This window comes from Chryseobacterium sp. JJR-5R (genome assembly GCF_034047335.1).
GTDB lineage: Bacteria > Bacteroidota > Bacteroidia > Flavobacteriales > Weeksellaceae > Chryseobacterium.
The window spans coordinates 2,421,355-2,479,025 of the sequence record NZ_CP139137.1; the positions used below are offsets into that span (position 1 = coordinate 2,421,355).

General features: G+C 39.9%; 59 protein-coding genes (2 of these 59 only partly in view). 22 read left to right on the plus strand and 37 right to left on the minus strand.

The features are described 5' to 3' along the window. The 3 genes from SD427_RS10745 to SD427_RS10755 form a co-directional block, all read right to left on the minus strand. On the minus strand, nt 1–352 hold the start of the coding sequence (locus SD427_RS10745) for a GLPGLI family protein (protein ID WP_320557794.1). It extends 458 nt beyond the left edge of the window; only the first 352 of its 810 coding nucleotides appear in the window; its start codon is at nt 350–352; its stop codon lies off the left edge, out of view. Between the two features lie 80 nt (nt 353–432). Next, complete coding sequence (locus SD427_RS10750) at nt 433–1,257, minus strand: GLPGLI family protein (protein ID WP_320557795.1); 825 nt, start codon at nt 1,255–1,257, stop codon at nt 433–435. Nucleotides 1,258–1,376: 119 nt separating this feature from the next. Then, nucleotides 1,377–1,571, minus strand: a complete 195-nt coding sequence (locus SD427_RS10755) for a bacteriocin-like protein (RefSeq protein WP_320557796.1) — start codon at nt 1,569–1,571, stop codon at nt 1,377–1,379. A 143-nt stretch (nt 1,572–1,714) separates the two neighbouring features. Between SD427_RS10755 and SD427_RS10760 the strand changes: the two genes are divergently transcribed. The 4 genes from SD427_RS10760 (at nt 1,715) to SD427_RS10775 (ending at nt 3,555) form a co-directional block, all read left to right on the plus strand. Beyond that, a complete protein-coding gene (locus tag SD427_RS10760; protein ID WP_320557797.1) occupies nt 1,715–2,080 on the plus strand; it encodes a helix-turn-helix transcriptional regulator in 366 nt (121 codons plus the stop codon). 147 nt (nt 2,081–2,227) lie between these two features. After that, nucleotides 2,228–2,860: a peroxiredoxin gene (locus SD427_RS10765; RefSeq protein ID WP_320557798.1), complete on the plus strand. Its 633-nt coding sequence runs from the start codon at nt 2,228–2,230 to the stop codon at nt 2,858–2,860. A gap of 138 nt (nt 2,861–2,998) precedes the next feature. Next, nucleotides 2,999–3,304, plus strand: a complete 306-nt coding sequence (locus SD427_RS10770) for a thioredoxin family protein (RefSeq protein ID WP_320557799.1) — start codon at nt 2,999–3,001, stop codon at nt 3,302–3,304. Between the two features lie 2 nt (nt 3,305–3,306). Then, the gene (locus SD427_RS10775) at nt 3,307–3,555 is read left to right on the plus strand and encodes a DUF6952 family protein (RefSeq protein WP_320557800.1); all 249 of its coding nucleotides are present in this window, start codon (nt 3,307–3,309) and stop codon (nt 3,553–3,555) included. 507 nt (nt 3,556–4,062) lie between these two features. Here the strand turns inward: SD427_RS10775 and SD427_RS10780 are convergent. The 3 genes from SD427_RS10780 to SD427_RS10790 all read right to left on the minus strand — a co-directional run bounded on the left by SD427_RS10780 (nt 4,063) and on the right by SD427_RS10790 (nt 6,359). Continuing rightward, nucleotides 4,063–4,749, minus strand: a complete 687-nt coding sequence (locus SD427_RS10780) for a Bax inhibitor-1 family protein (RefSeq protein WP_320557801.1) — start codon at nt 4,747–4,749, stop codon at nt 4,063–4,065. Between the two features lie 86 nt (nt 4,750–4,835). After that, nucleotides 4,836–5,285 carry a peptidylprolyl isomerase gene (locus SD427_RS10785; RefSeq protein WP_320557802.1) on the minus strand — a complete coding sequence of 150 codons (450 nt, stop codon included), beginning with the start codon at nt 5,283–5,285 and terminating at the stop codon, nt 4,836–4,838. Nucleotides 5,286–5,324: 39 nt separating this feature from the next. Then, nucleotides 5,325–6,359, minus strand: coding sequence for an acyl-CoA reductase (locus SD427_RS10790; RefSeq protein ID WP_320557803.1), 1,035 nt, complete (start codon nt 6,357–6,359; stop codon nt 5,325–5,327). Between the two features lie 59 nt (nt 6,360–6,418). On the opposite strand from SD427_RS10790, the gene SD427_RS10795 reads away from it, so the two are divergent. The 5 genes from SD427_RS10795 to SD427_RS10815 all read left to right on the plus strand — a co-directional run bounded on the left by SD427_RS10795 (nt 6,419) and on the right by SD427_RS10815 (nt 11,746). After that, complete coding sequence (locus tag SD427_RS10795; protein WP_320557804.1) at nt 6,419–6,769, plus strand: 4Fe-4S binding protein; 351 nt, start codon at nt 6,419–6,421, stop codon at nt 6,767–6,769. Nucleotides 6,770–6,889: 120 nt separating this feature from the next. After that, nucleotides 6,890–7,954 (plus strand): 3-phosphoserine/phosphohydroxythreonine transaminase, encoded by a 1,065-nt coding sequence (serC, locus tag SD427_RS10800; protein ID WP_320557805.1) that lies wholly within the window; start codon nt 6,890–6,892, stop codon nt 7,952–7,954. Nucleotides 7,955–8,077: 123 nt separating this feature from the next. Then, nucleotides 8,078–9,040: a D-2-hydroxyacid dehydrogenase gene (locus SD427_RS10805; protein ID WP_320557806.1), complete on the plus strand. Its 963-nt coding sequence runs from the start codon at nt 8,078–8,080 to the stop codon at nt 9,038–9,040. A gap of 3 nt (nt 9,041–9,043) precedes the next feature. Then, a complete protein-coding gene (locus tag SD427_RS10810; protein ID WP_320557807.1) occupies nt 9,044–10,288 on the plus strand; it encodes a DUF1015 domain-containing protein in 1,245 nt (414 codons plus the stop codon). Nucleotides 10,289–10,342: 54 nt separating this feature from the next. After that, a complete protein-coding gene (locus SD427_RS10815) occupies nt 10,343–11,746 on the plus strand; it encodes a M28 family peptidase (protein ID WP_320557808.1) in 1,404 nt (467 codons plus the stop codon). Nucleotides 11,747–12,631: 885 nt separating this feature from the next. On the opposite strand, the gene SD427_RS10820 is transcribed toward SD427_RS10815, so the two are convergent. From SD427_RS10820 to SD427_RS10840, 5 genes are all read right to left on the minus strand, one after another. Beyond that, nucleotides 12,632–13,795 (minus strand): aspartyl protease family protein, encoded by a 1,164-nt coding sequence (locus SD427_RS10820; protein ID WP_320557809.1) that lies wholly within the window; start codon nt 13,793–13,795, stop codon nt 12,632–12,634. A gap of 251 nt (nt 13,796–14,046) precedes the next feature. Next, a complete protein-coding gene (locus tag SD427_RS10825; protein ID WP_320557810.1) occupies nt 14,047–14,622 on the minus strand; it encodes a hypothetical protein in 576 nt (191 codons plus the stop codon). 182 nt (nt 14,623–14,804) lie between these two features. After that, nucleotides 14,805–15,842 carry a peptidylprolyl isomerase gene (locus SD427_RS10830; RefSeq protein ID WP_320557811.1) on the minus strand — a complete coding sequence of 346 codons (1,038 nt, stop codon included), beginning with the start codon at nt 15,840–15,842 and terminating at the stop codon, nt 14,805–14,807. A gap of 81 nt (nt 15,843–15,923) precedes the next feature. Then, nucleotides 15,924–16,433: an FKBP-type peptidyl-prolyl cis-trans isomerase gene (locus SD427_RS10835; RefSeq protein WP_320557812.1), complete on the minus strand. Its 510-nt coding sequence runs from the start codon at nt 16,431–16,433 to the stop codon at nt 15,924–15,926. A 233-nt stretch (nt 16,434–16,666) separates the two neighbouring features. Beyond that, complete coding sequence (locus tag SD427_RS10840) at nt 16,667–17,737, minus strand: branched-chain amino acid aminotransferase (RefSeq protein ID WP_320557813.1); 1,071 nt, start codon at nt 17,735–17,737, stop codon at nt 16,667–16,669. A gap of 84 nt (nt 17,738–17,821) precedes the next feature. Here SD427_RS10840 and mnmD point away from each other — a divergent pair, with 84 nt between their 5' ends. Then, nucleotides 17,822–18,511, plus strand: a complete 690-nt coding sequence (gene mnmD / locus SD427_RS10845) for a tRNA (5-methylaminomethyl-2-thiouridine)(34)-methyltransferase MnmD (RefSeq protein WP_320557814.1) — start codon at nt 17,822–17,824, stop codon at nt 18,509–18,511. A 146-nt stretch (nt 18,512–18,657) separates the two neighbouring features. Beyond that, complete coding sequence (locus tag SD427_RS10850; protein ID WP_320557815.1) at nt 18,658–19,074, plus strand: NUDIX domain-containing protein; 417 nt, start codon at nt 18,658–18,660, stop codon at nt 19,072–19,074. 34 nt (nt 19,075–19,108) lie between these two features. Here SD427_RS10850 and SD427_RS10855 read toward each other — a convergent pair whose 3' ends face one another. Further along, nucleotides 19,109–19,813, minus strand: coding sequence for a DUF4294 domain-containing protein (locus SD427_RS10855; RefSeq protein ID WP_320557816.1), 705 nt, complete (start codon nt 19,811–19,813; stop codon nt 19,109–19,111). 53 nt (nt 19,814–19,866) lie between these two features. Between SD427_RS10855 and SD427_RS10860 the strand changes: the two genes are divergently transcribed. Continuing rightward, on the plus strand, nt 19,867–20,940 hold the full coding sequence (locus SD427_RS10860) for a M42 family metallopeptidase (RefSeq protein ID WP_320557817.1): 1,074 nt from the start codon (nt 19,867–19,869) through the stop codon (nt 20,938–20,940). A gap of 106 nt (nt 20,941–21,046) precedes the next feature. Further along, on the plus strand, nt 21,047–21,697 hold the full coding sequence (gene rpe, locus SD427_RS10865; RefSeq protein ID WP_320557818.1) for a ribulose-phosphate 3-epimerase: 651 nt from the start codon (nt 21,047–21,049) through the stop codon (nt 21,695–21,697). Nucleotides 21,698–21,998: 301 nt separating this feature from the next. Here rpe and SD427_RS10870 read toward each other — a convergent pair whose 3' ends face one another. From SD427_RS10870 to SD427_RS10915, 10 genes are all read right to left on the minus strand, one after another. After that, entirely contained in the window at nt 21,999–23,099 is a 1,101-nt protein-coding gene (locus tag SD427_RS10870; RefSeq protein ID WP_320557819.1) for a DUF692 family multinuclear iron-containing protein, read from the minus strand. Then, on the minus strand, nt 23,099–23,305 hold the full coding sequence (locus tag SD427_RS10875; RefSeq protein WP_320557820.1) for a hypothetical protein: 207 nt from the start codon (nt 23,303–23,305) through the stop codon (nt 23,099–23,101). The genes SD427_RS10870 and SD427_RS10875 overlap by 1 nt, the downstream gene beginning before the upstream one ends. Nucleotides 23,306–23,755: 450 nt before the next feature. Next, nucleotides 23,756–24,172: a nucleoside-diphosphate kinase gene (locus tag SD427_RS10880; protein ID WP_129536993.1), complete on the minus strand. Its 417-nt coding sequence runs from the start codon at nt 24,170–24,172 to the stop codon at nt 23,756–23,758. A 306-nt stretch (nt 24,173–24,478) separates the two neighbouring features. Continuing rightward, on the minus strand, nt 24,479–25,405 hold the full coding sequence (rsgA, locus tag SD427_RS10885; RefSeq protein WP_320557821.1) for a ribosome small subunit-dependent GTPase A: 927 nt from the start codon (nt 25,403–25,405) through the stop codon (nt 24,479–24,481). Between the two features lie 86 nt (nt 25,406–25,491). Continuing rightward, nucleotides 25,492–26,571, minus strand: a complete 1,080-nt coding sequence (locus SD427_RS10890) for a chorismate mutase (protein ID WP_320557822.1) — start codon at nt 26,569–26,571, stop codon at nt 25,492–25,494. A gap of 513 nt (nt 26,572–27,084) precedes the next feature. Next, nucleotides 27,085–27,420: a hypothetical protein gene (locus tag SD427_RS10895; RefSeq protein ID WP_320557823.1), complete on the minus strand. Its 336-nt coding sequence runs from the start codon at nt 27,418–27,420 to the stop codon at nt 27,085–27,087. A gap of 284 nt (nt 27,421–27,704) precedes the next feature. Continuing rightward, nucleotides 27,705–28,790 (minus strand): DNA polymerase III subunit gamma/tau, encoded by a 1,086-nt coding sequence (gene dnaX / locus SD427_RS10900; RefSeq protein WP_320557824.1) that lies wholly within the window; start codon nt 28,788–28,790, stop codon nt 27,705–27,707. 96 nt (nt 28,791–28,886) lie between these two features. Next, on the minus strand, nt 28,887–29,516 hold the full coding sequence (locus SD427_RS10905) for a TetR/AcrR family transcriptional regulator (RefSeq protein WP_320557825.1): 630 nt from the start codon (nt 29,514–29,516) through the stop codon (nt 28,887–28,889). A gap of 4 nt (nt 29,517–29,520) precedes the next feature. Then, the gene (locus tag SD427_RS10910) at nt 29,521–30,780 is read right to left on the minus strand and encodes an aminotransferase class I/II-fold pyridoxal phosphate-dependent enzyme (protein WP_320557826.1); all 1,260 of its coding nucleotides are present in this window, start codon (nt 30,778–30,780) and stop codon (nt 29,521–29,523) included. Between the two features lie 200 nt (nt 30,781–30,980). Continuing rightward, complete coding sequence (locus SD427_RS10915) at nt 30,981–31,736, minus strand: helix-turn-helix transcriptional regulator (protein WP_320557827.1); 756 nt, start codon at nt 31,734–31,736, stop codon at nt 30,981–30,983. 98 nt (nt 31,737–31,834) lie between these two features. Here SD427_RS10915 and SD427_RS10920 point away from each other — a divergent pair, with 98 nt between their 5' ends. The 3 genes from SD427_RS10920 (at nt 31,835) to SD427_RS10930 (ending at nt 34,177) form a co-directional block, all read left to right on the plus strand. Next, nucleotides 31,835–32,482: a DUF1349 domain-containing protein gene (locus SD427_RS10920; protein ID WP_320557828.1), complete on the plus strand. Its 648-nt coding sequence runs from the start codon at nt 31,835–31,837 to the stop codon at nt 32,480–32,482. 462 nt (nt 32,483–32,944) lie between these two features. Next, nucleotides 32,945–33,274: a hypothetical protein gene (locus SD427_RS10925; protein WP_320557829.1), complete on the plus strand. Its 330-nt coding sequence runs from the start codon at nt 32,945–32,947 to the stop codon at nt 33,272–33,274. A gap of 486 nt (nt 33,275–33,760) precedes the next feature. Further along, complete coding sequence (locus SD427_RS10930) at nt 33,761–34,177, plus strand: hypothetical protein (protein ID WP_320557830.1); 417 nt, start codon at nt 33,761–33,763, stop codon at nt 34,175–34,177. 243 nt (nt 34,178–34,420) lie between these two features. Here SD427_RS10930 and SD427_RS10935 read toward each other — a convergent pair whose 3' ends face one another. The 3 genes from SD427_RS10935 to SD427_RS10945 all read right to left on the minus strand — a co-directional run bounded on the left by SD427_RS10935 (nt 34,421) and on the right by SD427_RS10945 (nt 37,458). Further along, nucleotides 34,421–35,221: a Cof-type HAD-IIB family hydrolase gene (locus tag SD427_RS10935; RefSeq protein ID WP_320557831.1), complete on the minus strand. Its 801-nt coding sequence runs from the start codon at nt 35,219–35,221 to the stop codon at nt 34,421–34,423. A gap of 200 nt (nt 35,222–35,421) precedes the next feature. Continuing rightward, on the minus strand, nt 35,422–35,883 hold the full coding sequence (locus tag SD427_RS10940; protein WP_056220431.1) for an Lrp/AsnC family transcriptional regulator: 462 nt from the start codon (nt 35,881–35,883) through the stop codon (nt 35,422–35,424). A 408-nt stretch (nt 35,884–36,291) separates the two neighbouring features. After that, nucleotides 36,292–37,458 carry a cytochrome-c peroxidase gene (locus SD427_RS10945; protein ID WP_320557832.1) on the minus strand — a complete coding sequence of 389 codons (1,167 nt, stop codon included), beginning with the start codon at nt 37,456–37,458 and terminating at the stop codon, nt 36,292–36,294. A gap of 146 nt (nt 37,459–37,604) precedes the next feature. Between SD427_RS10945 and SD427_RS10950 the strand changes: the two genes are divergently transcribed. Next, a complete protein-coding gene (locus SD427_RS10950; protein WP_320557833.1) occupies nt 37,605–39,767 on the plus strand; it encodes an outer membrane beta-barrel protein in 2,163 nt (720 codons plus the stop codon). Between the two features lie 137 nt (nt 39,768–39,904). Next, nucleotides 39,905–40,186, plus strand: coding sequence for a hypothetical protein (locus tag SD427_RS10955; RefSeq protein WP_320557834.1), 282 nt, complete (start codon nt 39,905–39,907; stop codon nt 40,184–40,186). Nucleotides 40,187–40,241: 55 nt separating this feature from the next. Here SD427_RS10955 and SD427_RS10960 read toward each other — a convergent pair whose 3' ends face one another. The 7 genes from SD427_RS10960 to SD427_RS10990 form a co-directional block, all read right to left on the minus strand. Next, nucleotides 40,242–40,601: a response regulator gene (locus SD427_RS10960; RefSeq protein WP_320557835.1), complete on the minus strand. Its 360-nt coding sequence runs from the start codon at nt 40,599–40,601 to the stop codon at nt 40,242–40,244. 45 nt (nt 40,602–40,646) lie between these two features. Continuing rightward, nucleotides 40,647–41,204 (minus strand): chemotaxis protein CheB, encoded by a 558-nt coding sequence (locus SD427_RS10965; RefSeq protein ID WP_320557836.1) that lies wholly within the window; start codon nt 41,202–41,204, stop codon nt 40,647–40,649. 32 nt (nt 41,205–41,236) lie between these two features. Next, nucleotides 41,237–42,067 carry a protein-glutamate O-methyltransferase CheR gene (locus SD427_RS10970; RefSeq protein WP_320557837.1) on the minus strand — a complete coding sequence of 277 codons (831 nt, stop codon included), beginning with the start codon at nt 42,065–42,067 and terminating at the stop codon, nt 41,237–41,239. Next, entirely contained in the window at nt 42,068–42,433 is a 366-nt protein-coding gene (locus SD427_RS10975) for a response regulator (protein WP_320557838.1), read from the minus strand. It lies immediately after the preceding gene. A 15-nt stretch (nt 42,434–42,448) separates the two neighbouring features. Continuing rightward, nucleotides 42,449–46,063, minus strand: coding sequence for a response regulator (locus SD427_RS10980; RefSeq protein ID WP_320557839.1), 3,615 nt, complete (start codon nt 46,061–46,063; stop codon nt 42,449–42,451). Between the two features lie 4 nt (nt 46,064–46,067). Further along, nucleotides 46,068–47,543, minus strand: a complete 1,476-nt coding sequence (locus SD427_RS10985; RefSeq protein WP_320557840.1) for an ATP-binding protein — start codon at nt 47,541–47,543, stop codon at nt 46,068–46,070. 751 nt (nt 47,544–48,294) lie between these two features. Then, nucleotides 48,295–48,501 carry a hypothetical protein gene (locus SD427_RS10990; RefSeq protein WP_320557841.1) on the minus strand — a complete coding sequence of 69 codons (207 nt, stop codon included), beginning with the start codon at nt 48,499–48,501 and terminating at the stop codon, nt 48,295–48,297. Nucleotides 48,502–48,735: 234 nt separating this feature from the next. Here SD427_RS10990 and SD427_RS10995 point away from each other — a divergent pair, with 234 nt between their 5' ends. The 4 genes from SD427_RS10995 (at nt 48,736) to SD427_RS11010 (ending at nt 53,784) form a co-directional block, all read left to right on the plus strand. Then, on the plus strand, nt 48,736–49,332 hold the full coding sequence (locus SD427_RS10995) for a Crp/Fnr family transcriptional regulator (protein ID WP_320557842.1): 597 nt from the start codon (nt 48,736–48,738) through the stop codon (nt 49,330–49,332). Nucleotides 49,333–49,471: 139 nt separating this feature from the next. After that, nucleotides 49,472–49,831: a prevent-host-death protein gene (locus tag SD427_RS11000; RefSeq protein WP_320557843.1), complete on the plus strand. Its 360-nt coding sequence runs from the start codon at nt 49,472–49,474 to the stop codon at nt 49,829–49,831. A gap of 554 nt (nt 49,832–50,385) precedes the next feature. Beyond that, nucleotides 50,386–50,763: a response regulator gene (locus SD427_RS11005; protein ID WP_320557844.1), complete on the plus strand. Its 378-nt coding sequence runs from the start codon at nt 50,386–50,388 to the stop codon at nt 50,761–50,763. Between the two features lie 537 nt (nt 50,764–51,300). Then, nucleotides 51,301–53,784 (plus strand): PAS domain S-box protein, encoded by a 2,484-nt coding sequence (locus SD427_RS11010; protein WP_320557845.1) that lies wholly within the window; start codon nt 51,301–51,303, stop codon nt 53,782–53,784. A 307-nt stretch (nt 53,785–54,091) separates the two neighbouring features. On the opposite strand, the gene SD427_RS11015 is transcribed toward SD427_RS11010, so the two are convergent. The 5 genes from SD427_RS11015 to SD427_RS11035 form a co-directional block, all read right to left on the minus strand. Then, nucleotides 54,092–54,541, minus strand: a complete 450-nt coding sequence (locus SD427_RS11015) for a helix-turn-helix domain-containing protein (protein ID WP_320557846.1) — start codon at nt 54,539–54,541, stop codon at nt 54,092–54,094. Between the two features lie 533 nt (nt 54,542–55,074). After that, nucleotides 55,075–55,278 carry a hypothetical protein gene (locus SD427_RS11020; RefSeq protein WP_320557847.1) on the minus strand — a complete coding sequence of 68 codons (204 nt, stop codon included), beginning with the start codon at nt 55,276–55,278 and terminating at the stop codon, nt 55,075–55,077. Between the two features lie 881 nt (nt 55,279–56,159). Then, nucleotides 56,160–56,762, minus strand: a complete 603-nt coding sequence (locus SD427_RS11025) for a DUF6759 domain-containing protein (protein ID WP_320557848.1) — start codon at nt 56,760–56,762, stop codon at nt 56,160–56,162. 62 nt (nt 56,763–56,824) lie between these two features. Continuing rightward, nucleotides 56,825–57,145: a helix-turn-helix domain-containing protein gene (locus SD427_RS11030; protein ID WP_320557849.1), complete on the minus strand. Its 321-nt coding sequence runs from the start codon at nt 57,143–57,145 to the stop codon at nt 56,825–56,827. A 413-nt stretch (nt 57,146–57,558) separates the two neighbouring features. Next, nucleotides 57,559–57,671, minus strand: the 3' end of a protein-coding gene (locus SD427_RS11035) for a DUF4280 domain-containing protein (protein WP_320557850.1). The gene runs 226 nt beyond the window's last position; only the last 113 of its 339 coding nucleotides appear in the window; the start codon falls outside the window, past its right edge — the gene reads right to left on this strand; the stop codon is at nt 57,559–57,561.

Here is a 57,671-nt window from a genome sequence, read left to right on the forward strand (position 1 = left end):
CCCACTCAAGATTGTCTGAAATCCTGATAAAATATTTATCATTCATAACCGGCGCGGTAACAACTTTAATGATACTTTTCGATGCCAGGTTTTTTTTAATGTAAAGCTGTTGTGTAAATGTCATTTTCTCGCCTGCGCCGAAACCTGTTTTTTCAGTTAAGGAATCAGATCGTCTTGCTTGTGAAGATCTGAATACAGATTGCCGGCCTAATACATCAAGATAATATTCATCTGTAACAATACTGTCTTTATTAAAACCAGGCCTATACTTAAGTTCATATATAAATGTTATATTCTGGGCGGGTAGAACAGATGAAATTACAAAAGCAAAAAATAATAACAGTTTTTTCATGGCATTTATTTTTAATGACTAAAATACAAAAAAGAGATGCAATAATGCATCCCTGATATTACACATCCTTTCAAAACGTTTTACTGATAATTTATTCTGTGATTAATTTCAATAGGGTTATTATTTTCTTTAATCTGTTTTTTTGTTTTGTCAGTCTGAATTTTCATGTCCGGCGTTACAGCATTACCATTACCATCATCAACTTTAATAGGCAGGCCTGAAGACTTCATACGGGCAAACGGGTCAGAATAGTAATTTTCAGATAATCTTTTAAACTGTTCCCACGTTAATTCCGAACCGTTATTTCTATAATGGATCTTTTCACTTCCATTTTTTATTTCACTTAAACTAAAATTATAATCATTCTTATCGTCAGAAATTTTAACAATTAGACCCGGCAAATCACTGAAAACATACGGTCCGTCTTGAATAGGAATTTCAGTTGTAAACCAGGCTGTCCAGTTTCTGCCTCCATAATTTACTTTTGCTTTTTGGACGTTAAAAGTTGCTATCTTATCTTTTTCAGGTAAAATTTGCCAGTCGAGTTTTTCATTTATTTTTATAGAAAATATTTCAGCATAGATGGTTTGAATATTTTTTCGGATTTCATGATCAGACCGTTTTTTTATTATGTAAAACTGATCTTCAAACCTAGGCTTTCTGCCTAATCCAAAACCTGTTTTTTCAATAAGAGAATCAGATTTCCTTTCAAATTCTGTTCTGAAGACAGATAAAATTTTATCATCAATATCTAAAATCATTTTTTCTGAAATCGTACTGTCTTTTAACGGATTTGGCTTATAAGTCAGATCATATTTAAATACTTGATTCTGGCCAACGACATTATTATAAAATATCATAGCAAATAGGAACAGTGAAAAATTTAAAATTTTATTTTTTTTCATGATATGAAGGTAATAATCTTTAACAAATAAATTACAAGCCTTAATTTGTTTGATTATTAATAAAAAAATACTATTAAACAGAGACATACATTTTACGTCTCATTATTTTAAAATTCAATTTACATGCATCTATTACATGAATTTCCATTTGAATCCATCCACCATCCGCAGGTAAGACCATATTGTTCACATATATCAGCAGAACCTGTTCCCATACGCGGCATACACATATTTGCACATCCGTCTACAGGCAGACGTTTTCCTCCCACTAAAGATTTCAAATCATTTCTCGAAAGTTTTTTCAGATTTTTCATAATTCAACTGTTTTAAAAATTAAAAATTCATTTTTTACACTGCAATTTTTTCCGGATCAATTGTTTTACGAATTTGAAAATTCTTTATACCTTTACCAATCAGTAAATTGATTATTTCAACCAGAAAACTAATTGCACCTAAGATGGATATCGGCACTAAAATCAAAAATTTAAGAGAAGAAAAACATTTGTCACAAAGCGATCTTGCTTTTGAATTAGGCGTTTCCCAAGGAACCCTGCATAATATAGAGAGCGGAAACTCCAGAAAGATCGATTTCCTCTTGATGGATAAAATCTGCCGGTTTTTTGATAAGGATTTTGAATACTTTTTGGATACGAAAATCATTAATAACATAACTGAAAATAAAGGACAAGTTAGTTGTGAAGACTTTACAGTCAATAATAATTTCCCGGATAACTTTCTCGAAGAATTTAAAAAACTGGTGGAACAGAACCAGATCAATCAAAAGATTATTGAAGAGCTTAAAAGCAGGTTCGAAGATCAATAACCACTATCGCCAAAGCGCTGCATACAGCGTTTTTTTTAGCTTAAAACCAAAAACATCAATAGATTTTATTTATCAATACCAAACCGTTTGATAGATAAAATACCTATATATTTGCACCAGAAATTTAAATAAAAAAAATTAAGAATTATGTCTTTAGTAGGAAAAAAATTCCCTAATGTAGCGGTTGATGCTATGTCGGAAATGGGTGATGATCTTAGAATCAATATCTTTGAAGAAGCAACCGCCAATCAGCAAAAAGTTCTTTTGTTCTGGTACCCGAAAGATTTTACTTTCGTTTGCCCGACTGAGCTTCACGCATTCCAGGAAGCTTTGGGTGACTTTGAAAAAAGGAACACCAAAGTAATCGGTGCCTCTTGCGATACCAACGAAGTACATTTTGCGTGGCTTAACGTATCCAAAGACAACGGAGGAATTGAAGGGGTAACTTATCCGATCCTTGCGGATACCCACAGACAGCTTGCCAACCTTTTGGGCATTGTTGACCAGGATTTTGAATACAATGAAGAAGGTGAGGAAGTGTTTACAGGATCCAACGTTACCTACAGAGCAACTTATCTTATTGACGAGACCGGAAAAATTTTCCATGAGTCTGTAAACGATATGCCTTTGGGAAGAAACGTTAAAGAATACCTGAGACTGATTGATGCTTACACGCACGTTCAGAAGCACGGTGAAGTTTGCCCTGCAAACTGGGAAGAAGGAAAAGAAGCCATGAAAGCCGACAGGACTTCTACCGCTGATTATTTATCAAAAAACTAATCAAATAAATAATGTGACAATATAACCAGTGCAGCAATTTGATAACGGAGGCTGTCACCTGATCCGGAACGGATGAATGGACAACCGGTACCTTATTAAATTGCTGCATTGTTTATTTCATGCTAAAAAAATAAACTTATGTATACAGAATTAACAGAAGATACGCTGCAGTCTGTGATCAGCGACAATGAAAAAGTAGTGGTGCAGTACGGCGCTACATGGTGTGGGAACTGCAGGATTATGAAGCCGAAATTCAAAAAGTTAGCTTCTGAAAACGAAAGCATCCCTTTCCTGTATGTAGACGCGGAAAAATTACCGGAAAGCAGAAAATTAGCCAAGGTTGACAATTTGCCGACGTTTGCAATTTTTAAAAACGGAGCGCTTGTAAACCAGGTTCAGAGCAACAAAGCAGAAAGTTTAACCGAATTATTTAATGAATTGTAATTATGAAGTTACCCATAATCAGACAGTTTTACCAGAACCAGACCCCGGAAAACCTGGAAAAAACACTGGAGGTTTTAGAAAGCTTCTCTGAGTTCAGAGGAACCAGCGAAGAGGACCTGAATGTGGCCGGAGAACTAATTACCAACATCTGCGGAGCCCTTGAAGTGCATGCTGCCGTAAAGAACGGAATGAGCGAAAAGGATGCGCTGAATTCCTTTGCCCAAAAAGTATTGGGATCTATTGATAAATAATTAAAAAATTTCTGAGAACCAGCATTCCTGGAATAAAAAAATCCCGATGAAACAACATCAGGATTTTTTAGGTTTATAAGCAAATTATAAATCCGTACGGATTCATAACTCAAAACTCATAATTCATAGTGCTTATATTATTCCTTAAGACCTGACATGCCGGATGTTTCATAAATTACATGTATTTAATTTCGCCTGTATTTATTTATATCAAAAGAAAATCCCGATGAATCAACACCAGGATTTTTCAGGTTTATAAGTGAATCATAAATCCGTATGGATTCATAACTCAAAACTCATAATTTATAGTACTTATATTATTTTTTAAGACCTGACATGCCGGATGTTTCATAAATTACATGTATTTAATTTCGCCTGTATTTATTTATATCAAAAAAAAATCCCGATGAATCAACACCAGGATTTTTCAGGTTTATAAGTGAATCATAAATCCGTACAAATTCATAATTCATAATCCAAAATTCATAATTCATAACTTTTACTCTATCAGCTTCTCCTGCTCATCAGTATGCTTAAGATATACCAGAACAGAAGCATAATCGAAGCAAACAGCTGTAATGATGCCCCAACATACTGATTGGTGCTGTAAACATCTTTCAGCTTGCTCGTCTGATATAAGATAGTGGCAGAAGCAAGGATTACCATGCCTACGGAAAACCATAGCCCAAGGTTGAACCCGAACAGCATTCCGCCAACGATCAGGCCAATGGAAATAAATCCTCCGATAACAATGATGTTCCTGAGGAATGAAAAGTCTCTTTTTGAAGTAAATGCTACCGCTGAAATCCCCGCAAACATCGCGGTTGTTAACATCGCAGCCTGAAAGATCACCTGCGGCCCGGCATAAAGCGTGGCTATTTTAATCAGCGGAAGAAAAATAACGGCTTCCAGGATAACATAAAACCCCAACCCGAAATACTGTGTAGACCTGCTTAACGAAAGCGACCATTTGGTAGCCAGCACCGAAGCCAGCCAGAATACCCCGATAATCAGCAGCCAGAGATACCGCTGGGCAAACATGGCAAAGATCAGCTGATCCGGAACCATCTGTAATAAAACAGTTTCTACCCCGATAAAGGCTAAGATTGATAAAGCAACGTGCAGATACGTTTTCCTGTAAAAGCCCGCTTTGTCCACATCTGAAGAATGTGCGACTAAAACATCTGTCATCATAGTTATTTTAATTTATTTTAAATTTATTTTTTTAAATAATAAATAAGAAGTCAACCAAATACTAACCTCTAATCCATAACTTCTAATTATTTGCTGTACTCCGGCTTCACGCCGAGAATTTTTCCGTCATTTTCAAAAATTACCGTTATGATATCCCTCGGAGGATCCAGTGTATCATCAGCATATTTATACTGTATGGCAGGATACGTCTCGTTATCCAACAGCTTCTGATAGCCGGATTTATATACTTCCGTCTTTCTCTCAAAACTGATGCCTCCCGATAGTTTCCGGATGATATCGTCGTTCACAATATCTTTTACTTTATCCGAGATAAGGCTGCTGACCGTATTTTTATCGGAAGCTTTCAAAGCCGCGACAAACTTTAAAAATGACTGGTTATACAGGTCGGTTTTATCCCTGCCCAGCTCAGAAGTAAGTTCAATCTTCTTGCTTTCAACAATTTTTATACTGCCTTTCTGCTGGGAAAAGCCCAGCTGAAAAGCTAAAACGGCGGTGGCCAGTACTGTTTTTTTCATATCCGAATTCATGATGGGTTGACAGCAAGATACGAAGAATTATATTACCGATAAAAATTTCATTGTATCCACATTATCCGCATACGTATCCAGTCCCGGGTTCTGCGCTTCTCCCAAAGCCACGGAATCCAGGCTGAGTCCACCCTTTGCCACAACGCACTGGATATGCTCTTCATTTTCAGCAATAAAACTTTTTACCTCGTCAAGGGAAGAATACCTGCTGAAATTAATTACCGACAGCGGACTGAAAAGCTGGTCATCTTCTTTCAGCATGACAAAATTGTTATCCCAGAATGTATCCCGGTTCAGGAGATACACCGCCCTGTTGTAATCGTAATTATTGGCATATTTATGGTGATTGATGATCTCCTTGAAATCCACGAAGCTCTCAAACAGCCGGTCAATTAAAAAGTCGTCCGGAATAAAAAGCCGGGTCACGTTCCTGCATCCCAAGCCAAAGTACCGGAAAATATCGGTTGCCAGAAGCTTCAGCTCCTCTTCCGTTTCATCCCCTTTCAGAACGGCCACGGATGTCCTGTTCTTTCTGATGATATGCATGCTGTTTTTAAAATAATATTCCAGGTACCTTGCGGTATTGTTGCTTCCCGTGGCAATAACGGCATCAAAATTTTCCAGCCGCTCTACGAATTCAAACGGAACGTTCCCCTCTGAAAATTCATTCCATTTCTTCAGTAAAAAAGGGATCATGTACCTGTCTTTTGAAGACAGCTTGATTACGGGAATATGGTTTCCCAGCACAACTGAAATCACATCATGGAAACCAACCAACGGAATATTCCCGGCCAGGATGAGCCCTACCCTCTTGGAGATCTTTGAAACGGAATATTTTCCGAGCCAGCTGTTTATATTTTCTTCAGTAAGCAGATCTGCCCATTGCTGAAAAGCAAATTTCTGGTTTTCAATGGTAAACCACGGATTTTCAATGGCTGTTTTGTTCATTAAGAGCTCAAGATCAGAACCGGGTTCATGATGATCCTCCTGATTTTCCGCTAAAAAGTCTTTGATATAGCTGCTAAGCCGCGTAAGTCCTAAAACTTGATTTTCCATATTCATAATTACTGCAAAATTGGGGAATATTTTGTAATTTTGTGCAAATTTAAAAAAAATTAGCGATGGCTATTAAAATAACTGATGAATGCATTAATTGCGGAGCCTGTGAGCCGGAATGCCCTAATAATGCGATTTATGAAGGAGCGGTAGACTGGAAAGCTTCAGAAGGCACTGAACTTAAAGGTACGGTAACCATGCCGTCCGGACTTACGATCAACGCAGATGCTCCGCAGGAACCTGTAAGCGATGATGTCTATTTCATCGTTACCGATAAATGTACAGAGTGCAAAGGCTTCCACGAGGAACCTCAGTGTGCCGCCGTCTGCCCTGTTGATTGCTGTGTGCCGGATGAAGACCATGTGGAATCTGAAGAAACACTGCTGGATAAAAAAGCATTTTTACACGGAGAATAAAAACTGCCGTCTCAATCACCATGAGGCGGTTTTTTGTATATAAAAATCAGAATTCATTAATAAGAAACGATAAATGAAACTGTAACAGCAAAAGTTTACAGCAAACCAAAAAATAAAAATATGAGCAAAAAGCACAACTTCAGCGCAGGACCATGCATCTTACCTCAGGAAGTATTCGAAAAATCGGCACAGGCGATTCTGGATTTCAACGGAATGGGGCTTTCTCTTCTTGAAATTTCACACCGGAGCAAGGATTTTGTAGCCGTTATGGACGAAGCACGCGCCATTGTGAAAAGACTGATGAACCTGGGTGATGATTATGAAGTACTGTACTTAGGCGGCGGTGCCAGCCTGCAGTTTGCCATGGTGCCTTACAACCTCATGAAAGTGGGCGGAAAAGCGGCATATACCGATACCGGAACCTGGGCGGCAGGTGCCATTAAAGAAGCTAAAAAAGTAGGAACAGTGGACGTTGTAGGTTCTTCAAAAGAAGAAAACTACAATTTCATCCCGAAAGACTATACCGTAGGTTCAGAATATGATTATTTCCACTGCACCTCAAACAACACCATCTACGGAACCCAGATGAAATCCTTCCCGGACGTGGATACGCTGATGGTGTGCGATATGAGCTCCGATATTTTTTCCAGACAGCTTGATTTTTCGAAATTTGACCTGATCTACGCCGGCGCACAGAAAAACATGGGGCCTGCAGGGGTTACCTTGGTGGTGATTAAAAAAGAAATCCTGGGTAAAACGGGACGGGAAAATATGTTCTCTATCCTTGATTATTCCCAGCACATTGCCAAGGAATCCATGTACAACACACCGCCGGTTTTCCCTGTCTATGCATCGTTACTGACTTTACAGTACCTGGAAAACAACGGAGGGATTGCAGCTGCCGAAGCCAGAAACGAAGCAAAAGCAAAGCTTTTATATGATGAAATCGATAGCAATCCTTTATTTGAGACCTTCTGCGTGAAAGAAGACCGATCGTTGATGAATGTGTCATTTAAACTGACAGATGACAGCAGAAAAGAAGAATTTGATGCCGCATGGAAAGCTGCAGGAATCAGCGGGCTGAACGGGCACAGGAGCCTGGGCGGATACAGAGCCAGCCTCTACAATGCCATGCCTGTTGAAAGTGTTCAGATATTGGTATACGCCATGAGATCTTTAAGATAAAGTAAAGATTAAAAAATGTGGATTAAAGGGGTATGAACATTATTTTAAATTTTCTTAATTTGCGGGAATGATTTAGAATTTTTGAAGACCTTTTTTTAATCTTCAAATCAAAATATACGAACCATGAAAGTTTTAGCTAACGACGGGATTTCTGCAGCAGGAGAACAGGCACTGAGAAACGCAGGAATTGAAATACTGGACAACAGGGTGGCGCAAAACCACCTGATCGGTTTCATTAACGAAAATAATGTGGATGTTCTTCTTGTAAGGAGCGCAACCAAAGTAAGGCAGGAGCTTATTGATGCCTGCCCGGGCCTTAAGATCATCGGAAGAGGAGGCACCGGGATGGATAACATTGATGTGAATTATGCTATTGACAAGGGCATCTACATCATTAATACCTCCACAGCTTCTTCAAAATCCGTAGCGGAACTGGTATTTGCCCATTTCTTCTCCCTGGCGAGGTTCCTTCATGAATCCAACAGGCTGATGCCGCTGGAAGGGGAAACGCATTTTGACGCGATGAAGAAATCATTCGGCAAGGCTTATGAGCTTTCGGGCAAAACGTTAGGGGTCATCGGTTTCGGAAGTATCGGCCAGGAAGTCGTTAAAATGGGGATTTCCCTGGGAATGAAAATCAAGGTCCTTACCCGGAAGCCTAAAACGGAAGTCCTTACCCTGGATTTTTTTGACGGGCAGTCTGTAAAATTTGAAATCACTTCAGACAACGATATGGATGCTTTCCTCCGGGAAGCTGATTTCATCAGCCTCAATACGCCGAAAACGAAAGAATATATCATCGATACGCCTCAGTTTGAAAAAATGAAGGACGGAGTGTATATTGTGAACACGGCAAGAGGCGGCGTAATCAACGAAGTGGCACTGATTGATTTTATTGAATCTGAAAAAGTAGCCGGTGCCGCACTGGATGTTTTTGAGAACGAGCCTAATCCGGAGCTGCCGCTGCTTATGAACCCTGCCCTTTCGCTTTCCCCGCACATCGGCGGGAATACGGTGGATGCACAGGAAAGGATCGGAGCCGAATTAGCGGAACAAATTATTAAGATAAAAGAAACTATACTATAAAATATGCCTATTTTTAAACCTTTTCGTGGAATCAGACCTCATAAAGACCATGAGAGCACCTTCCCTACCCATCCTCTTGACAACTTCACTCAGGAAGAAATAGCGGGAAAAGCTCAAGTTGAAGACACTTACATCAATATGATCAAACCTTATGTTGTAAGTAAATCCAAGGACATCGACAGGAATTTAAGAAAAATCCGGTCAACATTTGAAGAACTGATGGAGGAGAAAAAACTGGTCCAGGATAATTCTTCCTACTACCTTTATGAGCAGATCTACCCCACCAAACAGGTTTTCAGAGGGCTTCTTGGCTTAGCGAGCATTGAAGATTTCTGGAGCGGCAAGATCAAAAGGCATGAAAGCACCATCCCGCAGAAGAAGGAAAAGCTGGCACATTACCTGGAAAAAGTAAACCTGCAGGCAGAACCTGTACTGCTTACCTACCCTTCCAATTCCAAGATCGAGCTGCTGATGAACCACGAGGAAAAAAACGTCCCTATCTTCAACCATGTGGATACAAAAGGGATCCGGCATAAAATCTGGAGGATAGACAACCGCCTTAAGCTTCAGCAGTTTAAAGAAGTCATTGACCAGATTGATGCGTTTTATATTGCAGACGGCCACCACAGGATCGGCTCAACGGCCCTTAATGCCAAATACCACAAAGAAAAAAACAAAAGGCATAACGGTACGGAACTTTACAATTTTGTGTACAGCTTCATCGTATCCAACCAGTCCATTAAAATCCATGACTACAACAGGATCGTAACGGACCTCAACGGCCTGTCCAATGAAGTATTTTTAAAAGAACTGGAAAAATATTTCCTGATTCACGAGAAAGGGGAAACGGCATATTTCCCTTCACAGAAATTCCACATTTCCATGTATCTGGACGGCAAATTTTACTCCCTTCACGTAAAACATGACCTGCGTTCACAGGAAATGTCCCTGGATAACCTGGACCACCATCTTCTGGATAAGTTTATCTTTAAGAACATCCTGAAAATTGAAGACCCGGACAGTTCCGAGAAAATCGATTATGTGAAAGGGACATCCAACCTTGAAGGCATAGCGCTGATCAAGGAAAAAATAGACAAAGGCGAAGGCAAGGCAGGATTCGGGATCTATCCCGTAAGTTTTAACGATATGATTAAAATCTCAGACTTAAAGCTCAGCATGCCTCCGAAATGTACATTCATAGAACCGAAATTAATTACGGCCCTGTTAATGTATGACATGAAACAGTAAAAAATAATCAATTTTTCCTTACTTTTAGCACCAGAAAAGAAAGGTAAATAAAAAATGAAAAAAATATTCATTATCCTTCCACTCTTTTTGAGTGGATTTTTATTTTCTCAAAAAAAGCCCCAGAAAAGTCCTGCTAAAAAGCCCGTGATGGTAAAAATGAACTATCACGAGGAATTTAAAAAAATTTCAGACGAAATCATGGCTCACGGTACGGCGTATGACAACCTCGGAGAGCTGACCAAAGGCATAGGCCCCCGGTTCAGTGCTACCATCGGCTATATGAAGGCGGCGGACTGGGCGGAAAGGCAGCTGAAGGAAATCGGGATTGAAATGATCTGGAGGCAGGAAGCAAAGGCCCCTATCTGGATAAGGGGCAAGGAATCCCTTTTTATAAAAGCCGGAAACGGGGATTGGAAAAACATAAGGATGCTGTCTTTCGGGAATTCTGAAGGAACAGGCGGAAAAGACCTGACGGGCGAAATTGTGATGATCGGCAGTACTTCTGAACTTAACAGCCTTTCAATCGGGCAGCTGAAAGACAAAATTGTTTTCGTCAACCTTCCCATGGATCCCACCATTATCAATACGAGCGATTCTTATCTGGCAACGGCAAAATCCAAACTGATCTCAGCTTCCGTGATTGCCAAAACCGGAGCGAAAGCTTTAATCATCAGGTCTCTGACCACAGCCGGTGATGATACGCCGCATGCCAAGATGATTTACTATGAGGCAGATGACAAAGTGAAAATCCCGGCACTGTCCATTGGCGTACGTTCTGCAGATGAGCTGGAAAAATTGCTGAAAACACAGAAAGTTACGGCAAAGCTCAACATGAATGCAGAATCCAAAGGGCAGACCAACAACCCGAATATCATTGCTGAAATTCCGGGTAAGAAAGATTCCAAAGTTATTGTTCTGGGGGCGCAGCTGGATTCCTGGGATTTCGGGGAAGGCGCTACTGATGACGGTACGGGAGTGGTTCAGTGCATTGAGGTGCTGAGAACTCTGAAAGCTTTAGGCATCGAAAACAACCATACGATCCGGGTTGTTCTGTACGCCAACAGCGAAAACGGCGGTCAGGGACGCGATGTGTATGCCGCTTATGTAAAAAAGAAACAGGAAAAACATATTTTCGCACTGGGTACGGATGCCGGCGGATATTCTCCGAGAGGGTTTTCACTGGATATGTCCCCGCAGAGGCGGCGTCTTATTTTCCCGTGGAAAGAATATTTCCTTCCTTACGGGGTCTATAATTTTGATCAGACTGATGCCATTCAGGATATTTCACCGTTAAAAAAACTGGATATCCCTTTGGCAGAACTGGTAGTAGACACCCAGAGGTATTTTGATTACCACCATTCCGTAGAAGATACCTTTGATAAAGTAAATAAAAGAGAGCTTCTCTTAGGCGCCGTTGCCATGACCCAGATGATCTTTATGATTGATAAAAACTGGTGATATTCCGTTCAGATATACTTTAATATACCTCTAAATAAAGATAAAAAAGCTCTTTGAGCTATAACGCAAATACATAATAACCAGGCCGGACTCATACGCGTTGAAGGAGCCAATGGCCGGTCTGCCGGGTTAAAACCTATAATAAGCCTGATTTTCTGCCGCCGCTGCCACTTACCTGACGGGAAGGCTTTGTGGCAATTGTCCTTACCTGCCGGATGTCCCGGTTAAAAAATATCCAGTGGGCCGGCGGCCAACATATGAACTATGAAATGGCTGACTGCTATAGCGGCGGCAGAAGTAAAAGCCTCTATTATGGCAAATAATGAATTTTCAGGGCAAAATCTTAAAAGAAGTATATAAACATATTCCATATATGCCTCCACCCTCCTGAACGCCAGTTGACATCAAACTTTTCATCGTTTTTGTAATACAACGGAAGCTGAATTTTCGCATGAACCATTGGAGGATTATTTTTTACTTTTTCGAAGTAACTGGGATCCAGTGCTGACTTTCTATAATACTCTATTTCAATAATGGTTTTATTTCTCTCCGCTTTAAAAATATATAAAACAACATCATACAGATCAGCATATTCTTATTTCGGGATTTCAATTGATAAATCAAAATTACACAGGGTTTTATGACAGTTGATTTTATTTCTGAGTGTACGGTTACGGTCTTCAAAGCCTTTGCTGCGAGTAAAATCACTGAAATCAGATATAATAAAGAAACATTCCGTAGATAATCTGTTCCTGCAGCAACGATCTGCCAGATTAAAAAGATCAGCAACGGCTTTTTCTATTTGCGTTTCAACGTTTTCTCTGGAAATCAATTCACCATCCATTCGCTTTTAAATTAAATAAGTCTAGTCAAGTTCAGTTCATTTCATTTCAGATATTCTTTCTTACTGAGCTTAAAGTCAAGGATCTTTCCGTCCCTGTTGATCCTGACATCAATAGACTTCTGGTCTTTTTCGATCCGGTTGATAAAATAGTAGCATGCCTGATCCTGATCCAGGTTTTCCAGTGAAATCCCGTTGATGCTGACAATAGAATCCCCGATTTTCAGAGGGAAATTTTCTTCTTCAAAAACAAAAGTAACGCTTGCTTTTCCGTCGGCAAATCGGTAGCTGAATCCGAAAGAGGCAAGCATGGGCTGGCTTGTCCCGATTCTTTTCATGTAAATTTTATTGGACCTCCAGTCGATTACAAAGATAAAGTCTTTAAAAAACTCATTTCCTGCCAGATTCATTTTTCCGCTTGATATCCTTTCATTCTGAAACAATGTATTTCCGATCTTCATAGAGTCTGCACGGAAAATATATCCCGGCACGGGCTTCGCGGTTCCGAAAGCCCCGGTGGTACGCGTCCCGAAGGTTTTTACATAATGATTAAACTTCTCAGGATCTAAGTGGTCGCCGGAGGTTTCCAGCCTGCCGGAAAAGCCGGTATCAAAAGTGAATTTCACTTCTCTGTTCAGCAGTGCTGCACTCACCATCGGAGTTTTCTGCGGCTTTGCCTCGAAAGGAATAACGGTCCCGTAATCCCGGAGATCAAAAAGTGAAAGGTCCTTTGATGCTTCCAGTGAATTTTCGGAATAATTGATCTTCCAGAAAAGCTTGGCCATCTGGTTGGCCCCGATGATGCCATCTACCTTAAGACAGCCCAGCTCCGCGGAATTAAGATCGATAACAATGGCTCCTATATTTTTGAAAACAAGCCGGTCGACCTTCATCTCCGGAAGCTCCGTAAGGATCTGCTGCTGCACGTTCTGATCAGAATCCCTGATTGCCTTCCTGTATTTTTTCTTCAGATTCAGTTCCTTGTAAATGGCCTGGGAAATGACTGTTGGTGCACCGGTATCAAACAGGAAATTATACATTTTTCCGTTGATATCCACCTTTACGAACGGCAGGTTGTTTTCAAACCTCAGGTTTACTTTTTCAAGAGGATGCTGAAGCTGTACCTCTCCTTTTTCAAAAAACTTTTTTTCCTGTGCGAAAGCAGCAATCGCAGAACATATAAAAAGTGAATAAAGGATTTTTCTCAATTGGGTATTTTATGCGAAAATAAGGTTTTTTGTGGGGATGAAAAAATGAAGAACTGTTTAATCATAGGTTACTATCGCATTTAAACAACCCTTGGTTAATTCTCTTTCCGGAATTTCATCAGAAGTTATGTCGTGCAATATTTCTTCCTTTTGTATTTTTTGTTGCCTGTCTTATCGGCAAGATGTGATATGCTTAAGATTCCTAAAAACAAAAAGCCATCCTCCCGGACAGCTTTCATTATAATTCAGTTCTAAAATTTATCAAGAATTTTCTTCGGAAGCACTTTCACCAATTGTGATTTATATTCCTTTTCAAGGATCACGAACTTCCAGTATTTACGGTCTTTGGAAACGGCGCAGGCTTTCATATGGGCGTTGATAAGATAGGTGCCTTCGTTAGTGAGGTATTTCACATTGTTTTTGCCGTACTTACCGATAAGTACCGTGCTGATTTTCTTCTTCATATCGTCATTCATTGAACTCACATTGCATTTCAGCTTTAAAAAGTAACTGGCAATGGAAAAATATTCATTGGTGATGAGTTCAGGTTTCTCCACAGAGGCAAACTGCAGGTTCTGCACTTCAACCTTCATAAACGGATTATTGTACGTCATGTTCAGGAGCTGGGTCATCTGATCTTTCGGGACAACCGTAAAGAATTTCGGATAGATACAGCTGACCGCCCGGTCAATCTGTCTGGCCTTGATACTGTTGACAAAATACGTGAGTGATTTTCTGATCGCCGGGTCATCCGGATGTGCTTTGGCCTGCGCAAAAGGCAAACATGATAACAGAACGAACAGAAACAGAAGTGATTTGGTTCTCATGAGTATTTAATATTATAATTGTTTTTTTGACAGAAAGATCTTTAAACCTTCATCACATTATATCATTTAAATCAGTCGTAGAGGTCAGGTCAATCGTTACAATTTATTTTTAGCTGAATGAAAAAAGCCGTCCTCCCGGACGGCTTTCAAAAATATCTTAAGGATGATATGATATAATTTAATTATTTTACTTTCACAAGCTCAACATCAAATACTAGCCATGCATTTGGCGGGATTACGCCTCCTGCTCCGTTAGCTCCGTAGCCCATTGCCGGCGGAATCAGTAAAGTAGCCGTTTCCCCTTCTTTTAACAAAAGGATTCCTTCATCCCAGCCTTTAATTACCCTTCCCATCCCGATTGGAATATCGATCGGCTCATTTCTCTTGAATGAAGAATCAAACTCAGTTCCGTCTACCAGCTTTCCAGCATAGTGTACCGAAACATTGTCACCCGCTTTCGGCGCTTTTCCTTCAGCGGTTTTCGTGATTTTATAATAAAGACCGGATTCCGTTTTCTGCATTCCTGCTTTCAGGTCCTCTACCATTTTCTCCTGGTTGGCTTTAAACTCATCTTCTTTTTTCTTCTTGTCTGCTTCTTCTTTAGCCATAGCCGCTTTGTTATTTTCTGCGATTTTAGCTTTTCCTTCCGTAAAGGTCCTGGCAGCGTCGTAGTTTTTGTACTCGTCACCTTTGCTGAATACCGATACTTTTTCCAGTACGATATCCGTTTTCGGCTTATCCTGAGCTCCTTTTTCTACATTGGCAATTGCATCAATCACATCGTTACCTTTTACTACTTTTCCGAAGATCGTGTGTCTTCCGTCCAGCCATGGCGTAGCCACTTCGGTAATGAAGAACTGGGAACCGTTGGTATTCGGCCCGGAGTTCGCCATGGAAAGAATTCCTTTTCCTGTATGTTTAAGGTCGTTTTTTTCGTCCTCGAATTTATATCCCGGATCTCCCATTCCCGTTCCCTGAGGATCTCCCCCCTGGATCATGAAATCTTTGATCACCCTGTGGAAAATGGTTCCGTCATAAAAAGGAACCCCTTTCGCTTTTGCCTTGTTATCAATTTTCCCTTCTGCAAGACCGACGAAATTAGCTACCGTTACGGGTGCTTTTTTGTCTTCAAATTTTACAATCAGGTTTCCTTTTGTCGTTTGAAGGTTTGCATACAGTCCGTCGTTAAGACCTTCGTAAGTTTCTTTGTCTACGTTCATTTTTTTATAAATTGGTGTACAACTCATCAGCGAAATACTTGCCGCCGCCAGAATTATATTTTTGTTAAACAATTTCATTGATTATAGTGCTTTTAATTTTATGATTAACGGAATGTCGTTATCTATCTTTTTTTCGTCTCCGTAGGTCCCGTATCCCAGCGAAGAAGGAACCAAGAGCGTAACTTCTTCACCATCACGGATAAAGCGTAAAGCATCTTCTACTGCCTTCAGTTCGTTAAAGTGCCCGAAGCTGGCATCTCTCCGTTCAATAGGCTGGTCATAGATCTTGGTTTCATCAAAATCATAGAGATCATAGGAATAGGAAATCGACGTATTGTCCTGCCTTCTCTGTCTCTGGTCAAAACCTTCCATATTTACCCAGTAATTAAGCTGGGTCGGAAAAAATTTTACCGGCTGCCCGGTAATCCATTCCTGGATCTGCGTTCTTTCCCTTGCATTCAGGTTTTTCATCCGTTCCCTGGAAACATTCAGGTCGTCATGGCTCAATACGCCGCCGACAGGGGGATGAGTCTGCGCATTTTTGCTGCAGCCTGCCATTGCCAATACCGATATGAAGAATATTCTTTTCATAAACTGTTGCGAAAATACACAATTCAGGAATCAATTACAAAACTTGACGGATTTATTGAAGGATATTTTTAACATCTAAGATTTTACCGATGGTCATGCTGATGGGAAAAGATTATTTTGAAAGAGATTTTTCTTTCCGCTGCCTTCATTTCAGAATGCCAGAATCAGCCGTCACTTTTCGAAACAAAAAAGCCGGGAAAACTCCCGGCTGTATATTGGTTAAAAGTCTGTTGTTAAACCGTTTCCATTACGTGGTCAACCTGTACTCTCCATCCAAAAGGGTCTTCTGCAAGGTTGGTCTGCAGGCTAACAAGGTCATTTTTCAAAATAGCGGCGTAGCTTTCTTCATCCGATAACCTCGGCAACTCCAGCTTTTCACCGTTGTATCCCAATGCCTGGAAAACTGTAGTTACCACTGCAGTCCCTACACCCCAGACTTCTTTCAGGGTACCGTTTCTCTGCGCTTCTACCACCTCTTTTACTTTGATCGGCTCTATCTTTACTTCAATGCCTCTTTTACCGGCCAGCTGGATAAAGCTGTCCCGGGTAACACCGTCCAGGATTTTCTCTGAAGTCGGCGGTGTGTAAATGGTATCGTTGATTCTTACGAAAACATTCATGGTCCCGCTTTCCTCGAAATATTCGTGGGTAGCATCATCCGTCCAGATAATCTGCTCATAGCCTTCTTCAATGGCCAGCTGTGTCGGGTAGAAAGATGCCGCATAATTACCGGCGGCTTTTGCAGAACCTACCCCGCCGCTTGCCGCTCTGGAATAGTGGTCTGAAATTTTTACGGAAACAGGCTCTGTATAATAGCTTTTTGCCGGCGTAGCCACAATGGCAAACATATATTTATTGGCAACCCTTGCCTTTAACGCTTCTTCTGTTGCAAAAATAAGCGGCCTGATGTATAAAGAATTGCCTTCTCCCTGAGGAATCCATTCTCTGTCGATATCAACCAGTGCTTTAAGCCCTCCCAAAAATATTTCTTCAGTTAGTTCAGGCATTGCCAGACGCTTAGCCGATTTATTGATACGTTCAAAATTCTTTTCCGGCCTGAAAAGGAAAACCTGTCCGTCTTTGTCTTTATAGGCTTTCATACCCTCAAAACAAGCCTGCCCGTAATTTACGCCCATCATGGCAGGGGTAAATGCTAAAGGACCGTAGGGAACCAATTTTACATCCCCCCACTTCCCGTCTTCATACTCACAGATGACCATATGGTCTATGAAAGTATTTCCGAAAGAAAAGTTTTGTGGGTCGAATGTAGAAATTCTGGAGTTTTCAGTTTTTTGAATTATCATTTCTAAAATTTTTTATGATGTTCTACAAATTTAATATAATTTTCTAAATATAAAAATTTTGGAGTAAATTTGTAAAAAAATAGCTTGAAAAGAGAAATCAGGACCACCAATGACGGCAGCAAAACATTGTTTATCAATGATTTAAATGAAAACTACCATTCACATCACGGTGCCCTTCAGGAAGCGGAACATGTGTTTATCAAAAATGGACTTATTCTTATCTATGATTATGAAATTAATATTTTAGAACTCGGTTTTGGAACAGGTTTGAATGTTTTGGTAACAATTAATGAATATTTAAAAACTGACAAAAATCATATCATCAATTATTTTTCCCTTGAGAAATATCCGATAAATGAATTTGAAATGACTGATCTGGCATATTTCGAGCATTTTGATAACCCTGAATTCAAAAATATTTATCAGAAAATTCATCATGCAGACTGGGAAAAACCGGTTGAAATTGTTAAGGGCTTCCACCTTAAAAAAATACAGTGTGACTTTTTCGACCTGAAAGACATAGACTTACCCAAAATCAACCTGGTTTATTATGACTGCTTCGGAGCACGCGTACAGCCTGACCTCTGGGAAAAACCACTGTTTGAAATGGTTGCTGATAAAATGGCGGTTAACGGACTGTTAACAACCTATGCTTCAAAAGGCAGTGTAAGAAGGATCCTGCAGGAACTTAATTTTAAGGTAGAAAAGAAACAGGGACCGCCGGGAAAAAGGGAGATGATTAATGCGGTTAAATTACAGGGATCAGATATATAAAAAGTCAGTGGAATTACATATAGGTGTTGAAATAAATAACCAGGGTTTAATGACCGTATAAAGTCTGTTGTTCTGAACTAATTTCTGGTTTCCAATCTCTGAATTCTGTATAAAAATCACTACATTAGCTTTACAAAATATGATATATGATAGATAAGATCAACGTCAGGGTATACGCCTGTGTTGTAAAGGATAAAAAGGTCCTGACCTTATTTGAGGAATATGCAGGTGAACCTCTGATGAAATTCCCGGGAGGCGGACTGGAATTCGGTGAAGGGATTACAGACTGTTTACATCGTGAATTTGATGAAGAACTGAATGTAAAAATCGAAGTGGTAGAACACCTCTATACCCAGGAACACTTTCTGGTTTCCCGTTTCAGGGAAAATGAACAGCTGCTTACCGTTTATTATATCGTCAATATCCTTAACGAAGAAGATTTCCTGATCCTTGATCCCTGCATTGAAAAAACAGAATGGGTAGAGATCAGCAGGCCTGATAATCCTTTCTCCCTGCCGGTTGATAAAATTGTCTTTGAAAAACTGAAAGAAAAATTCCTGTAGACCAAAGCCTGCAGGAATTTTTTGTATTTGTATGTTACTTGTAAATTTTAAAGTCTTTCGAGCCCGGGTAAGGCTGCAGGTATCCGGAATTCCAGTTAGACTGCAGCAGGGATTCCAGGTATTGGTCTGTCCTGTTTACATGGGGATCATATTTTTCCTTAAGATCTATATCTGCCATTTTTCCTTTTACATTCCACCAGAAAGCACTCCATCCGCCTCTCAGTTCCTTAATAATTTCATATACGTTTTTTCCGGTTGCCCGGTTCATGAGTTTTGCAAATACCTGGCCTTCCGTTGTGGTAAGATCCCTCAGCTGTTTTTCGTACTGATCGGCCAGCATATTCTGTCTGTCCCGCACGTATTTTTTCTTCGCCTTACTGTCCATGTCATTCATATCCTTCTGGATATCCCTGTACTGCTGAAGTGCCGTTACGAATAAGGGATATACCCTGGACAGCTTTTTATTGAGGAAAAAGTAGTAATTCCTGTCAAGCTGGTTATTGAACTTGGGCTTGTTAAGCAGCACCAGCTCATCCATAACCACCACGGTTTCCCCATTAATTTCATACACCTTCATCTTCTGCTGTTCGTCGTAGTAATATTTTTTTCCGAACTCATCCGTTTTCAGCAGTTCCTGCGGGTATTGGCTCAGCGGAACGGCAATCACAGAATCCTTCTGACCGAAAACACTTATCCCCAAAAAGAAAAGAAAAAGACCTATAATCTTGTTAAATTTCATTATTTTTACACCTAATTATAACAAAAATTAAACGCAAAAATCATTCCTTTTTTATGAAATTTGATAAGAAATCTTTGAAATTTTTAGAAAAATATTTAAATACTTCATCCCCTACCGGTTATGAACATGAAGGCCAGAAAGTATGGATGGATTACATCAGGCCATATGTTGATGCCGTTGAAATAGACCATTACGGAACCTGCTACGGGATCATCAATCCGGAAGCTGAATTTAAAGTAGTGATTGAAGCCCATGCGGATGAAATTTCCTGGTATGTGAATTACATTACGGATGACGGACTGATCTATGTAATCCGCAACGGAGGATCCGACCAGACCATTGCGCCTTCAAAAGTAGTACATATCCACGGAGAGAAAGGAATTGTAAAAGGCGTCTTCGGATGGCCGGCTATCCATACAAGAGGAACCCAGAATGAACCTGTTCCGAAAATTGAAAATATCTTTATCGACTGCGGTGCCGTTTCCAAACAGGAAGTTGAAGATATGGGAATTTATATAGGATGCATGATTACCTATCCCGATGAATTTTTTGAAATGAATGACCGGTATTTTGTATGCCGCGCACTGGACAACCGGATCGGAGGGTTTATGATTGCCGAAGTGGCCAGGCTTTTAAGTGAAAATAAGAATAATCTCCCGTTCGGGCTATACATCACCAATTCCGTTCAGGAGGAAGTCGGTCTGTACGGTGCCGATATGATTGCGGACACCATAAAGCCCAATATCGCCATCATTACCGATGTTACCCACGACACCACCACCCCGATGATCGAAAAGAAGAAGGAAGGCGATCAGAAGTGCGGTGACGGGCCGGTAGTTTTCTTTGCGCCAAGCGTACATCACATCATCCGGGAACTGATCATCGAAACGGCTAAAACCAAAAACATCCCTTTCCAGAGAGCGGCTGCCAGCAGGGCAACCGGGACTGATACGGATGCTTTTGCCCATTCAAACGGCGGTGTGCCGAGTGCGCTTATTTCCCTGCCTTTGCGGTATATGCATACAACAGTGGAAATGGTTTCCAAGGAAGATGTAGGAAATGTAATCAAGCTTATTTATGAAACACTGCTGAGCATCCAGCCGGAAATGAAACTGAAGTATCATTAAAGATTATGAGAGGTCAGACAGCAGATACAAGACTTGATGATTGACATTAATAATTTTAATTCTGAAATCTGATATCTCTTATCTTAAAATCTTATAAAAAGTAAAAATGAAAACAAAGCTTATTGCTCCTTCCCTTTTAGCCGCAGACTTCGGGAACCTGCAGAGAGATATTGAAATGGTGAACAACTCTCAGGCCGACTGGTTCCATATCGACATTATGGACGGCAGGTTTGTTCCCAATATCTCATTCGGTTTTCCGGTGATGAAAACCGTTCAGCAGCATGCCAAAAAGTTTGTGGACGTACACCTGATGATCGTAGAGCCTGACAAGTATGTTGAGGAACTCATCAACCACGGCGCAGACCTGGTTTCTGTTCATTATGAAGCCTGTACGCACCTTCACAGGACCATCCACCATATCCAGAGCCTGGGCGCGAAGGCAGGTGTTGTCCTAAACCCTTCCACCCCGGTGCTGATGCTGGAAGATATTATTGCCGATCTGGACCTCGTGTTGCTGATGAGCGTAAACCCCGGATTCGGAGGCCAGAAATTCATAGAGAACACCTATAAAAAAATTGCTGAAACCAAAGATTTAATTTTAAGCAACAATTCCACCGCCCTGATTGAAATTGACGGCGGCGTAAACCTTGACAATGCCGCTAAATTATTTGATGCCGGTGCCGATGTCCTGGTTGCGGGAAATGCTGTCTTCTCTGCGGAAAGTCCGGAAAGGACTATCGAACTGCTGAAGATTTAATTTTTGGATCTGTTAACCGGATTTATTTGTCAATCAATTCTGTTATACTACATAAAAAGGCAGCTAAAAAATTTAGCTGCCTTATTCTTTCTGGAAATCTGAGCGTTTAACGGTTATTAGTTTTGAACATTTCAATGCTTAAATCTCCTGTTCTAATACTGATGTAAAGATGCGGAAAAAGCACATACCACACATCCGTATAAATACTGAATTTAACGATACCGTATTTCTACGGACTGTAATTTTTGCTGAAAGACTTCTGTTACCAATTTCAAAACCGTTTATAAGACCCTTCATTTAATTAATACGGATTCCATTTTTTAACAATCTGAACAGCGGTATGGATCATTTCCGGATCCCAGCCGTCCATCTTAAAATAATTGAATGCATAATTCGTGATCGTTTCGGGATCCTGAGCCTCAAATAAAAGCTTATTCAGATTTTTCTGGTCCTCAAAGAGCAGAAGGTTCTCCAGCGGATCCGTAAGAGTAGTATTTTTCTTTTTCCACTGATGCTGTACATCTTCTTTAGGCTCTGAATTATTTACGATCTGTCTTACTTTTTTAAAATCGCTTAAAAAACTCAGTTTATCAGATTCGGTTCTTACCGTATGCCCCAACCTTTCGATGATGATATATTTCAAACAGCTGCATCTTGATATGACCTCGGGCAGAATATCAAATAATTCCTGCGGAATATCACTGTCATGGGTATCTCTCCGGATCTTCCTGTCCTTGGTATAGATACTGTTTTCCCAGCTCCCGCCGGACAGGTGGATTTCCTGTACCTTCTCCAAGGGATAAAGATCAACCAGGTCCATGATCTCTATATTGAAATTTGAAGCCTGGCAATATATATTATGAAGGTCTAAAATCAGGAACCCGTTGATATCTTCAATTAACCGGTTCAGAAACACGCCCTGTTCTCTGACATCGTCAGGCGAAAAAGAAAAGGCAAGATTCTCAATGCCTATCGGAACTTCCACAACATCCTGAATGCGGAGAAGCCGGTCTTTCCCTATTTTTAAAATTTCAGGATGCAGGGGTACGGGTAACGGCACTCCCTGATGGAAGTTTTCCGTATTCATAAAGCCAAAATGTTCGGTAATATGATTGTAGCTGCGTCTCTCAGCTTCAACTTTAAGTTTCTGAAGCCATCCGGCCTGCCGTTCAGTCCATCTCGCATCAAATAACGAGTAATAGACGCCATGGCCCAGCAGCCTTTGGCTATCGGAATAAAAATCAAGCAGGTCACTGAGCCACTTTGGTTCATCAGTATCATAAAAGGTATCGAATGACCATTCCATAACATCAATTTCATTGCCTTCCAGCAACGGAAGGATGGCAGAAACAAAACCGGTTTCTGCCATCATTGATACGCCTAATAAAGGTTGTGCTTTCATTATCCCATTCCGCAGGCAGGACAATATCCGTGGCTCACGACAACAGTATCCTTTTTAGCAGTCGGCTGAGGGTTTTTTATCCTAGCAGCTTTAATTTTGCCAGACTTTTTTACTGTTTTTTTGGTTGTTTTTATAACAGGCCTGGTTGCCTGTGCTGTTACTGATACCGTAAACAGACTCGCCATCAATAGTGCCGGGATTTTCATATTCTTTTGTTTTTATTTATTATCTATTTGATACTACAACAACTATTCCTCAGGTCTCCGTTAAATATAAAAAACGTAAAATTGATATAAAACCGTAAACTTATTGTTGATTTTTAAAGATATGAATAATTATGGGCGTGTTTTATTTATCTGGAAAAATAATATCTTACAGATTATGATGGTTACGCTGATTTATTTTTTTTTATCTGATGAACATTGATCAGGAAGAAATTAGGAGCCCGTTTAAATGTAACTGAAAATATATGCTCCCGCAGATCAAGGCAATTATGCAGATCTGAATATCGATAGAAAATCTGCTGAACCTAATAAATCAGCTATAAAATGCAAAAGTATGATTTTGGAACAGGCTCTACGCAAATTAAAATAAGTAAATAAAAAATCCGGAGAAGTATTCAATCCCCGGATTCTGTATTTTAAAGCTGATGATTCTTAGAAAATCTCCCTTCCTGAAAAATGGAACTGGGCTTCGATAAGTGCGTTCTCATCAGAATCTGAACCGTGAACGGCATTTTCCCCGATACTTCTTGCAAACATTTTTCTGATGGTCCCTTCTGCAGCATCTGCCGGATTGGTAGAGCCGATTAAAGTTCTGAAATCTTCAACAGCGTTGTCTTTTTCTAAAACCGCAGCTACAATTGGTCCTGAACTCATGAAATCTACCAATTCTCCGTAAAAAGGTCTTTCTGCATGTACTTCGTAGAATTTTTTAGCATCAGCTACTGTAAGCTGAGTTAATTTTAAAGCTTTGATTTTGAATCCGCCTTCTGAGATTTTACCCAATATAGCACCGATATGCCCGTCTGCAACTGCATCAGGCTTAATCATAGTGAATGTAATGTTAGACATAAAATTTATATTTTTTTAATGGCGCAAAAGTACAAAAAAAATCCTTTCCTTCAGTTTAAATTAATTTTAACACAAAATAACACTTATTAACAATTGTTAACGTTAATTTTGGCACAAAATTTGTTATTATAGATTCGATTCTCATGTTTAATTTGAGTTTTCATGGTTATTAGTTTTTACCCAGCTTCGGCTGGGTTTTTTTATGCCTGGTTTTTAATACTGTTGTTTTGCTTAGTTAGTAGAAACAGAGATTCATCCTTAACACAAAATATGAAGAATAATGAGTGGATAATAGAAAGTTAAAGATTATTTCTGGGCTGTTTCTTCGGCCTCCTCCATCAGTTTGATGTAAGTAGCATACCGGGAATGCTGGATTTCACCTGTTTCCAAAGCATCAAGGACAGCACATTTCGGTTCATTGACATGCATACAGTTATGGAATTTGCATTCTTTCCTTTTTCTGAAAATCTCCGGAAAATAGTGCTGAACTTCTTCTTTTTTAATATCGATCATGGCAAATTCCCGTACGCCGGGCGTATCAATAACATTTCCGCCAAAATCCCAGAAGTGCATCTGTGCAAAAGTAGTGGTATGCTTACCTTTTAAGTGGGTATCTGAAATTTCAGAAGTTCTGAGGTTCAGGCCGGGCTGCAATGCATTCACCAATGTTGATTTCCCGCAACCGGAATGCCCGAAGAACACAGAAGTTTTATCTACTACAATATCCTGCAGCTGCTCCAGGTTTAATCTCGAATAGGATGAAATTTCCAGGGAATCATAGCCTATTTCCTGATACAGGAATTCGATATCTTTTACAATTTCGATTTCCTCTTCGTGCAGGACATCAATTTTATTAAAAAGAATAATCGGCTTGATATTATATGCTTCACAGCATGCCAGGAACCGGTCTAAAAAACCAAGTGAGGTTTCAGGATGTTTCAGGGTAAAAATAAAACAGGCGAGATCTATATTGGATGCAATAATATGGGCTTCTTTTGAAAGGTTAACCGATTTCCTGATCAGGTAATTCTTACGGGAATCAATTTTTGTAATCCAGGCTACATCGTCCTGCTCCAGCTGGAATTCCACAAAGTCTCCTACCGCAAGCGGATTCGTAAGCCGGGTTTTAATTAATTTAAATTTCCCGCGGATTCTTGCTTCAAAAACTTTACCGGATTCCGAATCCAAAACCTGGTACCAGCTTCCTGTGGATTTAATGACTTTTCCTTTCATATTGTAAGATCATACAAATATAAGAAATTAGGGCTTAGAAATAAGGGTAAAAAAATCCTTACTTCCAGGCCCTGTTTCCTTAACGCTTATCTGTTGATCATTATGTTGTTCTGAACTTCAATAGATTCTTCATGAATGGTTTTGAATACCCTTTCAATAAATTCCTTGGACATTCCTGTTTCCCCTGCCTTCTGGTCAGCATATTCACGGATTACTTTCCAACGCTCCGGCTGGAAAATCGCGATATCGTTTTCCTTTTTCAGCTTGCCGATCCGCTCTGAAATTTTCATTCTCTGGGAAAGAAGCTCAATCAGCTGGAAATCGATATCAGAAATCAACGTCCGGTGCCTGCCCATATCCCCTTCAAATTCAGCCAGATCCGTATTCCTGACTTTCAGGTTGCCTATCAATGCCGCCAGGACTTCAGGTGTGATCTGCTGCGCAGCATCGCTCCATGCTTCATCCGGATTGCTGTGGGTTTCAATCATTGCACCCTGGTACCCTACGTTCAGGGCTTCCTGTGTGATGTCTGCCAATCCGGTCCTGTTCCCGCAAATGTGGGAAGGGTCAATAATCATCGGAATATCCGGGAACTGGCTTTTAAAATCCAGGGCAATCTGCCAGTTCGGGTTGTTCCTGTATTTGGTCTTCTGGTACGTGGAGAAGCCTCTATGAATCACACCCAGTTTTTTAATATCCTGCCCCAAAAGCCTTTCCAGCGCTCCGATCCATAAAGCCAGGTCCGGATTTACCGGGTTTTTAACCAGAACCGTTTTATCTGTTCCTTTTAAAGCCATGGCTATCTCCTGAACGGTAAAAGGATTTACCGTAGAACGTGCCCCGATCCACAGGACATCAACATCTGCTTCCAGCGCAGCAAAAACGTGATGGGCATTGGCTACTTCTGTGGCAGTCTTAAATCCGTATTCTTCTTTTACTTTTTTCAGCCAGTTTAAACCGATAACGCCCACACCTTCAAATCCGTTGGGCTTTGTACGCGGTTTCCAGATTCCGGCACGGAAAACAGGTACCTGTGCATGGGTTTCCCTGATTCTTTTTGCCGTTTCCAGCATCTGGGATTCACTTTCCGCGCTGCAGGGCCCGGCGATCATCAATGGCTGCGGAAATTCATTGATCCAGTCGTTCTGTAATTCTTTTAAATCCATTATTTCTTTGTTTTTTTTGATTGGGTTGAGTTATATCCATAGGAACGGTATTATAAAATTACTTTATAATTCTTTTCAAAAAACACCGTTAAATTTAATTATTAAGGAAGCAGGAATTAGAAAGTGTTCGGTTATTCCTGTTTATTTTTTGGAAAGAAATTCAGTTAGCAGTACCAATAATAAAATTGATAATGGTTTCTGAAATTTCTGTAATAAGCAGATACAAAGCCGAAATGTCCGCTTAAAAAATTAGCGGATTGAAAAAGAGACACATATGGTTTTATTAAATTTTCCATTGCAGACCGCCTGTTTTCAGCTTTTCTGTCTATTTGTTTTGCCGGAACCGATTTTCCTGACGATTAATTATCTGACAAATATATAAAATTTATTTAATAAAGTGATTTTTGGATGATTTAATGCTGCTTACTTATCGCAAAGCAATATGATATCTGAACATTATTCTTAGAGCAATCTGCTTCCATCACATGTATACATCAATCTGATATTGTTGCACTAGGTTAAATCAAACCGCATCAGATCGTCAAGATCTTTAAGCAGCGGATTTTTTTCTGCGAATTTTTCAAAAATCTTTCTTTTGGTCATTACTTCTATCTTCAGGCTTTCCATGTCTCTGTGATAAAGGATTTCAATGGAAAAATTATGGACCTTTGTTTTAAAATGATTGAAGAATTCCCTGCTTATTTTATCAAATTCCGTCTTGGCAGAATCAGACGGAAACAGCACGGTAATCTGATGCTCATCAGATTTAACCATTTTGAATGTTTTAACCGCATTGAAAATAATGGTATTCTTTTTCTGAAGCTGTTTAAGGAACAGGCTCCACTCCATCTGCAGGTCTGTTTCGGTGAAATGGCTTTGCGGAAGGTCTTCGGTTTTTACAGGCTGTACCTCTTCATGCTGAGGCTGATCTTCTTTATTCAGAAAGCCATTAATGCTGAAGCCTGAAGAAACTCCCCGACTTGATAAAGGTTTTGTTGTCTTTTTAATTTCAGGTTCGGCAGGGGTACTCTGAATAATGGCCGGTTTTTCCTGGATAACGGCTTCCGGTTTTTTCTCCTGTGGTTTTTCAGTAATCTTTATTTCTCCGATGTCATTGACAGCCGGAGGTAATATTATGAATTTTTTTTTTTAGAAACGTCTGAGTGGGCGGTCAGCGAAGCCATTTGCATTAATGCAATTTCTACGGTAAGCCTCGGATTCTTGGAGTTTTTGTAATTGATGTCTGCATGGTTACAGATTTCAATGGCATCAATCAGCTGCTGGGCATTCCAGTTCTGCGCCTGCCGGACAAATTTAGCCTTGGTCTGCTCTCCTACTTCAATTAAATCAATAGTGGAAGGGTTCTGTGCCATCATCAGGTCCCTGAAATGGTTTCCGAGCCCGGCAATAAATATATGGGAATCAAAGCCTTTTTTTACGATCTCGTTAAATGCAAAAAGCACGTCAGGGATTTTATTTTCCTTAGCGAAATCGACAATTTTCAGATACTGGTCGTAGTCCAGGATATTCAGCACTTCCGCTGCTTTCTCCAGAGTAATATTCTTTTGGGAGAAGGTAGACAGCCTGTCGAAAATAGACAATGCGTCCCTTAAGGCACCGTCTGCTTTCTGGGCAATCAGGTAAAGGGCATCATCCTCATACTGAATCTGTTCTTTTTGGGCAATGATTTTCAGGTGTCCCTGGATATCTTCAATGGTAATCCTTTTAAAGTCATAAATCTGGCAACGGGACAGGATCGTAGGAATGATCTTGTGCTTTTCCGTGGTTGCCAAAATAAATATAGCATGCGCCGGCGGCTCTTCAAGGGTTTTCAGGAACGCATTAAATGCGGCAGAAGAAAGCATATGGACCTCATCGATAATATATACTTTATAGGTACCCACCTGCGGTGCAAAACGCACCTGGTCGATCAGTTCCCTGATATCATCCACCGAGTTGTTGGAAGCTGCATCCAGTTCATAGATATTATAAGCGAATCCGTCTTCTGAGACCGACCCGTCTTTTTCATTGATCTTTCTCGCGAGGATCCTTGCGCAGGTGGTTTTCCCTACGCCCCTAGGACCGCAGAACAACAGGGCCTGAGCCAGCTGGTTTTCTCTGATTGCGTGTTCTAAGGTATCTGTAATATGCGATTGCCCTACAACAGTGTCAAACTCCTGTGGACGATACTTTCTTGCAGATACAATAAAATTTTCCATTGCCCAAAAGTAAGAAATATAGTTCTAATCTGAAAACGAAAAGCCTTCAAATTATTCATAAAACTTATCTGACGGCCAATTGGAAAATTTTTCTTTTTATTTTTCTTCGTAGGCGAAATCAATAATTTCAACTATTGCTTTTTCAATTTCTTTTCTGCCTTCATCTGTTTTCAGGTCGATACCGCAGAACTTACTGGCATTGTATCCTGTATAAAGGTTCAGATAATAGGATCCTGAAACAAGAAGTGCAGCAATGGCACGGTACCTTGTCGATTTATCTTTAAAATGCGGGTCAATAATATTGGTAAAAAGCATTTCCCCGGTTTCTTCCCTGTCATCGGCTACTTTTTTCAGGATCGGCTTGCTTTCTGAAAGCCCCCACAGGATAATCTTCTGGAGCTCCTTGTTTCTTTTAACATGTTCAAACTGGTTCAGGATGGCTAATTTTGACAATTCCTTACCTCCGTCTGATATATCCACCTCAACACCTTCCTGGTTCATTTTGCTCCAGTAATCCTGAGATCTGATATACTCATCTATAAGTTTTTCGGTACTTCCGAAGTATTCATAGATCAGTTTTTTATCAAAACCCGCTACTGCCGCTATTTTGCTTACCTTTAATCCGGAATAACCTCTGGTCTTTAAAATTTTTCCTACTGCTGCCAGCAGTTTTTGTTTTGTTTTTTCTTTATCCCTTATCGGTCCCTGTACAACTTTTCTAGGCATTTTATTATTTTTTTGCAATATGCAACTTTTTATTGATATCCTCAAATGCATTGAGTGTTTTATCAAGATGTTCTCTTTCATGGGTGGCGGTAACACTCATCCTGATACGGGCATTTTTCCTTGCTACAGCAGGATAAATGATAGGATTTGCATAAATACCGTTATCAAGAAGCATTTTGCCTACATCTCCTGTAATATGCGGATCACCAATTTTTACGGGTACTACCGCCGAACAGGTAGTCCCGGTATCCAGACCCATATCATCCAGCCCTTTTTTAAAGTAATTGATATTTTCCCAAAGCTTTGCACGCCACTGCGGCTCCTCGTCTATGAGTTCAATAGCTTTGACAATACCGGTTGCGGAACCGGGAGGCGTAGTGGCGGAAAATATCTGCTGACGGGACTGGAACCTGATAAATTCAGCGAGCTTTGCATTGGTAATCACATAGCCGCCGAGATTACCGAAGGTCTTACTGAATGTCCCGGTAATGATATCAATTTTATCCAGTAGTCCCGGATCTTCAAGGGTGCCCCGGCCTGTCTTTCCTAAAATACCTACTCCATGCACATCATCCACCATTAAATAGGCATTGTACTTTTTTACGAGCTTATAAATTTCCTCCACGGGGGCAACATCCCCGTCCTGGGAGTACACACCGTCAATCACCACCAGTTTTGTGCGATACTGGTTTTCAGAAGTTTTTAAAATCTGCTCAAGGGCCTCAAGGTTATTATGCGGGAACGTTTTCCTGTTTGTCAGGATACATCCTTCATGTACACTGGCATGCACGGCCATGTCTAAAATGGCAATATCTTCTTTCTGCAGCAGGATCTGCAATGTAGCACTGTTGGCTGTATAACCTGTTGTAAAAATAACAGCTTCATCCTTTGTCCTTCCGAAAAAAGATGCTATGGTATTTTCCAGGTTATTGTGATAAGAATAATATCCTCCGATCAGCGGAGTGGCGGCAGTACCGGTCCCGAATTCTTCGATCCCTTCCATAGCCGCCTGCTTTACCTTGGGGTGTTGTGTAAACCCTAGGTAATCACTTGTCACGAAGCTTATGAATTCTTCTGTTACACTTTCCGCACCTACATTCATCACCGAACTGCAGCCCGTATTATTCTGCAGCCTGTAATGGTGGCGTCCGTTTGATTTCATGTATTCAAGGAAGTCAGAATAAATGTCTGCGCGCTTCATCATATCGAAGCCGGGAATATTTTCAAAATCCTTAAATGTTGCTGTTGAGAAATTGATGTTCATCCTTAATTTGTTAGCTGTTAGGTATAACAAATATAAGATTATTTTAAAATAAAAACTATTATTTTTTTATTATGAATGTGATTTTTCACTAAAAAATTCTTAAATATCTCCTATATTCGTAATACTTGCATTATTTATCAGTTAATAATTAAATATTACATTTTATAATGAATTGATTAATTACTTATTATGAGACATTATCACGCTTTTGTGAAGTTTCCGTTAAATGCTTCAACAGAATTTTTAACATTAAGTTTTTTCAGGATATTCTGGCGGTGCCTGCTTACGGTATTAAAACTGATTGAGAGAATATCTGCAATTTCTTTACTGGTTAATCCCTCTCCTACACAATTCAGTACTTCCAGTTCTCTCTGTGACAGGACACTTCTGTAATCAAATTTATCTTCCGCCACCACTTCTCCCTTTATCGTATTGATAATTAAAAATTCCGGTAGCATATTTTGTGAACGGTCTGCAATCCGGTCATACAGGCAAAGCGCAAATCTCAGCTTATGGGTATCGGGAGAATAAAAGTAAAACATCCGGTGCCGGACCCACTGATAAGTCCCGTTCTTATCCTGCAGCCTTATCCTTGACACCACGCAGAATGCAGAACGATCTTCCTGCCTGTTATCTTCCAGCAGCTTAAAAAACCTCAGCTCATGCACGTATTTTTTCATCCGGTCATCAGGGTGGATTTTCATCAGGATCTCTTCTTCCCAAATGGAATCAATCACTGTAGGGTTTTCAGGATAACTGAGACCCAGCCCGGATGCTGCCCCTGAAGAAAAAATATAACTTGTGTTCATCTGCATATCACTTAATACGGCTATGGAATTCTCCGTCCGCGTGTAAGCCGCAGCAATATTTTTATAAACTTCCACATCCATCCGGCATATCTTGTCCCGTGTCCGGTTTTTCAAAAGGGTTTTGTTGAGTGTTTCTACAATTGTCATAAAATGGTTATTTATCAGTATTGGACAGGACCTGTTTTTAATTATACATTTGCTAAAATAACAATAATTACACGCAGTGTATCCATCAGACCATAATAATGAAGAGAATATTTTTAAGTTTTTGTGCATTAGGCATCATCAGTAAAAGCATGGGACAGACTTTGGAAAAAATGACGTGGTTCAACGAACCTGAAAAATGGGAAATCAAAAACAACAGTTTAACCATGTTTGTTACGCCGCAGAGCGACTATTGGAGGATTTCGCATTACGGCTTTACGGTAGATGACGCTCCTTTCCTGTACACTACATACGGAGGGGAATTTGAAGCCAAGGTAAAAATCACGGGAAATTATAAAGTCCGTTTTGACCAGATGGGTCTGATGCTGAGAATAGACAAGGAAAATTATATAAAAGCCGGAGTTGAATTTGTGGATGGAAAATATAATCTGAGCACGGTAGTTACCCATAAGACCAGTGACTGGAGCGTGATTGCTTTGGACAAGACCCCTTCTGCAGTATGGATAAAAGCCGTAAGAAGGCTTGATGCGGTCGAAATTTTTTATTCTTTTGACGATAAAAACTACATCCTGATGCGCAATGCCCATTTACAGGATAATTCGCCCGTAATGGTAGGCCTCATGGCTGCCTGTCCGGACGGAAACGGGTTCCAGGCGGTATTCGAAAACTTCAAGGTAAAGCATCTGCCTGACGAACGTCGCCTGAAATGGCTGGAAAACAACAAATAATTCCATGAAATCATTAAACCGATAATCAGTTTGCCTCACCTGCCGTGGGGCTTTTTTATTTGAGCAGTCCCTGCCTGATTTACGATTTGGCAGAAACCTGGCGATACAAATCAATAAAAGAAGCAATAGATCTGATGATACCACAAAAGAACATCATTTATAATCTGCCATTTTTAAAATATATTACATTTTAATATCATTTTGATACATATATTTATTATTTTTAATAATATTAATTTTTTGGTTATATATTTGAATTAGAAAATTAACTGAAAACAGATTCATCAGTTTGAATCGTACACACCAATCACTAAAACAGAATATCATGTTAACGCACTTTATTTCTCCGAAGGACTGCCTGATCAAGGTGATGCACAAGTCCTTTTCTATTCCCGTCAATGGTCAGTAATTATTATCATATAGTTTTCTTAATTATTTCCGAATTTTAAATTTTTACCGATCATGATTTTTGAAGATGAACATTCTGTATTACAGGATAGCCACAACCTTTCGTTTGTAAAAAATATTATTAACTTCCAGGGAGACAAATCTTTTATATTGAATTCCCTACAGAAAATAAAGAACAATACACTCTGTAAGATAAAGAGGAAAACCATCAACAAGCTTATAAAAGATTATACCCGCCACCTGAATTATATTGAAAACGAAGATATCGGTTCAAAACCCGATAACTATGAGCTTTCCCCGGTGTACGCTCGCAGGTCCTACAACAAGGTGGTCCGGGAAAACGAATACCTGGAAAAGGTAATGGCCCTCTTAATGAATCAATAACAGCCTTCCTCCGGATGTCTGATCAGTACAGTCAGCAGATCCGGAGGATTATTTATCTTTAAAAAATTTAAGATGAATTGTCAGTCTGTTAAAAATATACATTCCGAATAATACATACCCTTCCCTTGCCTTGTCTTTTACTTTGCATGATAGCTTCTTATCAGCTCCATTTTATTGCCCGATTTACAAATTTAATTTTACACCAGCTTCACGCCGCTTTTACATATTAATTCACATCAATTTGATTAAAGCTCTTATGGCCCAATCTGTAATATGCCATGTAAGGGCTGTAAATTTAATTTTTACAACAACTTTGTAACAATAAGATAAGCAAATTATGTATTGATAATCAAAATATTAACTTAAATCACCCAATTGTAATTTAAATATTAAAAATATTATTCACTCCATAAGGCATGGTATTTGCAATTAAAATTTTACCATATTACCTAATATACAGTAATAACATTTAACACACAGAATATTATGAACGTTGCAGATCTAAAAATCAAGAATTTAGTAGAATACAAAAATCAGATCTATAATATTACTGAAATTTTTCAGGATAATGAGAGAGACTATTTTGTGAAGATTGAAAATGACATCCACAGTTTTTCTGTACCGGCGAGATCCATCAAACCGATCCAGATTACTGAAGAATGGCTTGAGAAGTTTGGTTTTTCAAGGGCATACAGCTCTGAACAGCGTATCAGATATGAAAGACCGGAACCTTTTATCAAGTATGATATTGATCTGAGTTCTAAAAAAATCGTTGACGGACTGAAGATCTATGGAAACTCAATCAGATGTAAATACATCCACGAGTTCCAGAATATATTTTCATGCCTGTTTGGCAAAGAACCATCCGCAATGAGCTACGGATTAGTAGGCACCGAATCTTAATAATATATTTTCAGTCAAAAACCCCGCATCTTCCAGGTTGCGGGGTTTTTCTTTTTTTTTAGACAAATAAATATGTCCGGTTCTGAACAGATTTTCCTGTTTCTTTAAAGAGTTTTCTTCCGTTACCTTCAGACCGACACATGATTAATACTGTTCAGAGGCTGTTTCAGGCTGGCTTTACAAAGGATGATCTGAATAAAAAATTTCCGCCATGAGTTGCGAAGATTATATTTCGGTTCCTGCTTACCGGAGATCCAGATAATCTTTAATAATTTTCAGCACTCCGAAATTATCATTGGTACATGCTTCAAAGCAGGCCGCTTCTTTTACAGACGGATGCGCGTTTTTCATTGCATAAGAATACCTGGAGTTTTTCAGCATTTCAATATCATTCATATAATCCCCGAAAGCCATTGTCTGCTGCGGGGAAATATCCAGCGCATCCTGCAGCTTTTCCAGTGCATTTCCTTTATTGATATCTTTATTCATAATATCAAGCCAGTGTTTGCCGGAGACTACAATTTCAAGGTTATATTTTTCAAACTCTTTCAGGACAGGGTATACATTTAATTCCGAACCTTCGGGATGATAGATGGCAATTTTAAAAATACGGTCATCAATATCCTGCGTCAGGTCTTCTATTTTTTCATTGATCGTATAAAACTGCGAGATATAGGTGATAAACTCCACGTTATCAGTGTCTACATACGCTTTTTTCTTCCCTGAGAGCACAGCATTGGCACCGGTAATCGTACGGATCTTTCTGATAATTTCGGCAATATAGGTAGGCTCAAGCCGGTCTGCAAAAAGTTCTTTGTTTTTGTAAACCACATAGCCGCCGTTTTCTGCAATGAATGCCATTTCATTTTCTATGTCTCCGAAATATTTGGTAATTCCTGTCATCTGCCTTCCGCTGGCCGGGACGAATAAGATATTCCTTTTTTTAAGTTCTTCATATACAATCGGAAAATCCGGACTTACCTGATGCTTAGAGTTCAGAAAAGTTCCGTCCATATCCGTTACAATCATCCTGATGTCATCCATAAAAATACTTTTCGGTGTTTTTTTTTCAGAACAAATATATTACATATAATTTTAATAATGTGGCATGCTGAATACCTGTTTTGTCCAACGCCGGGTCTCACTTTCATCCATTTGAGGTCAATTTGTTGATTATTTCTTCAATTTATTATTCATGATATAAGCATTGAAATATTTAAATATAAAAAATTAACATCACACTGTCAAATGGTTAAGCCATAAGTATTTTTTACCTGAGCCATGACAAATGTGCTGTGCGTACTGCCAATGGAAGGTACCGCCCCGAGTATATTAAATACAAAATTCTGATATTCTTTCATATCCTGTACATACACTTTAAGCAGAAAATCGAAATCCCCGGAAATACTGTAACATTCTGCAACTTCTTCGATCTTCAGTATTTCCCGTTCAAACTCTATTGCGAGGTAACTGTCATTGCTCTTAAGCTTCAGCTGGCAGTATACGGTAAGACCCAGGTTTAGCTTTTCGGCATCCAGAACGGCAGCATATTTTTTAATATATCCTTCCTGCTCCAGGCGCTTTACCCGCTCAAAAACCGGGGATGCAGAGAGGTTAACTTCTTTGGCAAGCTCTTTTACAGTAAGTTTTGCATCTTTTTGCAGAAGCCTCAGCAGCTGCATGTCTTTATCATCAAGGTGATCCATAGAATAATATTCTTAAGGTATATGTATTATGCTAAAGATACAGAATAAAATACTTCATATATGCTATTTACAAGTTTATTTTGCTTAATTTTTGTGGTACCATATCTTTTTTATCCTTAATAAGTATATTTGATCAACACAAAAGCAAAAAATGACGGTTTTTCAAAGCTGTTAGATAAAAATAAGGGAATATTTTATTTTGAGAATGCTCCTCACGGGGAGCACTCTCTTTTGGTAAATTTCTATCATGAATATTCTTCAGACATATAATTTCAGTAAAATTATTTTTAGGGAAAACAGCTCTGCAATACATGCAGAGCTGTTTATTTACGGCTGATATTCATCGCCTGTTAACTTTATTTCATAAATGATTTCATGCAGATTTTTATGCGTGTCTGCTTTACACTCTTAACGGGGCAGCTCCGGCATATCTGTTTTTTGAGGTTTGGATGACAAAGTCCGCAGGAATGCTTCCAACCGGTAGATTTCCTGGGGAGACAGCTCCAGCATCCGTACCATTCCCGATTTTTCCGAATGCAGCACCGTTCCTTCAAAGACGGTGGAACGCTTCTGCGAATGCTCAGGGTTGCCGTTGCTGTAGAACCGGATTACCTCTGATAAGTCTGCCATGGATCCGTTATGGAAATAAGGGCCTGTGCGCGACACTTCCCGCAGACCCGGAACCCGGAATTTGCCGGCGTCTTCAGTTTTTTTCGTTGTAAGGTACCTTCCGGGATCCTCCCCTTTTTCACCCAGCAGGGCCGTACCTATATTTTCAAACCTGCTATTGGAGAAATAACCTGAATTATGGCAGTTGATACACTGTGCTTTAGTACGGAAAAGATGCAGCCCCATCAGTTCGTCATCGGTATATGCTTCAGATTTTCCGTCGATAAATTCATCAAATTTACTGCGTGCGCTTTTCACCGTTCTTTCAAAAACGGCAATTGCTTTGGAAATCCTGTCTTTATTTACGGTTTTATCACCAAAGGCTTTTTCGAATAATATCTCATAGCCTTTTATTTTTGCAATTTTACCGGCTGCAATATCAATATGCTCCCCCATTTCTTTGATGTCTTCTATCGGCATTTGCGACTGCTCTTCCAGAGACCCGGCGCGTCCGTCCCAAAACAGTTCTCCCGCATACGCTGCATTCAGGATGCTCATGGCATTTCTGGTACCCAACTGACGGTCATGCCCGAAAGAGAACGTCCTGTTATCGCACCATGCCAGCTCCGGGTCATGGCAGGAAGCGCAGGCAATCTGATTGGATTTTGAAAGCCTCGGATCAAAGAAAAGGGTTTTCCCCAGCAATTCTTTTTCTGCTGAGTACGGATTGTCACCGGGAAACCGGATATCCGGCAAATGCCCGATTTCGGAAAAAGAGGGAATGGATTCCGGGTCCAGTACAGGCTTCGGCCACTTTGAAGCATCGCCGGAAGAATACAGCTGCCTCAGCCGGCTGATAAAATCTTTCTGCTGACGTATCTCTTTTTTTACCGAGTTGTTCAGGCAGCTGTTAAACAGCGAAACCATAAGGAATACAACGAAAATCCAGCTTAGAACATTCTTCATGGGCATTCTGAGTTTCAGCAAAAATATGATATTTTTTGATTTCCGCCCATTTTAAAGGCCTCGTAAGAATTATTATTGCAGAATTAATCTGACATGATGTAACAAAACCCGCGTGCCGGCTGTCTTATTGATAAACTTAATTGTAAATGAAAACTATTTTGGTCCCGATTGCTTTATTGGCAGGTGTTATAATTTCCGCACAGGAAAAGCAGGATACAATAAAATCCAAGGAAAAAAGCATAGAAGGCGTAACGGTTACGGTAAGAAAACCGACGGTAGAATCTAAAGTGGACAGAACGGTTTTTAATGTAGCCAACAGCTCCATCCTCGCAGGGAATACCACATGGGATGTAATGAGAATGACACCTCTGGTAAGTATTGATAACAATGATGCCATAAAAGCCGAAGGTGAATCTGTAACGGTATATATCAATGACAGGAAATCTGTATTTACCGGCAAGGAGCTTAAGGAATACCTGAAAACCATCCCGGCCGACAACCTGATGAAGATTGAGGTCATTACCAGTCCGTCCTCACGGTATGAAGCTGCCGGATCTGTTATCAATATCGTTTTAAAGAAACGTGATGATGAAGGAATTAAAGGGAGCGTCACTTTTAACAACAAGCAGAACACAAAAAACTCGCAGTATTCTAATCTTAATATCAATTATCATAAAAAAAGCTTTACCCAGACGCTGATAGGAGGCTACAGCGATAATACCAACGTACAGAGAAATTCAAATACCTATACTTTATATAAAGATAATTCTGTACAGCAGACCACTTCCAGAACCATCGGCAGGTACCGGAGCCCTTCGGTTTCTTCCACATCGGAATTTGAGCTGAACAATAAAAATACCGCCGGTGTTATCCTGGAATATTATCAGAGTAATTCAATAACAGCCTCCGAAGCTGCCGGAATTACGCATAAGAATGTTGAGTTTGACAATTCTTTCGATCAGAACCAGACTTCCAGCGGGCTTAACCGCAACCTGGGAGCCAATATCTTTTATAAATTCTACGATAAAGAGAAAAACAGGATTTTAGACGTTAATACAGGAGTCAATTATTACGGTGAGTCCGGAGATAATTATTTCATTAAAAATATCATCTCGACAAAACCTTCAGTAAGTAAAATCGGGATTCTTTCCGATACCGAAAACCGGAATTATTTCCTTAAAGTAGATTACACCCAGCCCTTGGGAAAATCCGGCGGCACTTTCGAGGTAGGAGGGAAAATGGACTTTAATAACAATGTAATCCCCAATACGCTGTACGGAAATAACCTGGAAGGCCTGAGTACCCATGACATTTTTCATTATGAGGATAATATCAATTCCCTGTACGCGAATTACAGCAGGAAATTTTTTGATAAGCTGGAAACAAGAATCGGGGTCCGCTATGAGCATATTGATTACAGGATCCGCCAGGAAGTTTCGGGAAGGTCAAGGAAAGATGCTTACGGAGCTTTCCTGCCCAATATATTGGTAAAATATTCTTTTTCTGACAAGTATGACCTGAGCCTGACGTATAACAGAAATCTCTGGAGACCCTGGTATGCAGAATTCAACCCGTTTATGACTCCCAATACCGACGGGATTTACAGCCGCGGGAATATAGACCTGGAACCTAACCCAAGCGACAGGCTGTATATGAAGCTCGGAATTCTGAAGAAATATTTTATTTCTGCACGTTATTCATTTACCGATCAGGATTACTGGACGGATTACCTTACAGAAGATGTGGGCAATTATAAAAATGCTACCATTATGCAGGAATCCAACTTCAGCGGGAAAGTGCATAAATACTACGTGTTTGCCAATACCAACCAGACTTTCTTCAAAAATAAATTTACCGTAAACCTAGGTTTGGGATGGTACTATATTGACAACAGCGACTTTAACCTTAAAAACAACCTTAAAAACAACAACTATATCAATTATTTAAGTGCTTCTGCCAATTTATCATATACCAACCTATTTAACAAAAACATCAACCTGAGTGCATGGCTGGAAGTATCTAATCAGAACAACGGAAATTCCACGACAAATAAACCGAATATTTTCCACAATATTTCGGCCACCAAGATATTTCCTAAAACACAGATGGAAGTCAGCCTGCAGCTGATGAATATTTTCCAGAGGCCGAATTATGATGCGACTACCTACAGCCAGGGCGGTTATGTAAGGAGTATTTCAAAATGGGACTGGTACGGGGCTTCCATTTCATTTGTGAAACGTTTCGGGAACCAGAAAGTAAAGGAGAATACAAAAACAGATGTTGAGAAAAATGGCGGTGGCGGGAAATAAGCTGTTTTTCCCCAAGTAGTTTTGTTAATTGGAACACATATTGGAACAATTTCGGTTTTTACTGCAAAACAGGCATTAATATTGTGAATTATTACATTTTGGCACGGATATTATATATAGTATTAGGTAAATACCCAATGATGAATGCCCACGCAAAAATAAAAGAACTCATCCGTAAATATTTAACCAGATGCATCAAACTGCAGTTCAATATGGATGTCGATTTAAATAACGAATATACGCTGACAGAAAATATCGTATCGAAAAAGACAATTATTGCCCGTACTTTTTCAGATAACATCCTGTCTAAACCGAGCCTTAAACTATTTCTGACTTCATTGATTACAGAAATCAACAATGAACGATGCAGCTTAGAGTTTATGACTGTTAAAATGAAATCTATGCCGAAATCGGCTTAATAATAAACAATAACAATACAGCAAATCCCCGATATCATCATATCGGGGATTTTATTTAAACATATTTTGCCACCTTCTCCTCCAGATCATCCAGATTGAAAGGCTTTGCCACATAGTCATCTGCCTGGGCCTCTCTGGCCAGCGCCACAATATCATTGTTGGCCGTTACATAGATCACCGGTATCGTTTTAAATTCTTCATGGCTTTTCAGAAGCCTGGTAGCTTCCACTCCGCCGATCCTGGGGATCCAGTTATCCATCAGGATAACATCCGGGCGGTACCGGGCCACTCTTTCCAGGATGTCATGGGAAGTCTCCGAAATTTCTACCTGAAAGCCGTTCTCTTCGAAAATAATCGTAATTACTTCAAGAATAGTTGCATCATCATCAAAAATCAGGATTTTCTTTTTGTTCATATTATTAATTAATTAGAATTTTAGTTTACTTTAATTTTATCTGTACTAAAGGCCGTTAATATAGTCGGCCAGGCTGCCGGGAGCAATAATCAGGTCATAATTCACTTCTTCCACAGCATGCCTTGGCATATAATCTACCTCAGCAGTTTCAGGATCCTGGATCCATACTGTGCCGTTATTTTTTTTGATATAGGACAAGCCCTTTACACCGTCTGCATTGGCACCGGAAAGCAATACGCCGATCAGCGTTTCACCGTACATTTCCGCTGCCGACCTGAAGGTTACATCAATGGAGGGACGGGAATAGTTCATCTTTTCAGAACTGTCCAGCGACATCATTTTCTTATCTTCAAAGAGCAGGTGGTAATCTGCCGGGGTAATGTATATTTTATTGGTTTCAATCTCCGTTTTATCGTCTATTTCCACAACCTCCAAAGGTGAAAGCTGCTGCAGCAATGCCTGCAGTATGTTATTTGAATGCGCTTTACGATGCAATACCAGCAAAACAGGAACAGCAATGCGGTCATTGAGTTTTTTAATCATTTCCAAAATGACCTGCAGGCTTCCGGCGGAACCTCCGATCACTACCAATTCTGCTTTCATACTTTCTCTTTTAGACGGTGATAATGATGCCATTAATTATGATCGAGCTTTTTCCAGATTCTCTGGTCATCCACCTGATGGTAATTTTTATCTAATTTAGAAAATCTCAAGGTTTCTTTTGCACCCAACGCCAAAAAACCTAGATTTTCCAGGCTGCTGTCAAATAACCGGAACACCCGTTCCTGCAATCCCCTGTCAAAATAAATCAGCACATTCCTGCAGATAATCAGTTGGAAGCTGTTGAAAGAGCTGTCCGAAACCAGATTATGGGTTGACAGGATAAGCTTTTGCTGCAGGCTTTTATCAAAGCGCACACTGTCATAGTTCGCAGTGTAATAATCTGAAAAATCTTTTGTCCCGCCTGACAGCATGTAATTTTCTGAATACAGCTTCATCTGCTGCAACGGGAAAATTCCGGCTCTTGCTTTTTCCAGGACAGATGGATTGAGGTCAGTTCCGTAAATCAGTGATTTGTGGTAAAGGTTCGCCTCTTTCAGCAAAATGGCTATGGAATAGGCCTCCTCTCCTGTAGAGCAGCCTGCCACCCAGATCCGGATCAGCGGATAGGTGCCCAGCTGCGGGAGTATTTTTTCCCTTAATGTTTTGAAAAAAGAAGGGTCCCTGAACATTTCCGTGACGTTCACCGTAATTTCCTCAATAAAACGCTTCAGATATTCCGGGTCGTTCAGCACGGTATACCGCAATTCTGCAAAGCTTGTAAAACGGTCCAGCAGACAGATGCGGTTGATCCTCCGTTTGAAAGACGCACGGCTGTATTCGGAAAAATCATATCCGTACCTATCGTATACCTCTTTGATAAGAGATTCCACTTCTTCGTCTTTTACTATATTCGGTTCCAGCATTTAGAACAGTTTTTCAATCGCATTCATGAGCTGATCCACATTTATCGGCTTGGATACATATTCCTGTGCACCGGCATCAATGCATTTCTGTCGGTCTTCAGGCATGGCCTGTGCGGTAACGGCAATTACCGGCACCCCGCTTATAGAAGGCGTGCTTCTAATAATTTTTATCGCTTCATAGCCATCCATTTCAGGCATCATCATGTCCATTAGCACAGCAGTGAACCCAGGGTCTTTTTTCAGGATATCAATTGCTTCCTGAGCCATGGTACAGCTTTCTGTCTGGTATCCCCTGGATTTCAGTGTCAGCTTCAGGGCAAATATATTACGCGGATCATCATCCACAATTAAAATCTTCTTATTCATCAGGATCTTTACTGTTTAACTTTCATATAACCAGACTCTGAGCAGGGACAGCAGCTGGTCTATATCCACCGGTTTGGAAATATAATCCGACGCACCTGCCGTAATGCATTTTTCACGCTCCCCGATCATGGATTTTGCGGTAATGGCAATAATCGGAAGCCTTGTGAACTTAGGCATTTTTCTCAGCTGGCGGATGGTTTCATAGCCATCCATTTCAGGCATCATCATATCCATCAGCACCACGTCCACATCAGGATGTTCCTTAATCTGCTCTAAGGCATGTTTGCCGTCCATGGCAACCACTACCTCTACTTTATATTTCTCCAGGGCTTTTGTAAGAGAAAAGATATTGCGGACATCATCATCCGTAATCAGTATTTTCTTACCGCTCAGGACTTCGGTGAGGGAGCCCAGTGTCTTGCTCCTTACCGTTTCCACAGAGCTGTTTTTCTCTTCCACCAGGTGCAGGAACAGCCCCACCTCATCCAGGATTCTCTGGTAAGAATGCGCTGTTTTTACAACGATAGAATCGGCATACTGCCTTATTTTCAGTTCTTCGGATGTAGAGAGGTTGTGTTCCGTAAAGATAATGATTGGCAGGTTTTCCAGTCCGTCATAGCTTTTAATGGATTCAATAATCTCGTATTCGTCGCCTTTGGAAGCCCCGATATCTAGAATAACGCAATCTACATGATCCTGGGTAAGTGCTCTTACGCTGTCTTCCACATTGTTCTGAACAGACAAAGAGATATTAAAGTTGCCCAGGAAATAAGACAGGGCGCTTGCATGCTTAGCGTTTTCTTCCACAATCAATACTTTCTGCGGCGATTTGCTGAGTGCTTCTTCAATGGTCCTGAAAACGTCCGTCATCTGGTCCAGCGCCATCGGCTTGTTGATAAAATCAATGGCCCCTTTCATCAGGCTTTCTTTCTTCACGTGGAGCACAGACATCATGTGTACCGGGATATGCTTGGTTTTGGGATTGGCCTTTAGCTGGTCCATCACCTGCCAGCCGTCTTTAACAGGGAGCTGAACATCCAGAAGTATGGCATGCGGACGGTATTTTTCAGCTGCGGATATGCCATGGTCTCCCCTTACCGCTACAATTCCTTTGTATTTCTGAAGGCGCGCATATTTCAGCAGTGCTTTGGCAAAATTGGTATCATCTTCAATAATTAAAATTACCTTATCGTCTTTGGCGATATGATCCCGGTCATCTTCCACATCTTCAGGAATTTCCAGCATGTTGATCCATTCATAGGATTCATTTTGCTTTCCTTCCAGAATGTTCTGTATTTCTTCTACATCTTCACGGATATTTTCCATCAGGTCTTTATCCGTTTCCGCAGACTGCTGTACTTCAGCCGCTTCTTTAACAGGTATGATCAGGCTGAATTCACTGCCTTCATCAACTTTGCTTTCAAGAATTAATTCACCGCCCAGCAGCCTTGCGATTTCGCGGCTTATGGAAAGCCCTAATCCTGTTCCGCCGAACCTTCGGCGGGTAGATCCGTCGGCCTGCTGGAAGGCTTCAAAAATAATCCGCTGCTTTTCCTCCGCGATCCCGATTCCGGTATCCCTTACCGAGAAAATAATGAAATCAGCTTTTTTCGGGTCTTTTTTAATATTGAGGTTGATACTTCCTTCTTCTGTAAATTTAATGGCATTTGATAATAAATTCCTCAATACCTGATCTACCCGGAGCCTGTCCGTTTCTATAGAATTCGCTACATCATTTTCAATCTCGATATTCAGCTGAAGCTTCTTTTCCTGAATCACCGGATTGAACAGGTTTTTCAGGTCCTTAACGATATCGCTGATCATCACATCCTGATATTCCAGGGTCATTTTCCCGGATTCTATCTTGGCAAGATCAAGAATCTCATCAATCAGCGTAAGGAGGCTGCTTCCGGAGCTCTGTATCACCTTAGCAGATTCTACCTGGTCTTCATTGAGGTTTTCTTCCGGGTTTTCTGCCATTAAACGGGACAGCAGAAGGATTGAATTAAGCGGCGTGCGCAGTTCATGGGACATGTTCGCCAAAAATTCCGACTTGTATTTTGTGCTGAGCGCCAGTTCTTCAACCTTTTTCTGAATCTCGTTGTTGCGTTCGGCAATCATGTGGTTTCTTTCTTCCAGCAGCCTTGAACGTTCTTCCAGTTCGGCATTGGCCTGCATCAGCTCTTCCTGCTGTACTTTCAGTTCTTCTTCGGAAGCCTGCAGTTTCTGTGTCTGGGCTTCCAGTTCCGTATTCAGGTTTTCAAGCTCGGCATGCTGCACCTGAAGTTCTTCAGACTGTGCCTGGGTTTCCTCCATCAGCTGCTGCTCTTTTTCACGGCCTTTTGCCGCACCTAGTGCCACCCCGATATTGCGGCTGCATTCCTGGAAATACTCAAGCCTGCAGGTATCGAACGCCTGCGTGGTTCCCAGTTCCAGTACACCAATGCAGATCTGGTCCGCAAAAACCGGAATCAGTACAATACCGTTTAATTTAATTCTGCTGCTTGCAAAACTAACGGCAAAGTCGTCTTCATCAAGATCACTGTACACCTGTGATTTTTCGTTCAGAAATACCTGGCCTACCATGCCCTCGCCCGGTTCGAAATACTTTTTCATATTTCCTTCCAGCCCGAAAGAGGCCGTAAGCTTCAGCGCTCCTTCATCAAAAAGGTACAGTGCACCGTTGATGCATTTTCCGTAAGTAATAAGCTGGTTCAGGGATTCTATGGAAATTTCTTTTACCGACTTGTTTCCTACAAGGGATTCGTTCAGCAGGGCAAGTCCCTTCTGGCGCCAGTCGCTTTTATTGATGGTATCGAAAGAGTTTTTCAATGATTCCGTCATGTGGTTGAGCGAGCCCACCAGATCCCCCAGGTCATCCTGGGAATGATCTACGGCTTTCTGGCTGTAATCTCCGTTGGCCACCCTGTTGGCAATTTCACGGATGGCGCTCACACGCCTGCTTATTTCAAGATCTTTTGCCTGCAATGCTTTTTCAAGCTTCTCTCTGCGGATGAGGTCAGACCTCAGCCTGATATAGAAAAAGGCGGTCACCACAATCGCTGCAATGGAAGAGAAAATGATAAATAGCACCGTTGTGGTGGAAGATCGGTTAAGATCTTCGTTTTTTATGGCAAGCCGGGATTCTTCGTACTGGACAAAATCTTTGACGATCTGCCGGCACCGGTCCATATATACTTTGCTGGACATCACCTGGCTCTGGGTCATTACTATACCCTTTTTCCTGTTTTCCACAAAATATTTCAGGTTGGAAATATTGGTGTTCACATTCCGTTCCAGTTCATTCAGGCGGTCCATCTGGTTTTTATCAGCAAGGTCAAATGTTTTTGCCCGTTCTATGGCTTTCGGAAATTCGGACAGGCTGAGGTAATACGGCTCCAGGAAGATTTCTTTTCCTGTAAACTGGTAGCCCCTGCTCCCGGTCTCCGCATCCAGGAGCGCAATTAACACGTCTTTGACGGCGGTAATGGCTTTCCGGCTGTTGGAAAGGCTTTCCCGGTGCTGCATCTGTTTCTGTATGCTCCAGTAGGATGCAATTGAACTGGCAATAAGGATGACTAATGATAACCCGACTCCGAACTGCAGGTTCCGTATGATTTTTTTCGGCATGAAATTAATTTAAGGGTAATGTAAAATAAAATGTAGATCCTTCATCCACTTTGCTGGAAACACCGATATTTCCGTGGTGCTGCTTGATGATTTCAGAACAGATGAACAAGCCTATGCCCATCCCCTGGAACTGCAGCGAAGATTCTTCCACACGGTAGAATTTACGGAATACCGCCTCCTGCTTGAAATCCGGGATCCCTATTCCGAAGTCTGTGATATTGACCCGTACTTCCTGTTCTTCTTCATCCACGAAAGTGGTTACGATAATCTGATTGTTCTTGGGAGAATATTTGATGGCGTTGGTGAGGAAATTGATCAGCACCTGTTCGATGCGTATGGCATCAAGCGGAATTAAAATATCCGGGCGTATGCCGTCCCGCCTGATTTTTATCCCCAGTTCATCATGGGTCTGGAGAATGGTATCAATGGCATTGCTGATGACGCCTTCCAGATTGGTGGGCTTTTTATTGATCTTCAGTTTTCCGTTTTCTATTTTGGAAACGTCCAGCAGATCTGTAATCAGCGTATTCAGCTTTTCGATCTGATCCTGGGCCTTGGTTACAAATCCTGCTTCCACGCTTTCCTTATCCAGCTTCAACCTTCTTTCAAGCAGCTGGACATATGCTTTGATGCTTGTCAAAGGCGTCTTCAGCTCATGGCTTGCAATGCTCAGGAATTCGTCTTTTTCTTTTTCTACCTTTTTCTGGTCATCAATATCGGTAAAGGTACCTACCCAGTTTTTAACGGCATTCCCTTCATAAACCGGCGTAACGCGCAGCAAATGGTAACGGTAACTGCCGGATTCTATATTCTGTATTCTTACTTCGAGTTCCAGTGCCCTGCCTTTCTTTCTGCAGCGCTTAAATTCTTCTTCAATACTGAAATCATCAGGATGGGTCTGCGGAAAATAAAGGTCAGATGCAGCATACTCATACCATTTACCGTTCACAAAATCAACAATTCCGTCTCCGTTTACTGTAAAGGCAATCTGTGGCAAAGATTCCAGCATCAGGTGGAAATGATCGATCTGCGACTTCATGGTCACCTGAGATTCCCTCCTTCCTTTTACTTCAAGTTCCAGACTCTGCTGTGTTTTCCTCATCGCCACATTCTGTTCCTGAAGGTTATAAAAAGTTTTCACCTTCAATAAAAGAATTTCCGGATCTACAGGTTTGGTGACATAGTCTTTACCGCCTGAAGCATATCCCTTTGTAATAAATCTTTTATCGGTATTTACAGCTGATAAAAATATGATCGGCACTTCTTTTGTTTTACTATATCCTGCAAGGGTTTCTGCAACTTCAAAACCATCCATGTCAGGCATCTGGACATCTAAAATTATCAAAGCATAATCACTTTTCAATGCTTTTCCCAAAGCTTCCTCTCCGGAGTTAGCCGTATCTACCAAAAAATCTTTCGATTCCAGCAATTTTTTCAGTGAATAAAGGTTACTCTGGTTATCATCAACAATTAAGATCATAGAAACGTAAAATCAATATTTAACTATATTTACTTCAGTATCAAAAATACTCACAATATTCCGAAAAAACGCTATTTTTTGCTTAATATAGGCCGCCTACCACATTTTTATACTAAATCTGTTTATTGTGAAAAAAATAATTCAAATTAGTTAAAAGGTATTTATTGCAGACTGTCAGTAAATTAAAGACAAATAAATTAAAATACTGTAATATTTAAGCAATAATTATCCCGACCTGTTCATCGCGGCACGCTGTTTGAATACTAATAAACAACACTTTTTCACTTAAATATATACTTTCAAATTATAAACCCCTGAGAAAATCAGGGGTTTATTTTTTAAACATAGTTTTTAATAAATGAATAAGGAAATATGCCCTTTTCATCAGAATATAAAATTCAATATGGCTTTATATATTATATAGTATTTAATTTAAAAGTACGGTCTGTAAAATCAGAGGTGCGGTTATCCGTTAAATATGTGTTTTAAAGCTTTCCGCATATATGGAAAACCTTTTTACAGTTTCTAAATTATTGTGCCTTATATCTCCGATATCTTATAGTTCACGCTAATACAAATACTCAACAGGGAGCCCCTGCAGCAATCTTCAATATTCATATTCATATTTATCCAGCTAATATCATACTTTTTCACGGCTTTCTGTTAGCAGCTTCATGAATAACAATTTCCGGAAGATACATCACTCCGGTATTAACGGCCTTAACAAAAACTTTTAAGACCGGGCTGCCACTTATTCATTATCCGTCTGAACTTTTAAAGGATTTCCTTTTGCCTGTAAGGTATGCGATTCTTCCTGGAGGGTACGGACGGTATCAGAAGCTCTGTCATTAACGGTTTCCTTTTTATTGTCCTGGTCTTTGTACTGGGTCTCGGATTTTGTGCACTCTGTTAGGGTAATCAGGATCAGCACTGCAGTCATCATAACGGTTTTTTTCATATTGATTTATCGATTTGGATTCATCAAACTTAATGAGCAATAATGCCGTATTTTATGAGTTGAATCACAAATGAACCGGAATTATTTTCTTATTTTCAGAAAAAAGACTTAAATTACTGCTTTAATATTTTATGATTCGAGTCATACGCCCAAAAGGTTATTTTTTTAAATCTAACAGGCAGCGACAATGGATCATAATTTGTATCTAAGAAACATTAGTCCCTTAAATTATCTATGTTAATATCAGAAAAACTTTTACTGTCGTACGGAGCGGAAATAGAAGACCTTGATCCCTCTTATGTTATATTTACGGAAGGCAGCAAACCTAAATACTATTACCAGATCATGGAGGGCCGGATAAAACTTAACCACTATGATGATGAAGGGAAAGAACTGATCCTTGCCATTCTGAGTAAAGGTTTAAGTGTATGTGAGCTTCTTTTGTTTATCGATCAGCAATATCCTGTGAATGCCGTTGCTTTTGAGCAGACCCGGGTGATCCGCCTGCCGAAAAACAGGTTTGTGCAATTGCTTGATGACCATCCTCAGATATCAAGGGATATTAATAAATTCCTTTCTGAGCGCCTGTACCATAAGTATATCATGCTGGAAAACAATGCCTCCCTGCGGCCTGAAGTAAGGATAAAAGGCGTACTGGGCTATCAGAAAAGCTTCAGCAGTGACCAGAGCCGGTTCTCTTTCGAGGTTCCTTTAACAAGGCAGCAGATTGCTTCCATAACTGCTTTAAGGGTAGAAACCGTGATCAGAACCATTAAAAAACTGGAGAAAGAAAATTTTCTTAAAATCATCAACAGGAAAATTCATATATAAATACAAAACAGGGATATTGCTTTCTAAATCTGATAAGTAAGAAAGCTATAGAAATAAACAATACCTCAATTTTGATTAAATAGAAGCTTTTATTTTGTTTTTTTTAAGCTTCTGACTAAATTTGTAAAAATTTAAATTAATGAACTATACACTTGAGCTTAATACACAGGAGGCCGGCTCTAATATTGTATTCAACACAATCATATTTGATTCGTTCAAGGTTAATATAGTTGAAAGGTACGGCGGGAAAATGGGTTTTAACCCCAAATTATGGGAAGCTTTGTTTAAAGTAAGAACCATCGGCAATGAACTTATTGCCAGGAGAGACGGTAACATGAGGGTTAAAATCAAAGGAGACCAATTGGAAGCGTACAAGAAATTATCACAAGTGCTGAATTCGTACGACTATAAAAACAGACTGATCAACAGAAAGGCAGCTGAGGAAGACTACGTTCATTTTATCCTGAGCTTAGTCATCCAGAATTATCAGCTTAATTAAGATTTCTGTTAAATTTCTTATTTCACCGGCATCATGCCTGATGATAAGTAATGCGGAGCGAATGAATGATAAGATCTTAAGATTTGATTTATTGAGATTTGCCTGATGAACGGCAGTATGTGCTGACAGAAACAATTAAATGCTACGGTTAACAAGATAACGGCTGAAATTATTTTTCAGCCGTTATCTATTATGGTCTGACCATATCATCAAGCCTTTTATAAAATACCGAACCGGAGGCATCCATTTAATGTTGAAATACCATTGTAGAAGAAAATTATAGGACAGCAGCAGGTATTATGCATCTGTGGGAACTGAGCAACAGACGGACTGCATACAATGACCGGACAACCCATTCTGAAATTCCGGTTAAGATTCCGGACTGCGTACAGAATCCGATGCATTGCATTATACTACCTATCTGTTTATAAAATATTCTTTTTATCTTTGCTCCTCATTAATTAACAGACCGTATGCAATGGATACCTGCATCTGCTTTGAAATTTATACGGTACAAAATAATTTACAATCAGTAAATCCTACGATTAAAGCTTATGAACAAAAAGAAAATATTGGTTTTCGACGACGATAAAACTCTTTTGGATGTTCTTACGATGGTATTCTTTGATGAAGGTTATGAAGTTGAGATTTCAGAAACTTCACATGATATCATTGAGCGGGTTTCAAAATTCTGCCCTGATCTTATTCTCATGGACAACTATATTCCGGACATCGGCGGAACGGAAGCAATCAGGCTCCTAAGGACTCACGGACAGTTTAATCAGATCCCTGTTATTATCATAAGCGCAAGTACCAACATTGTTGCCCTGAAAAATGCATCAAAAGCAAATGATTACCTCAGAAAACCGTTTGATCTGTACGAACTTGAAAAACTGATTGCCCGATATCTTAAAGCGGAAACGGATGAATGAATGTAATATTACTGCTTCCCTATTCTGCGTAAAGATTTAAAATCTCCCTACATTCAGCTTATTCACCAACGAAAATAACCTCCTTAACTGGTCAATTTCAATCAAGATTATTATGGTTAACATTTATTTATAGAAATCCTTGTGCTTCACTACTTAATAAATAAGAGTTATTTCATGTCATATTAAAATTAAAAGACATAAAGCACAAGCCGCTAAAGCTGCAGTCGTATTGTTTACTTAACCCACTGATTGATTACAAATCTGCAAAATCAGGTAAAATCTAAATAATCGGATTTTTTTTCTGCACCCGTCTTTTCAGTGAAATTTTATTTTTTAAAAGAAACGTAGGACACCGAATCCTGAAGTTATGTTACAACAGCCTGAAATACCTGTAATAAGATATCAAAAGTTTTTTTTGGATCTAAGAAAATCTGTTTAAGGATGTACTTTGGTGCAGGTTCAGCAGATATATGCCACATGTGCTTAACATTCGGACCATTTTTGTATTTTTGTGACCTAATGCCTAACCCCCATACTATGACTGAGCCAGTAACATCTCTGAATTTTGAACAGCTAAATGAAGTACTTTCTTTCAGCAGTACCGCTACTGCTGTTCATGTGGGTGAAGAGGCACGGATTGAATTTGCAAACCAGGCAATGTTAACCATCTGGGGCCGGGGTATTGAAGTTATAGGTAAAGGATTGGTAGAAGCAATGCCGGAACTTTCAGACCAGCCATTTTTGGAAATGTTTGCCAGGGTATGGCGTGAAGGGATAACCATTTCAGGAAATGACACCCCTGCAGAGCTCCTGATAAATGGCGTACTTGATACCTATTACTTTGATTTTGAGTACCGTGCCATCAAAGATAAAAGCGGCCGGGTTATAGCCATTCTGCATAGCGCAACTGATGTGACTGAACGTTACCTGAACAGACGTACATTGCAGGAGGCGGCTCATAATAAAGAACTGCTTATTCGTGAGCAGTCGCTGAACGAACAGCTTGCAGCCTCAAATGAAGAACTCAATACCATCAATGAAGAACTCCAGGCAAGCAGGGAAGAGCTTTTCCGGATGAATCTTGAGCTTGAATCCATGGTGAACGACCGTGTGAAAGCATTTATTGAAAGTGAAGAACGCTTCAGGTCCATGGCTGACAACACAGACATCCTGGTAGCCGTCCGCGAAGAGACAGGAAAGCTGATTTATTTTAACAAAGCCTGGATTGAGTTTACCGGAAGAACTGCAGACCAACTGATCAGCACCGGATGGCATGACCTGATTCATGACCTGGACAGACAAAAATTTCTTGACATCCATCAGCGTGCATTTGGGAAGAGGGTTTCCTACAGCGATGAGGTCCGGGTACTCGGGGCTGACGGAGTCTATCATTGGCTGCTGAAAAAAGGAACGCCCAGATTTCTGTCTGACGGAAACTTTACCGGATACATCAGTTCCTGCATTGATATTACCCAGCGGAAGCTGGATGAGCAGCTGCTGCAGGATATGAATGAAGAGCTGGCAGCCTCCAATGAAGAGTTTGCCGCCCTTAATGAAGAGCTTGCGACAACCAATGAAGAGCTTGCAGAATCCAATGATGAACTGCTGCTCAGCGAAGCACGGTTCCGAAACCTGATCAACCAGGCGCCGTTTGCCATATGCGTGATCCGGGCGGAAGATCTTATCGTGGTTGAAGTAAATAACAGTTACCTGGAACTGGTAGGCAAAACCCGTCAGCAGTTAGAAAACCATACCATCTGGGATGGCGTAGCTGAAGTAGCTGAGGTATATGCCCCGCTGATGCAGCAGGTTATTGACACCGGTGTCGCATTCCATGGAAAAGAGCATGAACTGATACTGAACCGGAACGGCATTGCCGAAACAGTGTCTATTGATTTTGTTTACGAACCGGTAACGGATTTAAAAGGTAAAGTAACGTCAATTATGGTAGTGGGCAACGATGTAACCGATAAAGTAACGGCACGCAGGCAGATTGAAGATGCTGAGGAACGCAACCGTCTGGCCATTGAAGCGGCAGAAATCGGAACCTATGAGCTCAGTTACGCAGACCAGACCCTCAAAGGCTCGAAGCGTTTCGACGAAATCTTCGGGGTTAACAGCCCTGTTTCCAGGCAGCAGGTATTGTCTGTTTACCATCCTCTGGACGCCCACCTCAGCAACGAGGCCCATATGATCGCCCGAAAGACCGGCAGGCTGTTTTATGAAACCCGTATTCTACTTACAGACAGCTCTGTAAGATGGGTTCGCCTGCAGGGAGATGTTCATTACGACAGCCAGGGCAACCTGAAAAAAATGCTGGGGACCGTGATGGATATCACCGCTTTCAAGCAGCTTCAGCAGCAGAAAGACGATTTTATTTCAATTGCCAGCCATGAGCTTAAAACACCGCTCACCAGCCTGAAGGCTTCCTTACAGCTTCTGGAGCGGATGAAGGCAAGTCCGACCGCTTTGCTTCCCAGACTTGTTGAGCAATGCAACCGAAGTATGGAAAAAATTTCCGAGCTGGTGGAAGATCTGCTGAATGTGACAAGAATAAACGAAGGCAAAGTCATGCTGAATAAAAAGAAGTTCAGCCTGGCCCATATTATAGACGAATGCTGTACCCATGTAGCACAGCGGGGCACGCATGAGCTGATTGTGGAAGGCGAAAAAGACCTTGAAATTGTGGCAGATGAAAACCGGATAGAACAGGTAGTTACAAATTTCATTACCAATGCTATCAAATATGCACCGAACAGCAGGCAGATCTTCCTCACCATTGAACATCCCGGTGACTCGGTAAAGATTTCACTTAGGGATACCGGCCCCGGTATTCCGACCGATAAGCTTCCGCATCTGTTTGACCGCTATTTCAGGGTAGACCAGAGCGGCGTACAGGTTTCCGGACTGGGATTAGGGCTTTATATCTGTTCAGACATCATCCAGCGCCATGGCGGAAAGATTGGTGTAGAAAGTGCGGAAGGTGAAGGAACAACGTTTTGGTTTACACTGCCGGATTAAGGCTGGTGCATCTGGACATAATTAATCACAGGGAAACAAGTCTGAATTTTTATTTTATATTTTTAGTCTGTTTTAAATTAACAAATCCAATTATTTATTAAGTTTTAAAATAATAATCCGAGAGTTTTCCGGCATGAATTGTTTTTTGGAATAGCATCTGGTTTTTCTTTTAAACCTGCCAGGTAATGCCTGATTCTGGAATCAATTATAACGTTCAACCGTGAATGTTTCAGTTTTTGATTCTCAATACTTATCCAGCGAATCAATTCTGAATAACTTTTCCGGTGATCAGATCACTGCAAAATCATTACGATCCCTGTCCTTCAGTCATTCCCAAATTTTTTAAAAGTTGCCGTGCTTCTTTCCGTACAAATAAAACCGATGAGGCGTTTTCCAGATCTATCAACAGCAACCCGCGTCCAACACCAGTTTTTTTGTTTTCTATGTAACTTTTAATTTCATCCAGTTCAACAATTTCCAGAGGCTTTTGTGATGTAGGAAGAGAAACCGATTCCCGCCATTTTTTCACCCATTGGTAAACTGAACCGTGGCTGATATTCAATAATTTTCCAATAGCTCTGAAACCCATTCCCGCCAGATACATTTCCAAAGCTAATCTCTTCTGTTCGGGGCTTTTTACATCAGATTTCCTTTCAACGCTGTAAAAACAACCACAGTCTTTACATTTATACCTCTGAAGCTCTCTTATAAAGCCTGCTTTTACCCTCTTCTCTGATTGACATTTATAACATTTCATAAAGCTGATTTATAAATACATCTTAATTAGCCGTTTCAAGCAATCTGCACTTTTGAGACTATTGGTCATATCCATGAGATATTTCCTGATTTCCCTCCGCCGATATATTTTAATATCTCATACAGTAAGCAAGGCATGTGTTTCCGGATCTCAAAATTTATTTCATATACCATTTCTGTTATCTGCCGGTTTTCCCGTTAAGCACATATGACAGATGGTATTGATTTTATCCTGTATTCTACCTGACTGAATTTCACTCTGATATTGATACATAGAGATACTTTTTTCCGGCTTTCATTCTCATGATCTTTATATTTAATTTAATCTTCTGTATTTCTGGTCATTATTAATTTAAACCGGAACAGGGAAAAGGTTAAAAGTCAGTCAATGAAAATCCCTGCTATGAAAATGCCAGGTGAGAACTATATCTATATATAAACTGTACTATATACTTACGATATCCGTCAAATCATTGACAGATAACTGACTATTCAATAAAGATTTAAAGTCCATTTTTAAGCTTAAAAACAACTTTACCGCCATGATCTGGTAATTGAAACATCACAGACGGTTTCATTTTCAAAACTGATCAGAAGGGATACTTTTTGTCCAAGCCAATTGGTCTTCAGTTCATATATCCAAACATCAAAAGGATAGTGGTTCATCTGATTACCCATTTCCAGCATCACCTGCTGTTTTGACTTTCCAATAAGGTATTTATATTCACTTAACTTCATAATTAGATTATTAGTCACAGTAAAACTTTTATGATATTAATGTTTACAACATCAATCCGGTAATGATTAGCACTAAATTAAATACAATGACCGTCATCTTAAAATTTTAATTTATCATTAATATATTGAATACTAACCATTTGGTTTCAGCTATTTAAGCTGTGTGGTCATTAATTACTGCAATATCTGATCGTTGCCTTTTGTCACACTAATGTATATATTATTGATTTATGACAACAGATCCAGTTTTAAATAAAATACTTATCCAGAGCACAAAATAATGAAGAGGCTTCTGCTTAATTACAAGACCCCATTAAACAGACTTACCGTCCCCATCATACTGCATTACAAGCAACCGGCAACTAATTTGACTTTCATTCTATTTTATATTTTTAGTATCAGCACTGCAATCCGAGGCTTTTGTCATGATAAGCCGGAATCCAGTCAGAGTTGATGCTTTTCGGATACTGGATTTTATGTCTTTTTCTGTCTAAGTACATCTTATCTTCAGAAACTACAATTCTATCACAGTTTACCGATGTCAAGATGATCTGATCTGAGGCGTATAAGGTATCCTGCGCTACGCAAGCGGCTATCCGGAATATTTTACAGTTGCCAGGGCTAGGGCCATATCACAGTAAAAATTAAAACAACAGTTTTATTTTATAAGGTTTAAAAATAAAACCGGGACAGATAAATTTTAAGGATGAATCATTTTTGAATGTTTCTCTGCCCCGGAACTAAACATTACCTAATTATTTAATTTCATTTAAAATATTTTTATAAAAGTCATTCCTTATGATACCGTTCAATACAACTGCTACAGGCTTTACCAAAAGTTATATAAAATAGTTATCTGGGACGAGTTTAATGTATGGTTATCAGTCTTTCAGTTCTAAAAGGGTATTTTTAAAAATATCTTTTTCACTTACATACAATTTTTCACAGATTTTAGTTTCCACTAAATATTTCCCTTTCTTCAGGGTGATGAAATTTTCTGAGTTTTCTTTCACCGGCATCTTATAATAACTGTCATTTTTCAACCTTATAATGAAATTGCATTTGGTTTTGTTACGGACAAGAAGTACAGCCGTATCATTTTCTGAATTGTCGGTAAACAGATTATTCAGCAGCTTAACTGTTTTTTCGTTATGTTCAGAAGATGTTTCAGAAATAAGTTTCTCAAATTCTTCTTTTTCCAGTGTCTGATAATTAACAGAAGGTATTGTTGTTGAAACCAATGGCCTCATTTCCATAGCGGGACCGCTCCCTGGTTTTGTCCATGCCTGGTTTTTAAGATCTATTAATTTTCTTTTTAAAATCTGCCTTCTTGGATCATCTGCATGACAGGTTTGTAAAAAATTTGTTATTTCTGTAATATCATTTGATTTTAAGATATTTTTTGTGTTCTTCTGGGCGTTTAAAATAAAGAAACCCAAAAAGAATATAACCTGGAATACTTTTTTTATCTGTGTTTTTTTCATGATCAGCATTTATTGTGATAGGGCATGCCAACCCTGCAACGTATTATCTGGTTTTGTTCCTTTTAGAAATACAGCTTTTTCCAGCTGGCAACTGTGTTTCTGCTCATGTTGAAATGCTTGGCGAGTTCTGCATTATTAAGACAGTGCTTTTTCTGATAATCCAATATTTTAAAAACAGTAGTTTTATCATAGGATTTTAATTTTTGGTTTTCAGAATTATTGGTCTCTGATAAATCTTTAGTTAAAAAATTATTAAGCTTAATAATGTCTAATGTGCTAAGCATCTCTTTTTTTAAGATATTTTCGCATATTTTCTTTTTCTCCGGGTATTTTAATGCGATCATATCATTGTAGATTTTTTTGTAATCAGGATTGTTATTCATTGCAGTGATAAATTAAGGTTGATGAAATATTTATAATACTTGCCAAAAGGTTTATTCGTTTTTCAAAAATAAATCAATCCCTATGTTTATGTATCTATAATGAATTTCCTGATTGTCAGAATGCGAGTTTCAACAAATCACCCGTGCAAAGACATGAAATAACGATCAGTTCTCTTTAATTCTGAGATTTTAGATATTGAAGTCATTTCAGTTTCCCTCTGCAAATTTTGTGAAGCGTTGATGGTAAAGCTGAATAATTATCCGATCCGAACTGATTAATAATGATAATTATAAAATTTTACTGAAGATGATTTAAATTTTATAAAAGTTCACATCTTTGGTAAGTCCTAAATACTTTGTTTTTGATAGAAAGCACTTTTGAAACAGATATTTATTCTATGATTATATTTTGTTCATGAAACATCATGTATTTCGCTGTACCCTTTGTGAATGACGGATATCTTACCTCCTTGGCTGCAGTTGCAAAAACTTGCTTCAGTAAGGATTTTCAGTTCGTTAATGGAAT

Coding starts and splice junctions, on each gene's coding strand:
- SD427_RS10750 (WP_320557795.1), bottom strand. CDS start 1,257: ATGAAAAAAAATAAAATTTTAAATTTTTCACTGTTCCTATTTGCTATG.
- SD427_RS10755 (WP_320557796.1), bottom strand. CDS start 1,571: ATGAAAAATCTGAAAAAACTTTCGAGAAATGATTTGAAATCTTTAGTG.
- SD427_RS10760 (WP_320557797.1), top strand. CDS start 1,715: ATGGATATCGGCACTAAAATCAAAAATTTAAGAGAAGAAAAACATTTG.
- SD427_RS10765 (WP_320557798.1), top strand. CDS start 2,228: ATGTCTTTAGTAGGAAAAAAATTCCCTAATGTAGCGGTTGATGCTATG.
- SD427_RS10770 (WP_320557799.1), top strand. CDS start 2,999: ATGTATACAGAATTAACAGAAGATACGCTGCAGTCTGTGATCAGCGAC.
- SD427_RS10775 (WP_320557800.1), top strand. CDS start 3,307: ATGAAGTTACCCATAATCAGACAGTTTTACCAGAACCAGACCCCGGAA.
- SD427_RS10780 (WP_320557801.1), bottom strand. CDS start 4,749: ATGATGACAGATGTTTTAGTCGCACATTCTTCAGATGTGGACAAAGCG.
- SD427_RS10785 (WP_320557802.1), bottom strand. CDS start 5,285: ATGAAAAAAACAGTACTGGCCACCGCCGTTTTAGCTTTTCAGCTGGGC.
- SD427_RS10790 (WP_320557803.1), bottom strand. CDS start 6,359: ATGAATATGGAAAATCAAGTTTTAGGACTTACGCGGCTTAGCAGCTAT.
- SD427_RS10795 (WP_320557804.1), top strand. CDS start 6,419: ATGGCTATTAAAATAACTGATGAATGCATTAATTGCGGAGCCTGTGAG.
- serC (WP_320557805.1), top strand. CDS start 6,890: ATGAGCAAAAAGCACAACTTCAGCGCAGGACCATGCATCTTACCTCAG.
- SD427_RS10805 (WP_320557806.1), top strand. CDS start 8,078: ATGAAAGTTTTAGCTAACGACGGGATTTCTGCAGCAGGAGAACAGGCA.
- SD427_RS10810 (WP_320557807.1), top strand. CDS start 9,044: ATGCCTATTTTTAAACCTTTTCGTGGAATCAGACCTCATAAAGACCAT.
- SD427_RS10815 (WP_320557808.1), top strand. CDS start 10,343: ATGAAAAAAATATTCATTATCCTTCCACTCTTTTTGAGTGGATTTTTA.
- SD427_RS10825 (WP_320557810.1), bottom strand. CDS start 14,622: ATGAGAACCAAATCACTTCTGTTTCTGTTCGTTCTGTTATCATGTTTG.
- SD427_RS10830 (WP_320557811.1), bottom strand. CDS start 15,842: ATGAACGTAGACAAAGAAACTTACGAAGGTCTTAACGACGGACTGTAT.
- SD427_RS10835 (WP_320557812.1), bottom strand. CDS start 16,433: ATGAAAAGAATATTCTTCATATCGGTATTGGCAATGGCAGGCTGCAGC.
- SD427_RS10840 (WP_320557813.1), bottom strand. CDS start 17,737: ATGATAATTCAAAAAACTGAAAACTCCAGAATTTCTACATTCGACCCA.
- SD427_RS10850 (WP_320557815.1), top strand. CDS start 18,658: ATGATAGATAAGATCAACGTCAGGGTATACGCCTGTGTTGTAAAGGAT.
- SD427_RS10855 (WP_320557816.1), bottom strand. CDS start 19,813: ATGAAATTTAACAAGATTATAGGTCTTTTTCTTTTCTTTTTGGGGATA.
- SD427_RS10860 (WP_320557817.1), top strand. CDS start 19,867: ATGAAATTTGATAAGAAATCTTTGAAATTTTTAGAAAAATATTTAAAT.
- rpe (WP_320557818.1), top strand. CDS start 21,047: ATGAAAACAAAGCTTATTGCTCCTTCCCTTTTAGCCGCAGACTTCGGG.
- SD427_RS10870 (WP_320557819.1), bottom strand. CDS start 23,099: ATGAAAGCACAACCTTTATTAGGCGTATCAATGATGGCAGAAACCGGT.
- SD427_RS10875 (WP_320557820.1), bottom strand. CDS start 23,305: ATGAAAATCCCGGCACTATTGATGGCGAGTCTGTTTACGGTATCAGTA.
- SD427_RS10880 (WP_129536993.1), bottom strand. CDS start 24,172: ATGTCTAACATTACATTCACTATGATTAAGCCTGATGCAGTTGCAGAC.
- rsgA (WP_320557821.1), bottom strand. CDS start 25,405: ATGAAAGGAAAAGTCATTAAATCCACAGGAAGCTGGTACCAGGTTTTG.
- SD427_RS10890 (WP_320557822.1), bottom strand. CDS start 26,571: ATGGATTTAAAAGAATTACAGAACGACTGGATCAATGAATTTCCGCAG.
- SD427_RS10895 (WP_320557823.1), bottom strand. CDS start 27,420: ATGGAGTGGAGCCTGTTCCTTAAACAGCTTCAGAAAAAGAATACCATT.
- dnaX (WP_320557824.1), bottom strand. CDS start 28,790: ATGGAAAATTTTATTGTATCTGCAAGAAAGTATCGTCCACAGGAGTTT.
- SD427_RS10905 (WP_320557825.1), bottom strand. CDS start 29,516: ATGCCTAGAAAAGTTGTACAGGGACCGATAAGGGATAAAGAAAAAACA.
- SD427_RS10910 (WP_320557826.1), bottom strand. CDS start 30,780: ATGAACATCAATTTCTCAACAGCAACATTTAAGGATTTTGAAAATATT.
- SD427_RS10915 (WP_320557827.1), bottom strand. CDS start 31,736: ATGACAATTGTAGAAACACTCAACAAAACCCTTTTGAAAAACCGGACA.
- SD427_RS10920 (WP_320557828.1), top strand. CDS start 31,835: ATGAAGAGAATATTTTTAAGTTTTTGTGCATTAGGCATCATCAGTAAA.
- SD427_RS10925 (WP_320557829.1), top strand. CDS start 32,945: ATGATTTTTGAAGATGAACATTCTGTATTACAGGATAGCCACAACCTT.
- SD427_RS10930 (WP_320557830.1), top strand. CDS start 33,761: ATGAACGTTGCAGATCTAAAAATCAAGAATTTAGTAGAATACAAAAAT.
- SD427_RS10935 (WP_320557831.1), bottom strand. CDS start 35,221: ATGGATGACATCAGGATGATTGTAACGGATATGGACGGAACTTTTCTG.
- SD427_RS10940 (WP_056220431.1), bottom strand. CDS start 35,883: ATGGATCACCTTGATGATAAAGACATGCAGCTGCTGAGGCTTCTGCAA.
- SD427_RS10945 (WP_320557832.1), bottom strand. CDS start 37,458: ATGAAGAATGTTCTAAGCTGGATTTTCGTTGTATTCCTTATGGTTTCG.
- SD427_RS10950 (WP_320557833.1), top strand. CDS start 37,605: ATGAAAACTATTTTGGTCCCGATTGCTTTATTGGCAGGTGTTATAATT.
- SD427_RS10955 (WP_320557834.1), top strand. CDS start 39,905: ATGATGAATGCCCACGCAAAAATAAAAGAACTCATCCGTAAATATTTA.
- SD427_RS10960 (WP_320557835.1), bottom strand. CDS start 40,601: ATGAACAAAAAGAAAATCCTGATTTTTGATGATGATGCAACTATTCTT.
- SD427_RS10965 (WP_320557836.1), bottom strand. CDS start 41,204: ATGAAAGCAGAATTGGTAGTGATCGGAGGTTCCGCCGGAAGCCTGCAG.
- SD427_RS10970 (WP_320557837.1), bottom strand. CDS start 42,067: ATGCTGGAACCGAATATAGTAAAAGACGAAGAAGTGGAATCTCTTATC.
- SD427_RS10975 (WP_320557838.1), bottom strand. CDS start 42,433: ATGAATAAGAAGATTTTAATTGTGGATGATGATCCGCGTAATATATTT.
- SD427_RS10980 (WP_320557839.1), bottom strand. CDS start 46,063: ATGCCGAAAAAAATCATACGGAACCTGCAGTTCGGAGTCGGGTTATCA.
- SD427_RS10985 (WP_320557840.1), bottom strand. CDS start 47,543: ATGATCTTAATTGTTGATGATAACCAGAGTAACCTTTATTCACTGAAA.
- SD427_RS10990 (WP_320557841.1), bottom strand. CDS start 48,501: ATGAAAAAAACCGTTATGATGACTGCAGTGCTGATCCTGATTACCCTA.
- SD427_RS10995 (WP_320557842.1), top strand. CDS start 48,736: ATGTTAATATCAGAAAAACTTTTACTGTCGTACGGAGCGGAAATAGAA.
- SD427_RS11000 (WP_320557843.1), top strand. CDS start 49,472: ATGAACTATACACTTGAGCTTAATACACAGGAGGCCGGCTCTAATATT.
- SD427_RS11005 (WP_320557844.1), top strand. CDS start 50,386: ATGAACAAAAAGAAAATATTGGTTTTCGACGACGATAAAACTCTTTTG.
- SD427_RS11010 (WP_320557845.1), top strand. CDS start 51,301: ATGACTGAGCCAGTAACATCTCTGAATTTTGAACAGCTAAATGAAGTA.
- SD427_RS11015 (WP_320557846.1), bottom strand. CDS start 54,541: ATGAAATGTTATAAATGTCAATCAGAGAAGAGGGTAAAAGCAGGCTTT.
- SD427_RS11020 (WP_320557847.1), bottom strand. CDS start 55,278: ATGAAGTTAAGTGAATATAAATACCTTATTGGAAAGTCAAAACAGCAG.
- SD427_RS11025 (WP_320557848.1), bottom strand. CDS start 56,762: ATGAAAAAAACACAGATAAAAAAAGTATTCCAGGTTATATTCTTTTTG.
- SD427_RS11030 (WP_320557849.1), bottom strand. CDS start 57,145: ATGAATAACAATCCTGATTACAAAAAAATCTACAATGATATGATCGCA.